Origin of the sequence: Myxococcus sp. CA033 (assembly GCF_013336625.1) — a bacterium.
GTDB classification, from domain to species: Bacteria; Myxococcota; Myxococcia; order Myxococcales; family Myxococcaceae; genus Myxococcus; species Myxococcus llanfairpwllgwyngyllgogerychwyrndrobwllllantysiliogogogochensis.
Map to the genome: position 1 here is coordinate 57,672 of NZ_JABUMU010000035.1, position 48,548 is coordinate 106,219.

General features: G+C 69.1%; 21 protein-coding genes (1 of these 21 only partly in view). 12 read left to right on the top strand and 9 right to left on the bottom strand.

The window, feature by feature from the left end:
* The 10 genes from glyQ to polA form a co-directional block, all read left to right on the top strand.
* Nucleotides 1–563 carry the 3' portion of a glycine--tRNA ligase subunit alpha gene (glyQ, locus tag HUA78_RS43325; RefSeq protein ID WP_141648943.1) on the top strand. 430 nt of this gene lie to the left of the window's left edge, so only the last 563 of its 993 coding nucleotides appear in the window; its start codon lies off the left edge, out of view; the stop codon is at nt 561–563.
* Nucleotides 553–2,658: a glycine--tRNA ligase subunit beta gene (gene glyS, locus HUA78_RS43330; protein WP_174478864.1), complete on the top strand. Its 2,106-nt coding sequence runs from the start codon at nt 553–555 to the stop codon at nt 2,656–2,658. The genes glyQ and glyS overlap by 11 nt, the downstream gene beginning before the upstream one ends.
* Before the next feature lie 145 nt (nt 2,659–2,803).
* Nucleotides 2,804–4,270, top strand: a complete 1,467-nt coding sequence (locus HUA78_RS43335) for a YncE family protein (RefSeq protein ID WP_174458998.1) — start codon at nt 2,804–2,806, stop codon at nt 4,268–4,270.
* Nucleotides 4,267–6,426 (top strand): hypothetical protein, encoded by a 2,160-nt coding sequence (locus tag HUA78_RS43340; RefSeq protein WP_371745805.1) that lies wholly within the window; start codon nt 4,267–4,269, stop codon nt 6,424–6,426. The genes HUA78_RS43335 and HUA78_RS43340 overlap by 4 nt, the downstream gene beginning before the upstream one ends.
* Before the next feature lie 63 nt (nt 6,427–6,489).
* Nucleotides 6,490–7,359 (top strand): FHA domain-containing protein, encoded by an 870-nt coding sequence (locus HUA78_RS43345; protein ID WP_141648946.1) that lies wholly within the window; start codon nt 6,490–6,492, stop codon nt 7,357–7,359.
* A gap of 103 nt (nt 7,360–7,462) precedes the next feature.
* Nucleotides 7,463–7,999: a prepilin peptidase gene (locus HUA78_RS43350; protein WP_174459000.1), complete on the top strand. Its 537-nt coding sequence runs from the start codon at nt 7,463–7,465 to the stop codon at nt 7,997–7,999.
* Between the two features lie 30 nt (nt 8,000–8,029).
* Nucleotides 8,030–9,478 carry a type II and III secretion system protein family protein gene (locus tag HUA78_RS43355; RefSeq protein WP_141648448.1) on the top strand — a complete coding sequence of 483 codons (1,449 nt, stop codon included), beginning with the start codon at nt 8,030–8,032 and terminating at the stop codon, nt 9,476–9,478.
* Nucleotides 9,479–9,640: 162 nt separating this feature from the next.
* Nucleotides 9,641–11,431, top strand: coding sequence for an ATPase, T2SS/T4P/T4SS family (locus tag HUA78_RS43360; protein ID WP_174459001.1), 1,791 nt, complete (start codon nt 9,641–9,643; stop codon nt 11,429–11,431).
* Between the two features lie 6 nt (nt 11,432–11,437).
* On the top strand, nt 11,438–13,669 hold the full coding sequence (locus HUA78_RS43365) for an FHA domain-containing protein (protein ID WP_174478866.1): 2,232 nt from the start codon (nt 11,438–11,440) through the stop codon (nt 13,667–13,669).
* A 45-nt stretch (nt 13,670–13,714) separates the two neighbouring features.
* Complete coding sequence (polA, locus tag HUA78_RS43370) at nt 13,715–16,438, top strand: DNA polymerase I (protein ID WP_174478867.1); 2,724 nt, start codon at nt 13,715–13,717, stop codon at nt 16,436–16,438.
* Between the two features lie 295 nt (nt 16,439–16,733).
* Here polA and HUA78_RS43375 read toward each other — a convergent pair whose 3' ends face one another.
* The 5 genes from HUA78_RS43375 to HUA78_RS43395 all read right to left on the bottom strand — a co-directional run bounded on the left by HUA78_RS43375 (nt 16,734) and on the right by HUA78_RS43395 (nt 20,200).
* Complete coding sequence (locus HUA78_RS43375; RefSeq protein WP_141648452.1) at nt 16,734–17,279, bottom strand: hypothetical protein; 546 nt, start codon at nt 17,277–17,279, stop codon at nt 16,734–16,736.
* A 175-nt stretch (nt 17,280–17,454) separates the two neighbouring features.
* Complete coding sequence (locus HUA78_RS43380; protein WP_141648453.1) at nt 17,455–18,693, bottom strand: peptidase MA family metallohydrolase; 1,239 nt, start codon at nt 18,691–18,693, stop codon at nt 17,455–17,457.
* Nucleotides 18,694–18,705: 12 nt separating this feature from the next.
* On the bottom strand, nt 18,706–19,002 hold the full coding sequence (locus HUA78_RS43385) for a DUF167 domain-containing protein (RefSeq protein WP_174462395.1): 297 nt from the start codon (nt 19,000–19,002) through the stop codon (nt 18,706–18,708).
* Nucleotides 19,003–19,005: 3 nt separating this feature from the next.
* A complete protein-coding gene (locus HUA78_RS43390; RefSeq protein WP_141648455.1) occupies nt 19,006–19,533 on the bottom strand; it encodes a DivIVA domain-containing protein in 528 nt (175 codons plus the stop codon).
* Between the two features lie 115 nt (nt 19,534–19,648).
* Nucleotides 19,649–20,200, bottom strand: coding sequence for a HEAT repeat domain-containing protein (locus HUA78_RS43395; RefSeq protein ID WP_174459004.1), 552 nt, complete (start codon nt 20,198–20,200; stop codon nt 19,649–19,651).
* 127 nt (nt 20,201–20,327) lie between these two features.
* On the opposite strand from HUA78_RS43395, the gene HUA78_RS43400 reads away from it, so the two are divergent.
* Nucleotides 20,328–20,831, top strand: a complete 504-nt coding sequence (locus HUA78_RS43400; protein WP_141648537.1) for a J domain-containing protein — start codon at nt 20,328–20,330, stop codon at nt 20,829–20,831.
* Here the strand turns inward: HUA78_RS43400 and HUA78_RS43405 are convergent.
* The gene (locus HUA78_RS43405) at nt 20,771–21,757 is read right to left on the bottom strand and encodes a stage II sporulation protein M (protein ID WP_141648538.1); all 987 of its coding nucleotides are present in this window, start codon (nt 21,755–21,757) and stop codon (nt 20,771–20,773) included. The two genes, HUA78_RS43400 and HUA78_RS43405, sit on opposite strands and share 61 nt — an antisense overlap.
* Nucleotides 21,758–21,759: 2 nt before the next feature.
* Nucleotides 21,760–22,524 (bottom strand): RDD family protein, encoded by a 765-nt coding sequence (locus tag HUA78_RS43410; protein WP_174478868.1) that lies wholly within the window; start codon nt 22,522–22,524, stop codon nt 21,760–21,762.
* Between the two features lie 521 nt (nt 22,525–23,045).
* Between HUA78_RS43410 and fruA the strand changes: the two genes are divergently transcribed.
* The gene (fruA, locus tag HUA78_RS43415) at nt 23,046–23,735 is read left to right on the top strand and encodes a response regulator transcription factor FruA (protein WP_141648540.1); all 690 of its coding nucleotides are present in this window, start codon (nt 23,046–23,048) and stop codon (nt 23,733–23,735) included.
* Nucleotides 23,736–23,802: 67 nt separating this feature from the next.
* Here fruA and HUA78_RS43420 read toward each other — a convergent pair whose 3' ends face one another.
* Together HUA78_RS43420 and HUA78_RS43425 are read right to left on the bottom strand one after the other, a co-directional pair.
* Nucleotides 23,803–24,024, bottom strand: a complete 222-nt coding sequence (locus HUA78_RS43420) for an MbtH family protein (RefSeq protein WP_141648541.1) — start codon at nt 24,022–24,024, stop codon at nt 23,803–23,805.
* Between the two features lie 181 nt (nt 24,025–24,205).
* On the bottom strand, nt 24,206–48,541 hold the full coding sequence (locus HUA78_RS43425; RefSeq protein ID WP_371745806.1) for a non-ribosomal peptide synthase/polyketide synthase: 24,336 nt from the start codon (nt 48,539–48,541) through the stop codon (nt 24,206–24,208).
* Nucleotides 48,542–48,548: the final 7 nt, after the last annotated feature.

A 48,548-nucleotide genomic window follows, 5' to 3' on the forward strand; every position in this document is an offset into this window, starting at 1 on the left:
AGTGCGGCGGCTTCGACTGCAAGCCCGTCTCCGCGGAGCTCACCTACGGGTTGGAGCGCATCTGCATGTACCTGCAGAACGTGGAGAACGTCTTCGACATCGAGTGGGTCAAGGGCGTGAAGTACCGCGAGGTGTTCCACCCCAACGAGGTGGAGATGAGCAGGTACGCGCTCCAGGAGTCGGACGCGGGCATGCTCTTCGCTCTGTTCGACGCGTACGAGAAGGAGTGCAAGCGCCTCATCGAGCGTCAGCTGCCGCTGCCGGCGTATGACTTCGCGCTGAAGTGCTCGCACACGTTCAACCTGTTGGATGCGCGCGGCGCCATCTCCGTCACGGAGCGCGCGGCGTTCATCAAGCGCGTGCGCGACAACGCGCGGCTGTGCGCGGAGGGCTACCTCCAGATGCGCGAGCGGCTGGGTTACCCGCTGTTGAAGACGCCGTGGACGGTGGGAGAGCAGCCGGCCCTCCTCGAGGGCAAGCCCGCCAGCGAGTACTGGAAGACGGTGCAGCTCAACAAGCCGGTGGAGAAGAAGGAGAAGGCGGAGGTGGCTCGTGGCGCGTGACCTGCTGCTGGAAATTGGCGCGGAGGAGATTCCCGCGTCGTTCATCGGCCCCGCGCTGGAGGACCTGCGTCGCTTGTTGACGGAGCGCATGGCGGAGGCGCGCCTGAAGCACGGTGAGGTGAGCGTCTACGGCACGCCCCGGCGGCTGGCGGTGCTGGTGCGGGACGTGGCGGACTCGGGCGAGGACGTGGTGAAGGAGGTGCTGGGGCCCAGCGCCAAGGCCGCGTTCGACGCCGAGGGCAAGCCCACCAAGGCGGCGGAGAAGTTCGCCGAGAGCCTCAAGCTGTCGGTGGACAAGCTGGGCCGCTCGCAGACGGCGAAGGGCGAGTACCTGTCCGCGCGCGTCGAGGAGAAGGGGCGTCCGGCGGCGGACACGCTGAAGGACGCGCTGCATGTCGCGGTGCACTCCATCAACTTCCGCAAGTCCATGCGCTGGGGTGACGTGGAGGCGTCCTTCGCGCGGCCGGTGCAGTGGCTGGTGGCGCTGCTGGGCGGCGACGTGATTCCCGTCGTCTTCGGCGACGTGAAGAGCGGCCGCACCACCCACGGTCATCGGTTCCTGGCGCCGGGCGCCATCGAGCTGAAGGCGCCCGCGGACTACGAGGCCGCGCTGGCGAAGGCGAACGTCGTCGCGGACATCGCGAAGCGTCGCGCGCAGTTGGTGGAGAAGTTGGCGGCGGCCGCGAAGGCGGCCGGCGGCAAGCTGCTGGAGGACGAGGGATTGGTGGACCAGGTGACGAACCTGGTGGAGCTGCCGAGCCCCGTCGTCGGGACGTTCGAGGAGCGGCACCTGGACCTGCCCCCGGAGGTGCTGGTGCAGGAGATGAAGAGCCACCAGCGCTACTTCTCGCTGGTGGACGGGGCGGGGAAGCTGCTGCCCAAGTTCATCGCCGTGTCCAACACGCCCGTGCGCGACGAGCAGCTGAGCCTCCGCGGCTACCAGCGCGTGCTGCGCGCGCGTCTGGCGGACGGCCGGTTCTTCTTCGACGAGGACCGCAAGACGCCGCTGATGGACCGCGTGGAGAAGCTGGGCCGCGTGGTGTGGCAGGGGCAGCTGGGTACGTATCTGGAGAAGGTGGAGCGCTTCCGCACGTTGGGCGTGTGGTTGGCGGTCCAGACGAAGCGGGCAGGGGAGAGCGCGACCATCGAGCGCGCCGCCACGCTGGCCAAGGCGGACCTCGTCACCGGCATGGTGGGCGAGTTCCCGGAGCTCCAGGGCGTCATGGGCCGCGAGTACGCGCGCGCCAGTGGCGAGCCGGAGGCGGTGGCCCAGGCCATCTTCGAGCACTACCTGCCTCGAGGCGCCGAGGACGCGCTGCCCACGCAGGACGCGGGCGCGCTCATCGGCATCGCGGACCGGCTGGACTCGCTCTGTGGCATCTTCGCCATTGGCAAGGCGCCCAGCGGCGCGGCGGACCCGTTCGGGCTGCGCCGGGCGTGCATCGCCATCATCCGGCTGGTGCTGGGCCGGGGCTATCGCTTCAGCCTGGCGGGAGCGGTGGACGAGGCGCTGCGGCTGCTTGCGCCCAAGCTGACCAACGTCAAGCGCAAGGCGGGTGATGCCGCTCCGCGCGAGCAGGTGCTGGAGTTCTTCCGGGGCCGGCTCAAGTCGCTGTGGGGCGAGCAGCACCGCACGGACGTGGTGGAGGCGGTGCTGGCGGCGGGGTTCGACGACCTCGTGGCCGCGCACAAGCGCCTGGAGGCGTTGAGCCTCATCGTCGGGCGCGCGGACTTCCAGCCCCTGGCCGTGGCCTTCAAGCGCGTGGTCAACATCGTGGAGAAGCAGGGCCGCGACGTGGCGGGCGGGCAGACGCAGTCCCAGAAACTGGTGGACGACGCCGAGCGTCAGCTCCACTCCGCCTTCACCCAGGCCCGCAACTCCGTGGCGGGGTTCGTCCAGTCGGACGACTTCTCTGGCGCCCTGAAGGAAATCACCGGTCTGAAGCCCGCCGTGGACACCTTCTTCGACAAGGTGATGGTCATGGCCGAGGACAAGGAGCTCCGGGAAAACCGTATCCGGCTCCTCACGGAGATTGGCGCCCTGTTCAACCAGGTGGCCGACTTCTCGAAGATCCAGGCCGAAGCGGCCGCCTGACCGCCGTCTGGCGGTTGCCTGCCCCCCGGGGGATGAAGCACGTCCCCGGGGGTCCCAGTTCGTCTGCTGGAGGGCTCCCGGGAATGGATGCCATCCTTTCCGGTTGCCCGGGGGGAGGCCCCTTCCTACACTCCGCCCCCCTCTGATGCGCGCCTACCTCGTCACCTCCGCGCTGCTGCTCGTGTCGTGTTCCGTCGACTCCGAGCCGCAGCCTCCGCCGTCCACTCGCCTCGTCTATCCGAGCGGTGTCGCCTTCTGGCGCCCCGAGGTTTCTACATCCACGAACGGATTCTTGTACGTGGCGGGAGCGAACTTCGACAAGTGTTACGCCTCCGGCGCGGTGACGGCGCTGGACCTGGACGCCTTGGGGCTGCGGCCCTTCGGCAAGGACTTCTCCGACGCCACGGAGGTCGCCAGCTTTCCCGCGCTCATCACCGAGCTGCACGTCACGGCGCCGGCCTTCGTGCTCATCGACAGCTTCGCGGGGGAGATGGCCCTGTGGAGCCCGCCTGGCCGCCCGCCTCGCCTGTTCGTCCCGACGCGCGCGGAGGGAAGCTACCTGCAGGTCATCGACGTGTCGGATGACGGCGCGAACGTGAACTGCGCGCAGGGCGGTAACGGGCGCGACTGCCGGGTGAACGCGCTGTCCCTGGTGGGTGTCCCGGGAGCGTCGAAGGACGGCCTTCCTGGTGCCCCGTCTCCGATGGGCGTCGCCGTGGAGCGCACCAACCCCGACTCCCGGGTGTGGGTAACGCACACGGAGCTGGTGGGCCCGCCCGCGGCGGAGTCCCAGTCCGAGCTTCAGTCGTACCTGGTGGACCTGCCGGCCTCGGCTCCCACGCGTGAGGAGCTGAGCACGTCCAGCTTCGTCCCACTGGGCGTCAATGGCCTGCTGGCGGGCGCGGCGCACTCGGTGGCCATCGGTGGTCGCTACCTCTATGCGTCCGGGCGGAACTCCGCGACGGATCAGCTGGGTGCGCTCGCCGCCAGCTTCGTGCTGCGGCTGGTGGACCGGACGAACACGGGGCGCGTCCTCGAGTCCGACCTGAAGGCCATCTACTCCATCCGCGAGGCGCGCGGCATCGCGGTGGTGCAGTTGATGATGCGCGACAACCCGACGCAGGTGGACCCCAACCGCGAGCGTGTCTACCTGCTGGCGCGCGGCCCGGACACGCTGCTCGTGCTCGACATCGAGAACGCGCTGGCGGACCTGCCCACGCTGCGCGTGGTGTCGGCGCAGTCGCTGCCGGAGAGCGCCAGTGAGCTGGAGGTCATCTCGCGTGGCCCTGGCCGGGGCAACCTGGTGGCGGTGACGGGCAGCGGCGACGAGGCCGTCTCCATCTACGACGAAGAGGTGGGGCAGCTCGTCGCGCAGGTGCTCGTGGGCAACCAGGACCCGGCCCAGCCCAGCCAGCCCTTCGGATTGACGGCGGACGTGCGCAACAACTCGGCGCGCCTGTTCGCCACCACCTTTGGCGACGGACGCGTCGCTGTCATCGACATTCCCAACCTCGACCGGCCGCAGGATGCGCGGCGGGTCGCCCTGCTCGGCGTGCAGCAACTGCGCGACACGCGTCAGGGCACCAGTGTGTGCCAGGAGTCCTCCCCGTGAAGCGCGGAACCCTCACCCTCCTCCTCGCGTGCGCCGGGCTGACCGTCGGTTGCTCCGACACCCAGGCCACGACGGGCATTGCCGGTCTGTCCGGCACCTATGACCTGACGCTCGTCGGGAACCTGGTTTTCGTGACGTCGTCGGACCGGGACGAACTCCAGGTGTTGGACCTGGCGGCCAATCCCAGGCAGTTCATCCCCGCGCCCAACCCGCTCCAGACGCTGGCCATCCCCGTGCTGGACCGGCCGGACTCGCTCACGCATGACGTGGGCTACAAGGCCGATGGCTCGGAGCTTCCAGGGCCGTACGTGTACGCGCGCAGCGCCGGAGCCTCGCAGATCTCCGTGGTGGCCGCGGACCCCGCGCGACTGGTGCAGATGCAGCGGCTGTCCGCGCGCAGCCTGGTGACGGCCTTCGCGGCCCGCTCGCCGGAAGTGCGCCCCGAGGGTGAGCCGGCTGCGCCGAGCCTGCTCTACTACGCCATCCAGGACCCCGACGCGCCCTTCGAGGACGACAGCGGTGGGTCTCGCATCGAGCGTCAGGCGCTGCCCGGCCCCGAGGCGCTCGAGGCGGGCGAGCTGGTGCCGGCCCCGGTGACGCTGTTCTGCCTCCAGCCGGGCGAGTCCGTCCAGGCGATGGCGGTGCTTCCGGACAGCCAGCTCGTGGTGGCCACGCGGCAGGCGTCCGGGCGCTCCGGGCGCACGCTGCTGGTGACGGATGCGAATCCGACCACGAGCGAGGACTGCACCATTCCTTCCACGGCGACGCGCGACCTGTCCGCGGGCTTCGACAACACGCCCGTGCGGCTCGTGGTCTCCCATCCCCGCGTCGTCACGCGACAGGATGACACCTCGACTCCCGACGTGAATGAGTTCTCCGAGATGCCCGCGGGTCGGTTCGTCTACGGCGTCAAGGACGAGGTCTCCTGCGGCGGGGCGCCGGAGTGCTCTGGCGTGCTCGCTGTGGACTCGACGACGGGGCTGAAGGCCACGGACCTGAGTGGCGCGCCCATGCTCCCCATTCTTCCCCAGGATGGTCTCCCGACGGGGCTGGCGCTCATCCCGGATGCGTCGCTGCTCCTGACCCTCATCGGAGACGATGGAGGGGTGTCGGTGAACGATACCGCTACCGTGCCGCTGCTCGGCTTGCTGCCCTCGTCCAACGGCTCCATCACCGTGTTCTCCGCGAGCGATCGACGCGACTTCGACCTGGATACGCGCAGGGCGTTCGTGAACGTGGTGGCCCGCAACCAGGCGGAAGAAACAATCGACATTGCAGGGGTGTCCACGCGCGTCGACGTGTCTCAAACCCTTGAGTATCCCTGCGACCCGGCGAATCCCACGGGGCCGAGCGTCACCCGCAAGGGCCTCTTCGAGGGCTCGGTGGCGAATGGCCTCTTCCGCTTCATCTACCAGGGGGCGTTCCCGGGGGCGTTCGACCTGGCGCGGGACCTGTCGACGCCGACGAGCTTCGTGGTTCCCCAGCCCGACAACGTCAGTCAGCAGGTGAGGGTGGGGGATGTGATCGTGCTGGCCAGCGTGGATATCATCTGCACGACGGACCTGGTCGTGTCGTCGATTCAGCCCGCGGCGGAAGCAGGGAAGGTGCGGCTGGAGACGCTCACCCCCATCCCGACGGACTGCGCGGAGCTCCCTCTTTTCACGGTGCTGGCGTCGGGAGAGCAGCCCTTCCTGCTGGTGGATGAGAACGGCAGTCTGCTGTCGCGAGACGTGGAGGGTGTCGGGTCTGGCTATGAGATCCCGACGGGCTCCTACTCTTTCCATCCGACCGACTTCCTGGCGACGACGACGCTCACGGGCTGTGGCTCCGGGGGCCTGACAGTGCCCCTCTATCCGCCCACCCCGCCGCCCCTGCGGCTCCGCGTGGACGTCAGCGAGGGTCTGGTCCGAGGAGACCGCTACGTGGTGGCGGTGGGCTCGGGCGTGCTCACCCACGTCTTCGGGGTGAATACGTCGAGCAGTTCGGGCGCGGGTCTGCAGTTCTACACGCTGCCAGGCCCCGTCGTGGGCTCCCAGGCAGGTGGCACCGCGCTGGCCTACATCGCCTATCCCTCCGCGGACGGAATTCTACAGGTGAACCTGAACGAGGTGCGGACCAACACCCTCAACGACGTCGCGCTGTCCTACTTCGAGTAATTGGGCGTGGGGAGAGGTGTCTGTTAGAGTCCGGGTCATCCTGTACCGTCCGAGTCAAGACCGATGATCGATCAGAACTCACGCCCCGCCCGCAAGGTCGGAATCGCCGACCACCTGTGGGACACGTACGAAGAGATGGCCCAGCAGATGGGCTCGGACCGCGATGCGCTGATCAACCAGGCGCTCTTCATGTTCGCGCGTCTGAACGGCTTCATCGAGGCAAGGTCCCGAGCGGAGGCGCACGCCGCGCCCTCCGCCGCGCCCGCGCCCGCGCGTCCGGCCCCCATCTCCGCGGCTCCCGCTCCTCGTGCTTCTTCGCCCCCGGTGCTGGCGCCCGCGCCCGCCCCGAAGGCGGAGCCGCCTCCTCCGCCTCGTCCCGGTGGCCGTTCGGCCGCCGCTGAAGAGCGCGCTTCCGCCAACGGCCTGGACAATGACCCGGTGCGCCGCGAGGTGGCCGAGCGCGTCCTGGAGACGGCCGCGGAGCTGGAGCGCCTCATCAAGGGCAAGAACGAGCCGCCTCCTCCCAACGACGACATGGTCGAGGAGGATGAGGAGCCCCTGCCCGAGGATCAGGACGACCCGGGCCTCGAGGACGAGCAGGCCGAGCCCGAGGAGGAGCCCGCAGACGAGCTCGCCGAGGAGGAGGACGAAGGCAACGCCCTGTACCTCGTCACCGAGTCCGGAGATCAGGAGCGCATCATCAAGGAGCGTTTCGTCATCGGCCGCGGCAAGCACTGCGACTTCGTCATCAACTCCGGGAAGGTCTCCCGCGAGCACGCGGTCATCGCCCAGGAAGGCCACGATTGGATCATCGAGGACCTGGGTTCGTCCAACGGCACGTGGTTCAACAAGCAGCGAATCAAGCGCCGGAAGGTCGAAGACGGGGACGAGTACTTCATCTGCAGCGAGAAGATCCGGCTCGTCCTCCGGTGAGTGAGCCCCGTCTTCCGGGGCAACTCGCTGTTCGCCAATTGACGGCCTCCAGGCGTCCCTGGTTTGATACCGGACGCCTGGACGCGAATGGGACAGGCGACGGATGACGCCTGGACACATCGCGCTGTGGACGGTCCTTGGAGTGGCCCTGGTGATCTCGGTGGTAACCGATGTCTTGCGCCGAGAGATCCTCGACGTGGTCACCTACCCGCTGATGGCGGTGGGGCTGGGAGTGCGCCTCGCCACCGAAGGGGTGGGAGGGCTGGAGCAGGGGCTGGTCAGCGGGCTGCTGTCGGGCGTGGGCCTGGCACTGCTGCTGGTGCCGGCGGCGGCGCGGGGGCGGATGGGGTGGGGTGACGTGAAGTTGATGGGAGGGGTGGGCGCCGTGCTGGGGTTCCCGGCGTCGATGGCGGCCGCCGCGTTCATCTCCCTGGTGGGTGCGGCCCAGGCGGTGGTTTCGCTCCTGTGGCAAGGGGCGGTCTGGGACACGGTGGCGGCGGCGCTGCGGCGCTGGGCGGTGCGACTGCACCTGGCGCGCTCGGACGCGCAACCCACCGAGCGGCGTCATATCCCCTACGGGGTGGCCATCGCGCTCGGAACACTCTGGGCGCTGTGGTGGCAGCACGAAAGCTTGGGTTAGCGCAGAGACTTGGAAGAGGGGACACGCACGATGTTCACACGCTTCACGCATGCCGCCGCGCTTGGCGCACTCGTTGCCCTGGTGGCCAGTGGCTCCGCCCTGGCTCAGGATGGCACCAGCGTCAGCCTCGGGGTAGGCGCCCAGAAGGTTCTCACGATTCCAGGCCTCAGCAAGGTGGCCCTCGGCGACCCGTCCATCGCCGAGGTGAAGACGCTCGGCTCCGGTCAGCTCCTCATCACCGGTCAGGCGGAGGGCAAGACGACGCTGCTCATCTGGAAGACCACGGGGCAGCGCGTCAGCTACCTCGTGAACGTCCGCAAGCAGGACCCCAACGAGGTCATCTCCGAGATCAAGCGCCTGCTGGGCGAAATCGAAGGTGTCTCCGTCCGCATGGTGGGTGACCGCATCTACCTGGACGGTCAGGCGTACACCACGCAGGACGCGGACCGCATCGACCAGGTGGTGAGCCTCTATCCGAACGTGAAGTCGTTCGTGAAGATCGCCCCCAACGCCAAGAAGCTGGTGGCGCAGAACCTGAACGCGGCGTTCCAGAAGGCGGGCCTGAAGAATGTTCAGGCCAACGTCGTGGGCGCGACCATCTTCCTGGAGGGCTCGGTGGAGAGCCAGCAGGACCTCCAGAAGGCGGAGCTCATCACCAAGGCCATTGGCGAGAAGGTGGAGAACCTGCTCGTCGTCGGCATCAAGCGGATGATTCTCTCCGAGGTCCAGTTCGTCGAAATCCGCCGCAACAGCCGCGACCGTTACGGCATCCGCTACCCGTTGGATATCACGGGCTCGGCGACGGCCGCGGCCACGGTGACGCAGGAGCTGTTCCCGGGCACCTTCGGGCAGGGTGGCTCCAACCTGGGTCTGACGGCGGGCGCGGACTTCTCCATCGGCTTCCAGGGCAACGACGGTTACGGCCGCCTGCTCGCGCAGCCCAAGCTGGTGTGCGCCAGCGGTGAGAAGGCGGAGTTCCTGGCCGGTGGCGAGGTCCCCATCCCCCTCATCACCAACAACCAGTTCTCCATCGAGTACAAGAAGTACGGCGTCATCCTGAACCTGCGCCCCACCGCGGACCGCAACGGCAACATCCAGACGGAGATCGAGGCCGAGGCCTCTGAAATCGACACCTCCGTCGCCGTGTCCATCGGTGGTTCGTCCACGGTGCCCGGCTTCCGCACCCGCAAGGTGAAGACGAACGTCACCGTGCGCCACGGAGAGACCATCGTCCTGTCCGGCGTGTTCAGCCACGACGAGCAGAAGTCCATCTCGAAGATCCCCGGTCTGGGTCACATCCCCATCATCGGTGAGCTCTTCAAGAGCCGCGGGTTCGACTCCACCAAGCGCGAGCTGGTCATCTTCGTGACCCCACGCATCGTGAACCCGGACTCGGACAAGGTCCGCACCATCATCGAGGACGTGAAGAGCCGCTACAAGCAGGCTCGGTCCGAGGTGAACTTCAACATCTTCGACTGATGCTCGGGCGCCTCGGGGCGCCTTGGGTCGGGGCCCTGGGGCCCCTGGACGGGCCGGTTTCCTCCCTTTTCGGGGCGGATGCCGGCCCGTCGCCTTGCGGGCGGGCAGGTCGACTGCGGCTGGCGCTTTGAGGTGGAAGGGGTGCTTGCTAGCATCCGTCCCATGTTTTTGATCACCCTCGCGGAAAAGGGCGGCGGGACCGAGCAGCGTGAGTACCACAAGCCGGAAATCACCATCGGTCGGCTGCCCGGCAATGACATCATGCTCGCGAAGGGCAATGTCTCGAAGTACCACTCCCGCATCGTCGCCAAGGATGGCAAGTGCATCATCGTGGACATGAAGTCCACGAACGGCACCTTCGTGAACGGCAAGAAGATCGCCGCGCCACAGGTGCTGAAGCCGACGGACCAGATCTACATCGGCGACTACATCATCAACGTGGAGCCGCTGGTGGAGGAGGCGGGTCCGGCGATGACGCGCGCCGGTCAGGCCGAGGAGGCCTACGACGACGGGGGTGAGGAAGAGCCGTACGAGGAGGAGGAGCAGTACGAGGACGAGGAGCCGTACGAGGAGGAACCGCCTCCGGCTCCCGCGGCCAAGGCTCCTGTCGCCGGACGCATGCCCGCGTCCATGGCGTCCGCCCTGGCGAAGAACAAGAAGAAGGTGGACCCCCGGATGGAGCGCTACACGCGACTCCAGAAGGAAATCCACGACCGGCTCATCGAGTACCTCGACCTGCGTCGCATGGACATGGACCGGCTCGGCGACGACGAGCTGTGGCGCCGGACCGAGAAGGCCATCCGCGACATCATCGACCAGATGGAAGCGGACGGAGAGCTTCCGGAGGACGTGGACCGCGAGGAGCTGCTCACCGACGTCATCAACGAGGCGCTGGGCCTGGGGCCCCTCGAGGCGTTCCTCGCGTCGGATGAAATCAGCGAGATCATGGTGAACCACGCCAACCAGATCTACATCGAGCGCAAGGGCCAGCTGACGCTGTCGGAGAAGACCTTCTCCTCGAATCAGGCGGTGCTCGGCGTCATCGAGCGAATCGTGGCGCCCATCGGCCGCCGCATCGACGAGTCCAGCCCGCTGGTGGACGCGCGCTTGAAGGACGGCAGTCGCGTCAACGCCATCATCCCTCCGCTGGCGCTGAAGGGTCCTTGCATCACCATCCGCAAGTTCAAGAAGGACTCGCTGAAGATCTCGGACCTGGTGAAGTACAAGACGCTCACCGCGCAGATGGCCGAGTTCCTGGAGATGTGCGTCAAGGCGCGGCGCAACATCGTCATCTCCGGCGGCACGGGCTCCGGGAAGACGACGACGCTCAACATCATCAGCTCGTTCATCCCCGACAGTGAGCGCATCGTCACCGTCGAGGACGCCGCGGAGCTGCAGCTTCCCCAGGACCACTGGGTGCAGTTGGAGAGCCGCCCGCCCAACCTCGAAGGCAAGGGCGCCATCACCATCCGAGACCTGGTGAAGAACTGCCTGCGCATGCGGCCAGACCGCATCGTCGTGGGCGAGTGCCGCTCGGGCGAGACGCTGGACATGCTCCAGGCCATGAACACGGGCCACGACGGCTCGCTCACCACGCTGCACGCCAACACGCCGCGCGACGCCATCGCCCGGTTGGAGACGATGGTGCTGATGTCCGGCATGGAGCTGCCGGTGAAGGCCATCCGAGAGCAGATCGCCAGCGCGGTGCACATGATCGTGCAGCAGACGCGCTTCTCAGACGGTACGCGGAAGATCTGCTACGTCACGGAGGTGTCCGGCATGGAGGTCGACATCGTCACGCTCCAGGACATCTTCTATTACAAGCAGGACGGCTTCACGGAGGACCACAAGGTGCGTGGCCGCTTCGTGGCATCCGGCTTCGTGCCGAAGTTCTATGACGAGCTTCAGCGCAAGGGCATCCCCGTCAACATGAGCATCTTCCGCGAGGACTGACGCGCCATGTCCACACTGGTCGTCCGTCTGCCTGATGGCACGGAAAACGAGTACGAAGTCGCCGGCGAGCTGAAGCTGGGCCGCCAGCAGGGCTGTGAGGTCCTTCTCACCGAGGGAGGGGTCTCGCGCACGCACGCGCGCGTCTTCTCCGAGGCGGGGACGGTCTTCATCGAGGACCTGGGCAGTGCCAACGGCACCTTCGTGGACGGCGAGCGCATCGCCGAGCCCACCGCGCTCACGCCTCAGTCCGAAGTCATTCTTGGCGACTACACGCTGAGCCTCAAGGTGGCGCCTGGTAGGGCCACCGGCGCGCGGCGCGCCTCCAAGCCCGCGGGCGCGGAGGCCATGCCCGTGGGCGCGGAGGGCGGCGGTGCTCGCGCCACCCGGGCCCTGCCCAGCATCAAGGCGAAGCCCGCTGGTGCCAGTGCACCCGCGGGTGCGGGACCGGCGAAGCGGCCTCCCAGGCCCGCGGGCGGTCCTCCCGGGGGCGGTGGCGGTGGGCCCCTGCTGCGGGGCACCGTGGGGCCGTGGGCGGGGAAGACCTTCCCGCTCAAGGGCAAGGTGCTCGTGGGGCGCCTTCCTCCCGCGGGCATCATCCTGGAAGACGACTCGGTCAGCCGGAAGCACGCGGAGCTGGAGTCGGTCGGCGGCGGGGTGCGGGTGCGCGACCTGGGCAGTGCCAACGGCACGCTGCTCAACGGCGACCCGCTGGGCCCGGAGCCGGTGGACCTGGAGCCCGGGGACCAGCTCCAGTTCGGCGTGGTGGAGATGACGTTCGAGACGCCCCAGGCCGACGCTCCGGCCCGCCGAGGCGCGGGCTCGGCGCCCCCGTCGCGGCGGCGTGACAACGCGCAGGGTGGCGGCGCGGACCCGGAGGCCCGGCGCAAGAAGCTGTTCATCGCCGGAGGCGGCCTGGTGGGCGTGCTGCTGCTGGCGGCGCTTGGCAAGGCGCTGATGCCCGAGACGGCCGTGGACCCCGGAGGCCCCATGGGCACCGGGGCCGTCGTCGACCCCGCGCAGCAGGTGTCGGAGCTGCTCAGCGAGTGCCGCTCCTATGCCTCCAGCGAACTGGGGCCCCCCAACTGGGTCAAGGCCGAGCAGATCTGCTCGCAGGTGCTGGACCTGGACCCCATCAACACCGACGCCAACACCCTCATCCGGCGCATCAAGCTGGAGAAGGACGCGTTCGAGCACTTCTCCATGGGAGAGAAGCTGCAGCAGCGCCTCAAGCCCGAGGAGGCGCTGGACTCCTTCCGCAAGATTCCGAAGGAGAGCGAGTACTTCCGCCGCGCCCGCGCCAAGGCCGCCGAGGCCGCCGAGCAGGTGACGAAGCGCGCGCTGGACGACTGCAAGCGCTACCTGCGCGACTCGCAGTGGAGCGCGGCGGTGCCTCGCTGCCAGACGTACATGGCGGTGTGGTGCCAGAACCAGCCGCGTGACGACCTGCAGCCGCCGCTCGGCTACGAGGTGAGGCTGGAAGGGCGCCTGAAGAAGAACGAGTGGCGGCCCAAGGATCCGCTCTTCGTGAAGTTCCTCATCTCGCGCATCAAGCTGGACCCCAACTCGATTCCCTGGACGTGTCCGGTGGCGGAGGTGCTCAACCGCGACAACCTGCCCACGGACCCGAAGACGGTGGTGCTCGAGGCGGTGAAGGGCCGCTACCCGAACAAGCTGATGCAGGCGGCGATGATGGACTACTGGGCCGGCCGTGGCAGCGAGGCGCTGGCCACCCTGCAGAAGCTGCGCGCCAGCTCCGAGTCCGCGCAGTTCCACGCCCAGGCGGACGAGATGCTCAAGACGATGTCCACGGTGGATCAGCTCTTCAAGGGTGGCCAGAGCTACCTGGCCGCGGATGACCCGGAGAAGGCCGCCGAGCCGCTGCGCGAGGCGCTGGAGGTGGACAAGTCGCTGATGCTGGACCTGGCGGAGCCCAAGCCGTCGTTCTACCGGCGCAGCATCCTCGCGGACATGGCGGACAAGTCGTACCAGCGCGGCAAGCACTGGGCGGACCGCGACGACAAGCGCCGTGCGTGCCGGATGTGGAAGCTGGGCTTCGGCTTCTACGCGGGCAACCCGGACCTGAACAAGGCGGCGGGGTTCTGCTCCGCCACGGCGCTCTCCGCGTTCCGTCAGGCGGGCGGCTGCCCGGACATGGCGGCGGTGCTGGACTTCGCCGTCAAGGGTGACGGCGTGGAGGAGCTGGTCGTCGCGAAGAAGAAGGAGTGGAGCTGCCCCTAGCGAGCGAGTTGGACAGGGCGGGACGGGCGCGCTAGGCACGGGGGCATGGCCGACACCAGCCCCCCGCGCACCGCGCCCACCCTGGTCCTCATCGACGCGTCCGGCTTCATCTTCCGCGCCTACCACGCGATTCCGCCGCTCACGTCGAGCAAGGGCGTGCCCACCAACGCCGTGCTCGGCTTCACGCGCATGGTGCTCAAGTCCCTGCGGGACTTGAAGCCCACGCACGTGGCGCTCGCCTTCGACAAGGAGAGCCGCACCGAGCGCCAGAAGATAGACCCCAACTACAAGGCCCACCGCGAAGGGCCGCCCGAAGACCTGGTGCCGCAGTTCGCGCTCATCCGCCGCGTGGTGGAGGCGCTCAACCTGCCCATCCTGGAGTTCGCGGGCTGGGAAGCGGACGACGTCATCGGCACGCTGGCCCACAAGGCGAAGGCCGAGGGCTTCTGCGTCCAGGTCGTCACCGGGGACAAGGACTTCATCCAGATTGTCGACGAGGACGTGCGCCTCTTCGACCCGATGAAGGACGTGCACACCCGGCCCGAGGACGTGAAGGAGCGGCTGGGAATCGAGCCCCGGCAGATGCGCGACTACCTGGCGCTCATCGGCGACGCGGTGGACAACGTGGCCAAGGTGCCGGGCATCGGCCCCAAGACGGCCACGGAGCTCATCCAGCAGTTCGGTGACGTGGACACGCTCCTGTCCCGGCTGGACGAGGTGAAGAAGCCGAAGGTTCGGGAGAACCTCGCCTCGCATAGGGAGAGCCTCCTGCTCGCCAGGCGGCTGGTGACCTTCAAGACGGACTTGCCGCTCGACGTGCGCGTGGCGGAGCTGACCCGCAAGGAGGTGGACTCCGCGCGCGCGCGGGAGCTCTTCACGGAGCTGGAGTTCTACGCGCTGCTCAAGGACCTGCCCCAGCAGGGCCTGCCCGAGTCCTCCGAACCCGCGAAGGAGAAGCCCGCGCCCCTGGCCGTCACCACGACGCTGGTGGGCACCGACGCGGAGCTCCAGGCCCTGGCGGAGGCCGTGCGCGTCGCGGGCTCGGTCAGCCTGATTCCGGCCTACGAGGGCATGCCCTTCGCCTCGAAGCTGGTGGGCCTGGGCGTGGCGTTGCCGGATGCGAGCACGCGCTACGTGCCGCTGCGCCACGCGGTGCTGGGCGCCACGCAGGTGCGGCCCGAGTCCTTCACCGCCGCGTTCCGAGGCGTGTTGGAGGACCCGGCGGTGAAGAAGGGAGGGCATGACCTCAAGGCCCTCACACTGGTGCTGGCCAACGAGGGCCTCACCCTGGCTGGGGCGCACGACGACGTGGAGCTCTTGAGCTACCTGCTCAATCCCTCACGGCGCGAGCACGCGCTGGCGGACCTGGCGCGCGAGCGGCTGGCCACGGAGCTGCCCGCGCTTCCCGCGGCGGCGGAAGGCAAGCGGGGCAAGAAGGACAGGGCGCTGGCGGACCATTCGCCGGAAGAGGTCGCCTCGGGCTTCGCGGTGCGCGCGGAGGCGGCGCGCAGGCTGGCCCCGGAGCTTTGGAAGGAGCTGGAGGAGGCGAAGCTCGCGCAGCTGGCGCGGGAGCTGGAGCTGCCGCTTTTGCCCATCCTCGCGCGGATGGAGCAGCGGGGCGTGAGCCTGGACACGGTGGAGCTGGCGCGCATCTCCGTGAAGGTGGACGCGGCCGTCGAAGCGCAGGTGAAGGAGGTCTACAAACACGCGGGCCACGAGTTCAACATCGGCTCCAACCCGCAGCTGGTCCAGGTGCTCTTCACCGAGCTGAACCTGCCCATCATCAAGCGCGGCAAGACGGGCCCCTCCGCGGACCAGGAGGTGCTGGAGAAGCTGGCCGAGGACCACCCGCTGCCTGGCGCCATCATCGAGTACCGCAGCCTGTCCAAGCTCAAGAGCACGTACCTGGACACGCTGCCCACGCTGGTGGCCCCCGACGGGCGCATCCACACGACGTACCACCAGGCGGCCACCGCCACCGGCCGCCTGTCGTCCACCGACCCCAACCTCCAGAACATCCCCGTGCGCACGGAGCTGGGCCGGGAGATTCGCCGCGCCTTCGTGGCCGCCCCGGGCCACCAACTGGTCAGCGCGGACTACAGCCAGGTGGAGCTGCGTCTGTTGGCCCATATCGCGGATGACGCCGTGCTCGTGGAGGCGTTCCGCAACGACGAGGACGTCCACAGCCGCACCGCCGCCGAGGTGTTTGGCGTCGCGCCCGACCAGGTGGACCGCGAGCAGCGCAGGGTGGCGAAGATGGTGAACTTCGGCATCGCCTACGGCCTGTCACCCCACGGTCTGGCCACCCGGCTGGGAATCCCCCAGGAGACGGCGCGCGACATCATCGAGCGCTACTTCATCCGCTACGCGGGCATCCGCCGCTACCTGGAGGAGACCGTCAACACGGCGCGCAAGACGGGCTACGTGGAGACGCTCTACGGCCGCCGGCGCTACATGGCGGACCTGAACTCGAAGAACCGGGGCGTGGCCCAGGCCGCCGAGCGCGCCGCCATCAACATGCCGATTCAAGGCACCGCCGCGGACCTCATCAAGAAGGCCATGCTGGTGGTGGACGCGGACCTGCGTGCCCAGGGCCTGCGCACGCTGATGCTCCTTCAGGTCCACGACGAACTCCTGCTGGAGGCACCCGACGCGGAAGTGGAGCAGGTGAAGGCGCTGGTGACGCGCGGCATGGCGGGCGTGGCCACGCTGAAGGTGCCGCTCAAGGTGGATGTCGGCGCGGGGCGGAGCTGGTCGGACGCCCACTGAAAAACAACACGGGAGGAGCGCCCACCCCCGTAGGCGCTCCCCCCGCGGACCCACTCGTTTTTTCGCTACCACCCCCACAAACAATGCCGACCCGTCCGACCGGCGAGTCGCGCGGACCCCCATCCACGCGTCTTGCCAGCGGCTCGCGATGCGCGCTCACCACTCCCCAGTGGGAGCACGCGACCCCACAAGGCGTGCCATGAGGTCCCCACCCCTGGCACGCTCCCTCCCGCCGGCCTCGGACCCTCCCAAGATTGGAGCGTCAAGCCGGACGGGTCGGCAAAACCGACCACCCTCAATGCATCGCGGTACGCCCATCCCTCGAGCCCGGCGGCACGTGTCTGACGCGTGAAGCCCGCTCGAAGTACTCCACCACCAGACCGCCGAAGGGCACCCGAGGCCCCTCGACTCTCGAATCCCTCAGTCGCTGAAGCAGCGCCACCGCCGAGTCCACCGCCTCATCCACGGCGCGGTTGATGCGCTCCTTCTCCCAATCCCCGCCGCCGAGCACCTCCGCGGCGTCCACCAGGCAGCGCCGCAGCGCCGAGAATTCTTCGTGCAGGGCGCGCGCGCCACGCTCCGGCGACAGGCGCAGCACCGCTTTCGTACGGCTCCAGGGGCTCGTGTCGTCCCCCTCCAGCGTCAGTCCCAGCTCCCGGACGAAGGGCTCCACCAATCCGTCGAGCTGACTCAGCGGAGTCTGGTTGCCGTCCGTCGCTTCGTGAGCCGACATCCGCATCCGGCGCCACAGCGCCGCGATCCGGTCTGGCTGCTGGCGGAAGAACCGCGCCAGCCCGGCTGCCTTACGTCCCCGCTCAGTCATGTCCGGTGCCTTCCGCATCGCACCGGGAGCTATAGCAAGTCGGTTGCCAGCGCTTGGGACGTGGCCTCTCCAGGAAAATCAGCAGCTTGGAAAGGGCACTGCCGCGCGTGGGGAGGCGACGAAGTAAAAACTTCGGGGTTCGGCTTGTAGACCTGTCCGAAGGTCCAGACAGGCCCCGGGTGGAGGGCGCGACTCAGTGCAGCGTGGGCTTGGCGGTGCGGGCTTTCAGCTCGTCATCGCTCCCGGCCGCCTGCTCGCTCTCGTGCTCGGGTCCAACGGAGTACTCGCCTGACGTCGACTCGGCGTGAGGCGGCGACTCGGGGTGCTCCGGCTCTGGTTCCGACGCGGGGGGGCCGGGCCAGTACAGCTCCTGAAGCGGCGCGGAGGGACCCGACAGGGGCGTGCCGGCCTCGGCCGCCTGCTGCTGGGCCACCATCATCAGCCGCAGGGCGGCCTCGTCCGCGGCCTCCTGCGCCGTCATCTCCGCCAGCCGCGCGGCCTTCTGCTGGCGGCGGCGCGCGTACGCGGCCACGCACAGGATGGAGGCCGTCAACCACAGCAAGGCGGAGCTGGTGGTGAGCGGCAGCCACCCGTAGCGGGCGGCCAGCCCGTCGCGCCAGCCAGACTCCTCCACGTCCAGCGAGGTGTGGAACGCCTTGCCGAACGCCGTCTCGAAGGGCTCCCCGTCGCGTACGCCGTCGATGAGCAGTCCCATGGCCTGGGGGCCGTAGCGCGTGGAGAGGTGCGCGACGAAGGCGGCGCTCTGGGCGTAGGCGATCTCCACGTCGGCGGGCAGGTCAGGCCAGTCGGAGGACAGGTCCTCGAAGTGGAAGACGCGCTCCTGCGTCACCGCGCGAAACAGGGCCGAGTAGTGGGTGAGCGAGAAGCGCTCCCCGGTGACGTTCTGCGCGACGCCCTCCTGGAACCACCGGGGCCAGCCCCGGGCGAGCTGTCCCAAGGCCACGTGCGCCAGCTCGTGCCTCAGCGTCTGCTGGCCGTCCGGCGCGTGGAGGCTGAGCGCGTCCAGCAGGATGATTTGATGCGTGGGGTAGGCCAGCGCCACGGCCCAGCCCGGAGGCCGGCCGCCGGGGAGCGCCAGCGCCTCGAACTCCTCGCGGCCCACGCCCAGGCGAATCTCCGTCACCCCAGGCCAGTCGCGCCCCAGGATGTTGCCGAAGCCGTCGCGCACCGATTCAATCTTCTCCGCCAGCTCCCTCGCCGCCACGGTGGCCGCCGCCGTGTGGAGGATGCGGAAGCGCTTCGTCGACAGCTCTCCGGCGACGATTTTGGGCCGGGAGTGGGGGACGAGCACCACGTCGTCCACCAGGGCTTCGCCCCCGTGGGGATGGGAACCGGAGCCTTCACCCAGGCCCTGGGCCCACGCCCGAGGCATGGCCAGCAGCAACAGGAGCAGGACGAGCAGGTGGCGCATGCGGGGGCCTCGCTATCCCCCAGACATAACAGCCTCGACCCGCGCCGCATCAACCCCCACCACCTGAACGCGTTTTCGGCGCGACGCGTCACCCGCGACGAGCGTGACTTGCCGCCGGGGCACACCGAGCTGCTTGCCCAGGAACTCGAGGAGGGCGGCGTTGGCTTCCCCATCCACGGGCGGAGCGGCGAGCTGGATTTTCAACAACCCGTCATGTTCCCCGACGACGCGGGTGCGCGAGGCGCGGGGCTGGATGAGCAGGGCCAGCTCCACGCCGTCCGGCACGGACTTCAGCCAGGGCGCGGCCATGGGCTACTCGTTGCCGTTGGCCTTCTTCTGGGACAGGTAGGCCACGTTGTCCTCGACGCGGGCGTAGTCGCGGTCCGCGAAGGTGGGGGCCTTGAAGGTCTCCAGCAGCTTCTGGTGCGCGTCCAGCACCGAGCGCACCTGGGACTCGAACTGGGTGCGCTGGCGCTTGAGCTCGTTGATGTCCTCCACCACCTGCACCAGCCGCTGATGCGCGCCGTGGACGATCTTCTCCGCCTGGTGCTCGGCGTCCGCGATGATGATCTCCGCCTCCTTCTTGGCGGCGGACTGCAGGTCCTCGCTGATGCGCTGGGCGGTGACCATCGTCTCCTGGAGGGTGCGCTCGCGCTCCTGGTGCTGCTCGAGCTTGAGCTGCGTGCGCTTCAGCTCCTCCTTGAGCGCGATGTTCTCCTTCACCACTTCCTCGAACTCGCCGGCGATCAGCTCGAGGTAGGCCTCGACTTCGCGGCGGGAGAAACCTCGCAGCGCCGTTTCGAACCGCTTCTGCCGGATGTCGAGCGGGGTGATCTTCATGCGCGCGAGTCTAACGCAGGCCGATGACTTCTCCAGGATTCGGCCCCCGCGGGCGACGCCGCGCCCCCCAAAGCGCTCCTCGCCTGCTCGCCTGGTGGGGCGGCGAGCGACGTGCTCAGCGCGAAGCGGGCGGCGCGTTCCACTGCTCGGCGACGGCGCGCGCGGCGTTCTGCACCACCGAGGTGAGGCGGGAGTCGGTGGCCGCGTCCTGCACGGTGCGCCGGGCGGACGCGGTCCGCTGGAAGACGAGGCCGTTGAGGGCCTGAATCTTCAGTGCGTCCGGCATGCGGGGGTGGCGCACCACGTTGCCCAGGATTTCCTCGGCGCGGGGGTGCTGGAAGAGGGCCACCGCGCGCAGCACGGCCTGCTGGGTGCGGGGATTGGGGTCCCACAGGTGCGTGGCCAGCGAGTCCAGCGCGCGAGGGTCTCCCAGCAGGGCCAGGTCCTCCACGGCGATGGCGCGGACCTCCTCGGGCGCGGGGCGGGCGGCCCACAAGAGGGCGCGCAGCAGGGCGGTGTCGTCCGCCGAGGCCACGGGGGCGGGGGGCTCGGGCGGCGCCGGGGCGGGCCGGGACGAGGTGGGGGCGGGGCGGCTGGCGGCGGGCGCGGGCGTCCGGGCCGGAGCGGCGGCGACGAGCAGCAGTCCGGCGACGAGCAGGGGGCTCATGGGCCCCTATCTAACCCGAAAGCCGGGTGCCTGGAGCAGCCGCGCCCGTGGAGATTTTCTTGACGCGATCTCCCGACATGGGAGTTTGGCGGTGCTACAGGCGTGTTGCTGACGGGAGCAAGTGCTGATGAACACTGCGGTTTCGAGCTGGCGGACCCTGGAGAACGTGGAGGTGGAGTGCACCCACTGCGGCATCCGGATGACCCTTCAGATGGGGAACCGGGTTCGCTACTACCGGTGTTCCGGCTGCCACCGCTGGGTCAGCAGTACCTACACGGACGTGCTCCGCGCGGACGCGAAGGTGCGCACCCACCCGGTGAAGGACACCGGCGCCCAGGATGAGCGCTTCATCGAGGTGAAGGACCGGCTGGAGCGCTGGCTGTCCGCGATCGAGGACCAGGACCCGTACCAGCTCCTGGGCGTGTCGCCCCTGGACTCGGCGGAGAAGGTCCGTGCGCGCTACCACGCGCTGGCGTTGGAGCGGCACCCGGACCGGGGCGGCTCCGTGGAGAAGATGCGCGAGCTGAACGTGGCCTATGAGCGCATCCTCCGCCACCAGCAGCACAAGCGTCAGGACGCCCTGACCTCCGGCACCGTCTCCGCTTCCGCGCTGCCCGCGCGCAGCAGGTAGCCCCAGAACAATCCCCCCAGGGCCAGGCCGAGCGCGGCCTTCGCCCAGGTGGGGAACAAGTCGCCCGGGGACACGTAGCCCTCCACCACGCCGATGAGGGCGAGGAAGGGCGCGCACCCCAGCACCAGCTTCACCGCTTCCCGCCCGCGCAGGGCCAGTGCCTGTCCCCGGGGCAGCTCCCCCGGGTCGATGAGCGACTGGCCCACCATCAGCCCCGCTCCGCCCGCGATGACGATGACGGACAGCTCCACCGGGCCGTGCGCGGAGATGAAGTCCATCAGCCTCCCCAGCATCCCCTCGCGGGCACACAGCGCGGCGATGGCGCCAATCTGCACGCCGTTGTTCACCAGGATGAACACCGTCCCCAGCCCGTAGAACAGGCCCATGGCGAAGGTGAGGATGGTGACGGTGAGGTTGTTGGTGGCGATGCCCGACGACACCGAGTTGGGCGGCGCCACGGACAGGATATCGTCCGTCCACATGCGGCCCTGGGCCACGTACTGACGGACGCCCGCGGGCACGAGCAGCTCCGCGCCCCGAGGCTCCCACAGCACCACCAGCGCGCCCAGCAGCAGGCCCAGGATGAACAGCGCGGCGCTGGCGCCCACGTAGCGCAGCTCCCGGCGCAGCGTCTGGGGGAACTCGCGGCGGAAGAAGGCGCGCACCGAGGCCCAGCGCTCGCGCGGGGGTTGGTAGATGGCGGCGTAGGCGCGCGCGCAGAGCTGGTTGAGGAAGCGGTGCGCGTCGGTGCCCGGGTAGAACGTCTGCGCATGCGCCAGGTCCGAGGCGGCGCGGCGATACAGCGTGTCCAGCGTGCGCAGCTCCTCCAGCGTCAGGGTGCCCTCGCGCTGGCGCGTGAGCAGTGCCTCCAGGGAGTCCCAGCTTCCACGGTGGCTGGCGACGAAGGCCGGCAGGGCAACGGCCATCTCTAGCGCTCCACCTGAACGTGGGCCCGCAGGAACGCCTCGGTGGCCTCGGCCGACGCGAGCACCGTGACCTGCTCCTCGGACGTCAGCCCGCCCAGCTTCTCCACCAGCTTCGTCCCCATCCTCCGCCGGACGTCGGCTTGCAAACCGGGCGCGCGCGTGAGGAAGGCCAGCACCAGCTCCACCTCGTCCGGCGTCAGCGCCCGTGTGGCTTTCGGACCCGGGGCGCCGGCTTCGGGCGCCCTCGTCGCGGTGTACTTGTCCAGGTCGATGCGCTCCTCGCGCACCAGCACCGTCCCAGCCAGCAGGTCACCCAGGCGTCGGTGCTGCGGCGTCAGCAGCATGCTGATGCAGCCGGCGGCATAGACACCCGGCAGGAAGTCCACCGCGCGGCACAGGTTGCGCACCGCGCTCTCGTAGAGGCCCCCTGGCGAGCCATCCAGCCGCACCACGCGGATGCGCAGCGCCCGCTTGCCCGGTGTCTGCCCATGGAAGAAGACCTCGCCCAGCGTCCAGTACAGCCACTGTGTGGCGAAGATGCCCACCACCAGCAACGTCTGGCCCACGCCCGACAGCCCCTGGAAGACGCCGAGCACGTCCGATACCAGCAGCGTGAAGACGAAGTACGCCACCACCCAGAAGAAGAAGAGCAGGCTGGCGTCCACCAGCCACGCGAGGCACCGGTAGCCGATGCCGGCCACGGGCAGGGAGAGCGCCACGCGTTCCGGCGTGGCCACGGCGAGGTGCGGAGTCGAAGCGGTACTCATGTCCGCTACCCAGCATACACGCCGCCCGCCGTACCATCTCCCACCTGTTGCGACCCGGCTGTCTGGCTAATCCAGGCTCAGAGGGGTGTTGCGTGGTGGACATCCCGACCCACGACGGGGGACGGCGGGTATCGGCTGTTGGACGGAAAAGGCTGTCATGGACGTGACAGCGATGACGAACCAACGGACGCGGTGCCCGAATCCAATCCGATTCGCGCACACTTGACACTCGCGCCAGGGGCGCCTTCGCCTCTGCGCTTTCCCGGTGTTAGGGTATTCGTGGCGTTGAACCTGGAGCTGGCTCCAGCGGAGGTGGAGCCCGGAAGGACGTCGCGAGTCGTGGGTAGTTGAAAGCAGTCAGGGAGTCGGGTCTTACATCGATGGGCCGATCCCGGAGTGGTTCAGCGGACGTGCACGCACGACCTGGAAGCCTCTTCCCGCTGGCCTGAGCTGTCCGGAGGTCGGAAGCAGTCAACACTGCAGTCCAAGTTGTTTCGCCATGGCGGCTGGGGGGCCTTCGCATGGCAACTAATCAAGCAGCGATCCGTGTATCCATTCTCGAAGGACCGTGGGCGGCGTGGGAAAGCCTCGCCGACGGTCTTCGCGGCGAGGGTGTTGCCGTGACCTCGGTGACGAGGGACGTGCGACTCTTTCTCGATGGGCTGGGAACCGATCCGCCACAAGTGGCGGTGATGGATGTGGAAGGAGATAGCGAAGCGGCCGTGGGCTGCTCTGTGACCGAAGGCATCAACCTGTTGCGCGAAGCCCGCAAGCGTCGGCTGGAGGTGCGCATGTTGCTCCTCTCGGCCGTGAGTGCTCCGGAGATCATCTCCCAGTGCTTCGACGAGGGTGCCTCCGGCTACCTCTTCCGGAAGGGGCTCGGCACGTCCGCCGTGTCCTCGGCCATCAACTCGCTGGTGCGAGGTGAGCGGCTCTTCCCGGTGCAGCTGTTGCGCAACGACTTCGAGCATCCGCCCGTCACGTCACCCACCGCGAGTGTCCTGCTGGCGCTCACTCAGCGCGAGCGCGAGGTCCTGGCGTATGTGGCCGGGGGCGCGGACAACTTGAAGATCGCCGCACATCTTCAAATCGCCGAGCGCACCGTCAAGTCGCACGTCACCCAGCTCTACCGGAAGCTTGGGGCCGAGAACCGCACCCAGCTGGCGTTGCGCGCCTGCCATCTGGGGGTTCGTCCGCCGCCGGACCTCTGAGACGTTGAACCCCGCCCTCGGACCCCAGTGAGTTCACCGGGGTCCGTCAGGCGGGGCGCTCGTCGCTTCAGTTCTTCAGCGCCTGCTCTTCCATCTTCTTGCGCAGGCTCAGCGGACGCATGTCCGTCCACACCTGCTTGATGTGCTCGAGGCACTCGGCCTTCAGGCCCTGCTTGCCCGCGTCCTTCCAGCCCGGCGCGTTCTCCCGGTCCGCCGGCCAGATGGAATACTGCTCCTCGTGGTTGACGACGACCTTGTAGATCGTCGTGTCCTCGCGCTCGTCCGCCATGTGAGTGACTCCTGAAAGTGGCTGCATCTTGTTCACATCCCAGGAAAAGGGGTCAAGACCGCCAGGAGTAGGCGGATGCCTACCGACCCCTCTGCTGGAACACTGCTCCGACAGGCTGTCCTTCCCGCGACCATGCGTCCTGGTGCGAGAGAGAGCCACCCCCTGTCGTGAAGGTGGCCCGTCATGACTCCCGACCTTCCAGGTCGAACAATTTCTTCAACCACCGCGTGACGTGCGGTGCGCGCAGCACGGAGACGGCGTCTCCGGGGGACTCGTGGAGCTCGAGGCCGCCCTCGGCCAACTCGCCCCAGCCCCCGTCGAGCGCGTCCTCATCCCGCTCCGGAGCCTCCGTCGCGCGCAGCAGCCTCACGGCGCCCTCGGTGGGCTCGGGGAGGTAGCGCCGCGCGGCGCGCAGGTGGCTGGCGAAGACCTTGAAGTGCACGTGCAGCTCCGCGAGCGAGAGCGCTTCCGGCAGCAGGCCCGTCTTCGCGCCTTCGGCATGCAGGTGCGCGAGCAGCGGCTCCGCGTCCTTGCTGGTGGTGAGCGCCGAGGGCAGCGCCGGGGCGTCGATGCCCGCCTGGGCGGCGAGCAGCTTCGCGAACAGCGCCCCCTGCGCGCCGGCCGTGGTGGCCGCCGTGCTGGCATCCGGCTCCGCGGGGAGCGGCTCGATGAGCAACAGCTCCACGGCATGGCCTTCGCGCTGGAGTTGCTGTGCCATCTCCCACGCCACCAGCGCGCCCATTCCCGGGCCGGCCAGCCGGTACGGCCCCTGGGGCGCGGAGGCACGCAGGGCTTCCACGTAGAGCGTGGCCATCGCCTCCACGGACTCGAGCGGGGCGCGGCCCTCCTCCAGACCGCGGGCCTGGATTCCGACGACGCTCCAGCCCTCGGGGGCGTGGTTCGCGAGCTCCGCGTAGCCGTCCACCCGGCCATCCATTCCGTGGATGACGTGGAGCACGCGTCGCGCATCGGTGCCCGGGCGCAGCGTGACGAGCGGCGACCAGGTGGGCGTGGCAGGACGGGCCGTCGCCTTGGGGCGTGTGTCCTGGGCCTTCAGCGCCTCCTGGGCGCGCTCGAGCAGCAGGGCGAGCGACTCGACGGTGGGGGCCTCGAAGAGGGCGCGCAGCGGCAGCTCCACGCCCAGCACGGCGCGCACGCGGGAGACGACCTGCGTGGCCAGCAGCGAGTGCCCACCGAGCGAGAAGAAGTTGTCGGTGATGCTCACGCGAGGCGTGCGCAGCACCTCCGCGAAGGCCCCGGCCAGCAGCTCCTCCAGTGGCGTGCGAGGCGCGGAGAACGGCGTGGTGCCACGCAGGCTCTCCTCGTCCGGAGGAGGCAGCGCGCCGCGCGCCACCTTGCCGGTGGGCATCAGCGGCAGCGCCTCCAGACGCACGAAGATGGACGGCACCATGTACTCGGGCAGCTTCTCGCGAAGGACCTGACGGGCCTCCTCGGTGCTCCACGGCGCGTCGGCCGGCAGCACCACGTAGCCGACGAGGCGGCGATCTCCCGCGACATCCTCGCGGACGATGGCCACCGCGTCGCGCACCTGGGGCAGCGCGCGCAGGGCCACTTCCACCTCGCCCAGCTCGATGCGGAAGCCTCGCAGCTTCACCTGGCTGTCCAGGCGGCCGAGGAACTCCAGGTTGCCATCCGCCAGCCACCGGGCCTTGTCGCCCGTGCGGTACAGCCGCGAGCCGGACGCGCCGCCCATGAAGTTCGGCGGGAACCGGTCCGACGTCAGGTCCGGGCGGCCGTGGTAGCCGTGGGCCACGTTGGCGCCACCGACGTAGACCTCGCCCGCGACGCCGATGGGGCAGGGCGCGCCGTGCGGGTCCAACACGTAGAGCTGCACGTTGGTGACCGGCGAGCCCACCGGGGGCAGCGCCGGCCAGCGCTTGCGGTCCGCGGGTGCGCGCCACGCGGTGACGACGTGCGCTTCCGACGGGCCGTACTGGTTCTCCAGCGTGCACTCCGGCAGCCGGTCGAAGAACGCGAGCAGCGCGGGCGTCACCTGGAGCTGCTCGCCGGCGGTGATGATTTCACCCAGCGGTGGAAGCTCCTTCTCCGTGAGCGCCGCGTCGCACATGGCCTGGAGGGCGACGAAGGGCAGGAACAGCCGCTCCACGCGGTGCTCGCGCATGTAGCGCAGCATGGCGGGCGGGTCCTGGCGCAAGGAGCCGTTGATGAGCAGCACCTTGCCACCCAGGAACCAGGTGCCGAACAGCTCCTGGAACGACACGTCGAAGTTGAGCGACGCGAACTGGAGCGTCGTCGCGTCCGGCTTCACCGCGCGCTTCATCAACCACCACAGCATGTTGCCCACCGCGCGGTGGGACATGACGATGCCCTTGGGCCGGCCCGTGCTGCCGGAGGTGTAGACGAAGTAGCAGTTCGTCTCCGGCGACATGTCCACGTCGGGCGAGTGCGTCGGCCGCGAGGCGACGGACGTCTCCTCCTCGAGTCGGATCACTCGCGCCGTCAATCCCGGAGGCAGCGCGGAGACGAGCGCCGAGTGCGCGAGGACAACGGGCGCGCCGGTGTCCTCCAGCATCAGGGCCAGTCGGTCCGCCGGGTAGCTCGGGTCCAACGGGAGGAAGGCGGCGCCCGCCTTGAGCGTGGCCAGCACCGCGACGGGCATGTCCAGGCTCGCGCGCTCCAGGCACAGGCCCACCGTGCCATTGACGGGCACGCCGAGCGCGATGAGGTGATGGGCGAGCTGGTTGGCCCGCGCGTCGAGCTGCGCGTACGTGAGTGAGTGGGTGCCATCCGTCACGGCCACGCGGTCCGGCGTGCGCGAAACCTGGGCCTCCACCCAGCGGTGCATCAGGCCCGGCACGTAGGTCGGGTCCACCGCGGCGTTGAAGCCCTCGACGACCTGCTGACGCTCGGTGTCCGAGAGCAGGGGCAGCCGGCCCAGCGTCAGGTCCGGCTGGGAGACGGCGCCTTCGAGCAGGTGCTGGAGCGCCCCCACCATCCGCTCCGCCGTCTCTCGCGTGAAGAGGTCGGAGGCGTATTCCAGGTAGCCGGTGAAGCCCTGCGGCGACTCGAACACGGAGAGCGTCAGGTCGAACTTGGCCGTGCCGCTGGTGGCCTCCATCGCCGACATGCGGAGGCCCGCGGAGTCGTAGGTCTCCTTGTTGACGTTCTGGAGGACGAACAGCACCTGGAACAGCGGCGTGCGGTTGAGGCTGCGCTCGGGCTGGAGCTCCTCGACCAGCTTCTCGAACGGAACGTCCTGGTGCGCGTACGCATCCAGCGTCGCTTCACGTACGCGGCCGAGCAGCTCGCGGAACGTCTGGTGCTCGGACAGTTGCGTGCGCATCACGAGCGTGTTGGCGAAGAAGCCGATGAGCTTCTCCAGATCCGAGTGGCGCCGGCCGGCGATGGGAGAGCCGATGCTGATGTCGTCCTGACCGGAGTAGCGCCACAGCAGGGTCTGGAAGGCGGCCAGGAGCACCATGAACGTCGTGGCGCCCTCGCGGCGCGCCAGGGTCTGGACCGCGTCCTGGAGGCCGCGCGGCATGGTGACGTCCACCATGTCACCCTTGAAGCTGCTGACCGCCGGACGGGCGAAGTCCGTGGGCAGCTCCAGCGCCGGGGGCGCGTTCAGCAGATGTTTTCGCCACCAGGCCACCTGCCTGTCGAGCACGTCGCCCTTCAGCCAACTGCGCTGCCACGCGGAGTAGTCCGCATACTGGAGCGGCAGGTCCGGCAGCGTGAGCGGCAGTCCCTGGGCGAAGGACGTGTACGCGGAGGCCAGCTCGTTGACGAGCAGGCCCAGGGACCAACCATCCGAGACGATGTGGTGCATGGACATCAGCAGCACGTGGTCCTCGGCGCCGAGCTTCAGCAGCCGGACGCGCAGGAGCGAGCGGTCCGTCAGGTTGAACGGACGCTGCATCTCCTCGGTGACCGCGCGACGCGCTTCGGCCTCGCGGGCCTCGGGCTCCAGCGCACTCAGGTCCAGCACGATCAGCGCGGCGGGCTCGTGCGGATGGATGACCTGGATGGGCTGACCGTTGTTGCTCAGGATGGACGTGCGCAGGGACTCGTGCCGACGGAGCAACTCGTTGACGGCCCGGCTCATCGCGTCCACGTTCAGCGCGCCCTCCAGCCGCACGGTGGCGGGGATGTTGTAGAAGGCGCTGTTCGGCTCGAGCTGGTCGAGGAACCACAGGCGCTGCTGGGCGAACGACACCGGTTGGTCGCCCGTGCGCGCCAGGGGGACCAGCGGCGGAATCTCCAGACCCTGGCCCTGCTGCACCGCCAGGTCCACGCGCTGCGCCAGCGCCGCCAGGTCGGGCGTGTCGAACAAGTCCCGCAGCGGCAGCTCCACGCCGAACACCGCGCGCATGCGACTGATGGCCTGGGTCGCCATCAGCGAGTGCCCGCCCAGCTCGAAGAAGTTGTCGTGGATGCCCACGCGCTCCACTTCGAGCACCGCGCACCAGATGGTGCCCAGCCGCGCCTCCGTGGGCGTGCGAGGCCCCACGAAGTCGGGCCGCCCGCTGACGTTGCTCATGTCCGGCGCGGGCAGGGCCTTGCGGTCCACCTTGCCGTTCGAGGTCAACGGCAGCGCGTCCAGCACCATCACCACCGTGGGCACCATGTACTCGGGCAGCGCGTCCTTCAGCGCCGAGCGCAGCGTTGCTCCGTCGGTGGGCACGCCTTCGCGCGCCACGGCGTAGGCGATGAGGCGCTTGCCGCCAGGACCATCCTCGCGAGCCACCACGACGGCCTCGCGCACCGCCGGGTGCCGGGCCAGCGCGGCCTCGACTTCCCCCAGCTCGATGCGGAAGCCACGCACCTTCACCTGCGCGTCCACGCGGCCGACGAACTCCAGCGTGCCGTCGTCGCGCCAGCGCACCACGTCGCCGGTGCGGTACAGCCGAGCGCCGGGCACCTCGGAGTACGCATCCGGGATGAAGCGCTCGGCGGTGAGCGCGGGCCTGCCCGCGTAGCCTCGGGCCACGCCGACTCCGCCCAGGTACAGCTCACCCTTGACGCCCACCGGCACCGGCTCGCCGCGTGCGTCGAGCACGTAGACGCGCACGTTGGCCAGGGGCCTGCCGATGGAGGGCACGTGGCTGTCATCCGCGACGACCTGTCCGAGCGTGGCCACGACGGTGGCCTCCGTGGGGCCGTAGGTGTTGAGGAACCGGCGACCCGGGGCCCACCGTGCGACGACGTCCGAGGGCAGGGCCTCGCCGCCGGAGATGACCGTCCGCAGCGCGGGCAGCGCGTCGGCGGGCGTGGCGGCCAGCGCCGCGGGCGTGAGGCTGATGACCGTGAGCGCCTGCTCTCGCAGCAGGGCGTGCAGCGGCGCGCCCGGCATCACCTTCTCCAGCGGCGCGAGCACCAGCGTGGCGCCCGAGGTCAGCGTGGTGAAGATCTCCTCCACGGACAGGTCGAAGGAGAGGTTGGCGAACTGGAGCACGCGCTCGCCCGGACCGATGCCGTAGGCCGTGGCCTCGTGCGTGACGAGGTTGGCCACGCTCCGGTGCTCCACCGCCGTGCCCTTGGGCTGGCCCGTGCTGCCGGAGGTGTAGAGCACGTACGCGAGGTTGCCGGGAGTGACGCCGGTGACAGGCGCCTCGATGCTCTCTCGCGCCAGGGCCTCGTGCGCGGTGTCCAGGCACAGGGCACGGGCGCGGTGCGGCTCGGGGAAGCGGTCCACGAGCGGGGACTGCGTCAGCAGCAGCGCGGCACCGCTGTCGTCGAGCAGGAAGGACAGGCGCTCGCGCGGCAGCAGCGGATCCACGGGCACCCAGGCGCCGCCCGCCTTGAGGATGCCGAGCAGGCCCACCACGACATCCAGCGAGCGTTCCACGCCGAGCGCGACGCGGACCTCGGGGCCGACGCCGTGACGGCGCAGCACATGGGCGAGCTGGTTGGCCCGCTCGTTCAACTGGGCATAGGTGAGCTGGGTGCCCTCGAAGGAGGCCGCCAGCGCGTCGGGAGCGCGGTGGACCTGGGCCTCGAAGAGCACGTGTACGCAGGCCTCGGGGAAGTCCGCGCGCGTGTCGTTCCACGTCACGAGCTGCCGCAGACGCTCCTCGCCGGAGAGCAGCGTGAGCGAGGAGAGGCGACGCTCGGGGGCGGAGACGAGCAGCTCCACGAGCGCCCGGAAGTGCCGGATCATCCGCTCGATGGTGGACGCGTCGTAGAGGTCCGCCTGGTAGTTGAATTCGCCCGTGAAGCCCGCTGCGCTTCGTCCCATGGAAAGCGTGATGTCGAACTTGGCGACATGGTCCTCGTCGGGGCCCGGACGCAGCGTCAGGCCCGGCAGTGAGGCCGTCGCGTCCGGTGTGTTCTGGAGGATGAACATCACGCGGAACAGCGGCGACTGCTGGAGGTCACGCAGGGGCTGGAGCTGCTCGAAGGGCAGGTGCTGGTGTGCGTAGGCGCCGAGCGCCGTCTCGCGCACGCGGCCCAGCAGCTCGCGCACCGTCGGGTCCCCATCCAGGCGCGTGCGGAGGACCAGCGTGTTGAGGAAGTAGCCGACCAGGCCCTCCAGCTCCGCGCGGTTGCGTCCCGCCACCGGCGAGCCCACGGAGATGTCGTCCTGACCGGAGTAGCGCGACAGGACGAGCTGGAACGCCGCCAGGAAGAACATGAAGGGGGTGATGCCTTCACGGTGGCAGAAGGTCTCGATAGCCACCGCCAGCGCGGGAGGCACCACGAGGGGCAACAGGCCGCCGCGAGGCCGCGACAGGTGCGCGCGCGGCCGGTCGGTGGGCAGCTCCAGATCCTGGGGAGCCCCATCGAGCTGTCGCTGCCACCAGGTGAGCTGACGGTCCAGCTCAGCGCCGTCCAGCCAGCGGCGCTGCCACGCGGCGAAGTCCGCGTACTGGAGTGGCAGATCGGGGAGGTTCGGCACGCGGCCGGCCTGGAAGTCACCGTACAGGAGCGCCATCTCACGGACGACGACGCTGATGGACCAGCCGTCGGAGACGATGTGGTGGACGTTGAGCAGCAGCAGGTGCTCCTGGTCCTCCAGCACCAGCACGGCGGCGCGCAGCAGCGGCCCGGTGCTCAGGTCGAACGAATACATCGAGTGTTCGCCCGCGTGACGTCGGGCCTCGAGGTCTCGCTGCTCGGCGGAGAGGTGGCGCAGGTCGATGACGGGCAGCTCGAACGGCGAGGGGGCGTGGATGACCTGCACGGGGCCCTCCGACTCCGTGTGGAACGTGGTGCGCAGGGCCTCGTGACGGTGCACGACGGCTTCCAGCGTCCGACGCAGCACTTCCACGTCCAGCTCACCGGAGAGCACCAGCGCCGTCGGGATGTTGAACGCGGGGCTGCCTGGCTCGAGCTGGTCCAGGAACCACACGCGCTGCTGCGAGAACGACAGGGGCAGCTTGCCCTCGCGCGGCGTGCGCTCGATGGGCGGCGCCGTCGTCGTCGCGCCGGTGCGCAGGGCGGTGTCGACCCGCTGGGCCAGCGCGGCGACGGTGGGGGCCTCGAAGAGGTCTCTCACCGGCAGCTCCACCGCGAAGGCGGAGCGGATGCGCGACGTCACCTGGGTGGCGAGCAGCGAGTGGCCGCCCATCTCGAAGAAGTTGTCCGTGACGCTGACGCGAGCCAGCTTCAGCACCGTCGCGAACAGCTCCGCCAGCTTCTCCTCCACGGGCGTGCGAGGCGCGGTGAACGCCGTGTCGCCGCGCAGGCTCTCCACGTCGGGCGAGGGCAGCGCGTTGCGGTCCACCTTGCCATTGGGCGTGAGGGGGAGCGCGGCGAGCACGGCGATGGCGGAAGGCACCATGTGCTCGGGCAGGCGTCGCTTGAGCGACTCGCGCAGGGCCGCGACGTCGATGGTGTCGCTGGAGTCGGCGACGACGTAGGCGATGAGGCGCTTGTCGCCAGCGGCTTCGGTACGGACGGTGGCGACGGCCTGGTGGACGGAGGGGTGGAGGAGGAGAGCGGCCTCGACTTCACCGAGCTCGATGCGGAAGCCGCGCAGCTTCACCTGGTCGTCGATACGGCCGAGGAATTCGAGGGTGCCGTCGGGCAGCCAGCGAGCCTTGTCACCGGTGAGGTAGAGGCGAGCGCCGGGGGAGGGGCTGAAGGGGTTGGGGACGAAGCGCTCGGCGGTGAGGGCGGGCTGGGAGAGGTAGCCACGAGCGAGGCCGACGCTGTCGACGCAGAGCTGTCCCGGGACACCGACGGGCAGTGGGCGCAGAGAGGCGTCGAGGACGTAGACGCGGACGTTGTCCCAGGGCTTGCCGATGGAAGGAGTCTGGCCGGGGAGAAGAGGTGCGGAGATGGAGGCGCAGACGGTGACTTCGGTGGGGCCGTAGGCGTTGAGGAGACGGAGGCGAGAGCCCCAGCGCTGGACGAGCTCGGGAGGGCAGGCCTCGCCTGCGGAGATGAGGGTTTGGAGAGAGGGGAGGTCCTCGGGGCTCATCTGCGCGAGGACGGAGGGAGTGAGGGTGACGGCGGAGATGGACTCGTCGCGGAGCAAGTCGCGCAGAGGAGCGCCGGGGAGGAGGCGCTCGCGAGGAGCGAGGACGAGGGTGGAGCCGGCGAGGAGGGCGCCGAAGATTTCTGCGACGGAGGCGTCGAAGCCGAAGGCGGCGTACTGGAGGACGCGAGAGGAGGGAGAGAAGCCGTGGGCACGGCCAGCGGTGAGAGCGGTGTTGGCGAGGCCGCGGTGCTGGAGAAGGGTGCCCTTGGGAGTGCCGGTGGAGCCGGAGGTGTAGATGACGTAGGCGAGGTTGTCGGCGCTGGTGCTGGAGGCCGGAGCGGACTCGGGCTGCGCGGAGATGAGGCTCGCGTCGGAATCCAGCCGGACGACGCTTTCCACATTCAGACCCAGCGATTGCACCAGAGCCGCCGTGGTGACGAGCACGGGAGCGGCGCAGTCGCGGAGCATGAAGGAGAGGCGCTCGACGGGGTAGGAGGCATCGAGAGGGACCCAGGCGCCGCCGGCCTTGAGGATGGCGAGGATGGAGACGACGAGGTCGAGAGAGCGCTCGACGCAGAGAGCGACGGGGACTTCGGCCGTGACGCCGAGGGAGCGCAGGTGGTGCGCGAGGCGATTGGCGCGAGAGTCGAGCTGAGCGTAGGTGAGGGAGTCGCCCTCGAAGCGAAGCGCGGTGGCGTCAGGAGTGCGAGCGGCCTGGGCCTCGAAGAGGGCGTGAGCGGTGGAGTCGCGCGGGAAGGCACGCTCCGTGTCGTTCCACTCGACGAGGAGCTGGTGCTGCTCAGTCTCGGAGAGAAGGGAGAGGGAGGAGAGAGGTGCCTCGGGCTGAGCCGCGGCCTTCTCGAGGAGAGCACCGAGGTGGATGAGCAGCCTGTCGACGGTTTGAGCCGTGAAGAGGTCGGTGCGGTACTCGATGCTGCACCCCAGGCCCTGGGCCGTCTCTTGGAGGGCGAGGGTGAGGTCGAGGCGCGAGGTGCCGGTGTTGGAGGGCTGGACGTGGAAGGTGAGGCCCGGGAGCTTCAGCTCGGCCTCGGGCTGATTCTGGAGCACCACGGCGACCTGGAAGAGAGGCGCGTGAGCGAGGCTGCGCTCGGGGTTGACGGCCTTGACCAGCTCCTCGAAGGGCAGGTCCTGGTGCGCGTAGGCGCCCAGCGTGTCCTTCCTCACGCGTCCGAGCAGCTCGCGGAAGGAGGGATTGCCACCCAACCGCGCGCGCAGGGCGAGCTGGTTGATGAAGAAGCCGATGAGGCCCTCGGTCTCCGCCTGGTTCCGGTTGGCGATACCGGTGCCGATGACGAAGTCCTCCTGGCCAGAGTAGCGGGACAGGACGGCCTGGAGGCCCGCCACCAGGGCCATGAACAGCGTGGAGCCCTCACGACGGCACAGCGCGTGGAGTGAGTCGACGAGCTGACGCGGCAGCACGCGCGAGACACTCGCGCCTCGGAAGCCCTGCACGGCGGGACGCGGGAAGTCCGTGGGCAGCTCCAGCAGCGGAGGCACCCCCGCGAGGAGTTCCTTCCACCAGGAGAGCTGGGTTTCGAGCGCCTCGCCCTGGAGCCAGGACTGCTGCCATGCGGCGTAGTCGGCGTACTGGATGGGCAGCTCCGGCAGCGGCGAAGCCTGACCCGAGGAGAAGGCCGCGTAGAGCGCCGCCGTCTCACGCACGAGCACATCCATGGACCAACCGTCCGAGATGATGTGGTGCATCGTCAGCAGCAGCACGTGCCGCTGTTCACCCAGCCGAAGCAGGGTGACGCGCAGCAGGGGGCCGTGCGTGAGATTGAAGGGACGACGAGCCTCTTCATCGACACGGAGCTGGAGCTCGGCATCGTCGAGTCCGGACAGCTCCACCACGGGCACCGACACAGGCATCGACGCATGCACGAGCTGCTCGGGGCCCGCGCGGAACGTCGTGCGCAGCACCTCATGGCGCCGGACGACTTCCGTGAAGGCTCGCTCCAGCGCGTCCGTGTCCACCACGCCTTCGAGCCGCAGCGCGATGGGCATGTTGTACGACGGGCTGCCCGGCTCCAACTGGTCCAGGAACCACAGTCGCTGCTGCGCGAAGGACGGCACGAAGGCCCGGGGCGCTTCGCCATCACGCGGAAGGGCGGTGAGAGGCGGCCTCTGGAGCTTCGCGCCCGCGCTCAGGGCGGCGTCGATGCGCGTGGCCAGCGTGTGGACCGTCGGCGCCTCGAACAGCTCGCGCAGGGGCAACTCGACCTGGAACGCGGACCGCACGCGCGAGACGAGCTGCGTGGCGAGCAGCGAGTGTCCGCCCAGCTCGAAGAAGCTGACGGTGGTGCTGACACCCGGCACTCCGAGCACCTGGGCGAACAGCCCCGCGAGCAGCTCCTCGGTGGGCGTACCCGGCGTGGCCTGGGACGCATCCTCGGTGAGCCACGACTGCTCGGGCACGGGCAGCGCCTTGCGGTCCACCTTGCCGTTCGCGGTGAGGGGCAGCGCGTCCATCATCCGCAGCGCGGACGGAACCATGTACTCGGGCAGGCGCTGGGCGATGAACGCTCGCAGCGCGGGGGCCTCCAGCGAGGACGCACCCACGACGTAGCCCACCAGTCGCTTGTCTCCGGGTCGGTCCTCGCGAGCGAGCACCACGGCCTCACGCACCTCGGGATGCGCGAGCAGGGCGGACTCGATTTCGGCCAGCTCGATGCGGTAGCCGCGCACCTTCACCTGGGCGTCGGCGCGACCGAGGAACTCCAACACACCGTCATGGCGCCAGCGGGCCTGGTCGCCCGTGCGGTAGAGCCGGGCGCCGGGCACGGAAGAGAACGCATCCGGGACGAACCGCTCGGCCGTCATCGCCGGCTGGCCGACGTAGCCGCGTGCCACGCCCTCGCCTCCGATGAACAGCTCACCCGTGACACCCACGGGCACCACCTGCCCATGTGCATCCAGCACGTACACCTGCGTGTCACCAATCGGGCCGCCAATGGGCGCGGTGGCTCCGTGGATGGGGCCATTCACCGTCCAGGACGTGGCGTCGACCGCCGTCTCGGTGGGGCCGTAGCAGTTGGCCAGACGGGTCTCCGGCCACTGCGCGCGGATGCGCCGCGCGAGCTCCGCCGGGAGTGCTTCACCACCGGACACCAGCACTCGCAGGCCCGTGGCGCGATCGAGTCGCTCGGCCTCCACGAACAGGCTGAGCTGCGAGGGGACGAGCTGGAGCACCGTCACCTGCCGATGCGCGAGCACCGTCAGCAGTGCGTCCATGTCCAGGTCCGCCGCCGCCGGAGGCAACACGAGCCGCGCACCGCTGACCAGCGTGGAGATCAGCTCCGGCACCACGGCGTCGAAGCCAGGGGCCGTCTTCTGCAGCACGCGGTCGCTGGGCCCCAGGCCCAGATTCGCGCTGAACCAGGCTGTGTGTCGGGCCAGGGCGCGGTGCGGCACCAGTACGCCCTTGGGGCGTCCCGTCGAGCCGGACGTGAAGAGGATGTACGCCGCGCTCTCCGAAGACAGGACAGGGGCGCGGAAGGTGTTGCTCGCCACCGGTTCGGACGCCAGCACGTCTTCGAGCACCAGGACGCCAGCCGTCCCCGCTGGCAGCGCGTCACGAAGCGCGCGCTGGGTCAGCACGACCGTGGGCGCGGTGTCGTCCAGCATCATCGCCAGTCGCTCGGACGGCGAGGAAGGATCGAGCGGGACCCAGACGCCGCCCGCGGCGAGAATGCCCAGGACTCCGGCGACCAGTTCGGGTGAGCGACGCGCGAACAGACCGACGCGCACTTCGGGCCCGATGCCGCGCTGACGCAGCACTTCCGCCAGCGCGAGCGCCTGCCGCTCCAGCTCGCGATACGTGAGCTGCCCGTCGTTCCACTCCAGGGCGACAGTCTCGGGGGCCAGGGCGGCGCGCGACTGGAACCACGCGAAGACGGAGGTGTCGCGCGGGAAGTCCGAGCGCGTGTCGTTCCACTCCACCACCAGCCGGTGCCGCTCCTCGGTGGAGAGCACGGGCAGCGCGGCGAGCGTGAGGTCCGGGTGGTTCACCGCCGCTTCGAGCAGGCGCGTGAAGTGCCCCGTCATGGCCTGGATGGTCTCCAGGTCGAAGAGGTCCGTGTTGTATTCGAACCCGCCCGTGAGCCCGTCCTGCGTCTCCTGGAGGACGAGGGACAGGGCGTACTTCGCGATGCCCGGGTCCACGTCCGCGGAAGTGAGGGTGAGCTCCGACAGGGTCAGCGAGGGGGCAGGCATGTTCTGCAGCGCGAACATCACCTGGAACAGCGGCGAGTGACTCAGGCTGCGCGCGGGCTGCAACTCCTCCACCAACTGCTCGAACGGGACGTCCTGGTTCGTCAGCGCGCCGAGCGCCGTCTCTCGGGCTTGCTCGACGAGTGCGCGGAACGTCATGTCACCGGACATGCGTCCACGGAGGACGAGCGTGTTGATGAACACGCCGATGAGGCCCTCGGTCTCCGGACGATTGCGCCCGGCCACCGGTGAGCCCACGAGCACGTCGTCCTGACCCGTGGCGCGGTACAGCAGTGCCTCGAATGCGGCGAGCAGCACCATGAACGGCGTGGCGCCCATGCGCTGGCTGAAGGTCGTCACGGCGGAGGAGACCGCAGGAGACAGTCGCACGGGGTAGGTCGAGCCGGCCTGGGTCTGCATCGCCGGAACGGGACGGTCTGTCGGCAGCGTGAGCACGTGGTTCGCGCCCGCGAGCTGGGTCCTCCAGTACGTGAGCTGTCGCTCCAGCTCACCGGCCTCCAGCCACTGGTGCTGCCAGGCGGCGTGGTCGGCGTACTGCACGCGCAGCTCCGGCAGGGACGCGGGACGTCCCTCGCGAGCGGCGATGTACAGCTCCCCGGCCTCGCGCACGATCACGCCCGTGGACCAGCCGTCGGAGATGATGTGGTGCATCGTCAGCAGGAGCACGTGCAGGCGCTCATCCATGCGGAGCAGCGTCACGCGCAGCAGGGGGCCTCGGGCCAGATCGAAGGGCCGCTGCGCCTCCTGGAGCGACAACCTCTTCGCTTCGTCCTCGCGTTGCGCGGAGGGGTGCTCGGACAGGTCCACGAGCGCGAACTTCAGCTCCGCCGTCTCGGCGATGGCCTGCACCGGGCTGCCGTGGGCGTTCGCGGGGAACGTGGTGCGCAGTGACTCATGGCGCCGCACCAGCGCGCCGAAGGCCTGCTCCAGGGCCGCGACATCGACCGGGCCATCCAAGCGGATGGCGGCAGGCAGGTTGTAGAGGGCGGTGCCCGGCTCGAGCTGATCCAGGAACCACAGCCGCCGCTGCGCGAAGGACAGCGGAAGCTCACCCGTGCGAGGCACCGGTACCAGCTCTGGCGCCCGTGACGCACCCGCACCCGCATGCGCGACCGCTTCGAGCCGTGCGGCCAGCTTCGCCACCGTGGGGGCCTCGAACAGCTCCCTCAGTGGCACTTCCATGCCGAAGGTGGCGTGGATGCGAGACATCGACTGCGTGGCGAGCAGGGAGTGGCCGCCCAGCTCGAAGAAGTCGTCGTGGATACCGACGCGCTCGACGTGCAGCAGCTCGGCCCAGAGTGCGGCGAGCTGGGTTTCGACGTGGGTCCGGGGCGCGACGTATTCGCGGACCGGAGCGGAGAGGGACGCGTCGGGCGAGGGCAGTGCGTTGCGGTCCACCTTGCCATTGGGCGTGAGGGGGAGCGCGGCGAGCACGGCGATGGCGGAAGGCACCATGTGCTCGGGCAGGCGTCGCTTGAGCGACTCGCGCAGGGCCGCGACGTCGATGGTGTCGCTGGAGTCGGCGACGACGTAGGCGATGAGGCGCTTGTCGCCAGCGGCTTCGGTACGGACGGTGGCGACGGCCTGATGGACGGAGGGGTGGAGGAGGAGCGCTGTTTCGACTTCACCGAGCTCGATGCGGAAGCCGCGCAGCTTCACCTGGTCGTCGATACGGCCGAGGAATTCGAGGGTGCCGTCGGGCAGCCAGCGAGCCTTGTCACCGGAGAGGTAGAGGCGAGCGCCGGGAGTGGGGCTGAAGGGGTTGGGGACGAAGCGCTCGGCGGTGAGGGCGGGCTGGGAGAGGTAGCCACGAGCGAGGCCGACGCTGTCGACGCAGAGCTGGCCGGGGACACCGACAGGCAGTGGGCGCAGAGAGGAGTCGAGGACGTAGACGCGGACGTTGTCCCAGGGCTTGCCGATGGAAGGAGTCTGGCCGGGGAGGAGAGGTGCGGAGATGGAGGCGCAGACGGTGACTTCGGTGGGGCCGTAGGCGTTGAGGAGACGGAGGCGAGAGCCCCAGCGCTGGACGAGCTCGGGAGGGCAAGCCTCGCCTGCGGAGATGAGGGTTTGGAGAGAGGGGAGGTCCTCGGGACGCATCTGCGCGAGGACGGAGGGAGTGAGGGTGACGGCGGAGATGGACTCGTCGCGGAGCAAGTCGCGCAGAGGAGCGCCAGGGAGGAGGCGCTCGCGAGGAGCGAGGACGAGGGTGGAGCCGGCGAGGAGGGCGCCGAAGATTTCAGCGACGGAGGCGTCGAAGCCGAAGGCGGCGTACTGGAGGACGCGAGAGGAGGGAGAGAAGCCGTGGGCGCGGCCAGCGGTGAGCGCGGTGTTGGCGAGGCCGCGGTGCTGGAGGAGGGTGCCCTTGGGAGTGCCGGTGGAGCCGGAGGTGTAGATGACGTAGGCGAGGTTGTCGGCACTGGTACTGGAGGCCGGAGCGGACTCGGGCTGCGAGGAGATGAGGCTCGCGTCGGAATCCAGCTGGACGACGCTTTCCACATTCAGACCCAGCGACTGCACCAGAGTCGCCGTGGTGACGAGCACGGGGGCGGCGCAGTCGCGGAGCATGAAGGAGAGGCGCTCGACGGGGTAGGAGGCATCGAGGGGGACCCAGGCGCCGCCGGCCTTGAGGATGGCGAGGATGGAGACGACGAGGTCGAGAGAGCGCTCGACGCAGAGAGCGACGGGGACTTCGGCCGTGACGCCGAGGGAGCGCAGGTGGTGCGCGAGGCGATTGGCGCGAGAGTCGAGCTGAGCGTAGGTGAGGGAGTCGCCCTCGAAGCGAAGCGCGGTGGCGTCAGGAGTGCGAGCGGCCTGGGCCTCGAAGAGGGCGTGAGCGGTGGAGTCGCGCGGGAAGGCACGCTCCGTGTCGTTCCACTCGACGAGGAGCTGGTGCTGCTCAGTCTCGGAGAGAAGGGAGAGGGAGGAGAGAGGTGCCTCGGGCTGAGCCGCGGCCTTCTCGAGAAGGGCACCGAGGTGGATGAGCAGCCTGTCGACGGTTTGAGCCGTGAAGAGGTCGGTGCGGTACTCGATGCTGCAACCCAGGCCCTGGGCTGACTCCTGGAGGGCGAGGGTGAGGTCGAGGCGCGAGGTGCCGGTGTTGGAGGGCTGCAGGTGGAAGGTGAGGCCCGGAACCTTCAGCTCGGTCTCGGGCTGGTTCTGGAGCACCACGGCGACCTGGAAGAGAGGCGCGTGAGCGAGGCTGCGCTCGGGGTTGACGGCCTTGACCAGCTCTTCGAACGGAAGGTCCTGATGCGCGTAGGCGCCCAACGTGTCGTGGCGGACACGTGCGAGCAGCTCGCGGAAGGACGGGTTGCCACCCAGCCGTGCGCGCAGGGCGAGCTGGTTGACGAAGAAGCCGATGAGGCCTTCGGTCTCCGAGTGGTTCCGATTGGCGATACCGGTGCCGATGACGAAGTCCTCCTGGCCAGAGTAGCGGGACAGGACGGCCTGGATGCCGGCCATCAGGGCCATGAACAGCGTGGAACCCTCACGACGGCACAGCGCGTGGAGTGAGTCGACGAGCTGACGCGGCAGCACACGCGAGACACTCGCGCCTCGGAAGCCCTGCATGGCGGGGCGCGGGAAGTCCGTGGGCATGTCCAGGTGCAACGCCGCTCCGGACAGATACGCACTCCACCAGTCGAGCTGGGCGTCGAGCGCCTCGCCCTGGAGCCAGGACCGCTGCCATGCGGCGTAGTCGGCGTACTGGATGGGCAGCTCGGGCAGCGGTGAAGGGCGCCGCGCCGCGAAGGCCTCGTAGAGCGCGGTGGACTCACGCACGATCAGGCCCATGGACCAGCCGTCCGAGATGATGTGGTGCATCGTCATCATCAACACGTGCCGCTGTTCACTCAGCCGCAGCAGCGCGGTCCGCAACAGGGGGCCACGCGCGAGGTCGAAAGGACGCTCGGCCTCCGCGAGGACTCGACGCTGGACTTCCCCGTCGCGCGCCTCTTCGGTGAGCGCGGACAAGTCGTCCAGCGGCATTGGCACGGCCGCGGGAGGATGGATGATTTGAACCGGGCCCTCGCGGAACGTGGTGCGCAGCACCTCGTGGCGGCGCACCAACTCCGTGAAGGACTGCTGCAACGCATCCATGTCCAGCGTGCCCTCGAGATGAATCGCGAGGGGCATGTTGAAGGTCGCGCTACCTGGCTGAAGCTTGTCGAGGAACCACAAGCGCTGCTGTGCGAACGACAGCGGTGGCGGCTGCGAGCGGTCCGTGCGGACCAGCGGCGGTGTTTGCGACACAGCCGTCTGTTGATTCACTCGCTCGGCGAGCTGTGAAACGGAGGGGGCCTCGAAGAGTTCGCGGAGTGGGAGCTCGACGTTGAAGGTGGAGCGGATGCGAGAGACGACCTGGGTGGCGAGAAGGGAGTGCCCACCCAGGGCGAAGAAGCTCTCGGTGACGCTGACGCGAGGCAGGTTGAGGACGGCGCCGAAGAGCTCGGCGAGCTTCTCTTCCGTGGGGGTACGAGGTGCGACGAAGGACGACTCGTCCGTCAGGCTCGCCGCGTCGGGTGCCGGCAGCAGCCTCCTGGCGAGCTTCCCGCTGGGAGTCAGCGGCAGGGCCTCCAGGGCGACGAAGACGGAGGGCACCATGTACTCGGGCAGGCGCTTGAGCAGGGCGGAGCGGAGCGCTTCGGCAGTGACTGCGTCCGTCCCAGAGACAGGGACGACATAGCCGACGAGGCGCCTGGCGCCGGGGACGTCCTCTCGGACGATGGCCGCGGCGTCGCGGATGCCAGGCAGGGAGCGCAGCGCGGCCTCGACTTCGCCAAGCTCGACGCGGAAGCCGCGCAGCTTCACCTGTCCGTCGAGACGGCCGAGGAACTCGACGGTGCCCGAGGAGGTCCATCGAGCGGAGTCGCCGGTGCGATAGAGGCGTGCACCCGGCGTCGACGAGAACGGGTGGGGAACGAACTTCTCGGCCGTCAGCGCGGGCCTGCCGGTGTAGCCGAGTGCCAGGTGCGCGCCGCCGATGAAGAGCTCACCGGGCACGCCCACGGGCGTCGGCTGGCCAAGCGAGTCGAGGACGAAGAGCTGCGTGTGAGGCAGCGGCGAGCCGATGGAGGGCAGCCGGGGCCAGGATGCGGGCGCTCCCTGCATGCGGAACGCGGAGACGACGTGCGTCTCCGAGGGGCCGTACTGGTTCTCCAGGACGCAGCCCGGGAGCTTCTCGAAGAGGGCGACGAGGGCGGGAGTGATCTGGAGTTGCTCACCGGCCGTCACCACCTCGCGCAACGTCGTGGGAACGGTGGCGCCGTGAGAGACGGCGTCCGCGAGGGCCTGGAGCGCGACGAAGGGCAGGAAGAGCCGCCCGACGCGCTGCTGGTGCATGAAGTCGAGCAGCGCGGGGATGTCCTGGCGCAGACCGCCAGTGGGCAGCACGAGCGTTCCGCCGGCCCACCAGGTGGAGAAGATCTCCTGGCACGACACATCGAAGCTGAGCGAGGCGAACTGGAGGGTGGTGGCCGAAGGCACCACGGACTGGCGCAACTGCCAGGACAGCAAATGGCTCAGCGCGCGGTGAGGAAGGGCGACACCCTTGGGTCTGCCGGTGGAGCCGGAGGTGTAGATGACGTAGGCGGGGGACTCGGGAGAGAACGCGACGTCGGGCGAGTGAGGCGGTTGGGCGGAGATGGCGTCCGCCTCCGCGTCGACGAGGATGAGTCGCGCACTCGATGACGCGGGCAGCGAGGCCCGGAGGCTGGAGTGGGAAAGGACGACCGGCGCCGCGGAGTCCTCGAGCATGAACGCGAGGCGCTCGGAGGGGTAGTTGGGGTCGAGCGGCAGATACGACGCGCCAGCCTTGAGCGTCGCGAGGACCGCGACGGCCATGTCGAGCGACTTGTCGAGGCAGAGGCCGACGGAGCTGCCCGGTGAGACGCCGTGTTCGCGCAGCAAGTGCGCGAGTTGATTGGCCCGCGTGTCGAGCTGGGCGTAGGTGAGCGAGGCAACACCATCCGAGACGGCGATGGCGTGGGGCTTCCGCGCCACCTGCGCTTCCACGGGACGGTGGATGGGCGAGGTGACGTGATGGACGCTCGCGGTGTCGTTCCACTCGGTGAGGAGCTGGTGCTTCTCATGCGTGCTCAGCAGCGGCAGGTGGGCGAGGGACTGGCTCGGGTCGGCGATGGCGGCCTGGAGCAGCCGCGACAGGTGCTCGCCCATGCGCTGGGCGGTGCTCCGGTCGAAGAGGTCGGTGTTGAATTCGAGCAGGCCGTGGATGTCGGCGCCGGAGTCGACGAGGAGAATCGAGAGGTCGAACTTGGCGGTGCCACTGTCCACGTCGATGGCGCGCAGGGCGCCGGACGCGTCACTCCGGGACGAGACGGGGGGCGCCGTCTGCAGCGCGAGCATGGCCTGGAAGAGGGGTGAGCGGCTGAGGTCGCGCTGAGGCTGGAGTTCCTCGACGAGCTTCTCGAAGGGAACGTCCTGGTGCGAGTAGGCGCCGAGGGTGGACTCGCGCACCTGGGCGAGCAGCTCGCGGAAGGACATGTCCAGGCGGAGCTGGGTGCGCAGCGCGAGCGTGTTGACGAAGAAGCCGATGATGCCTTCGAGCTCGGCCTGCCGGCGGTTGGCGATGGGCGAGCCGACGACGATGTCGTCCTGGCCGGAGTAGCGGGCGAGGAGGACGTTGAAGGCGGACAGCAGCACCATGAAGGGCGTGACGCCCTCGCGGTTGCAGAGGGTGCGAAGCGCGGTGGTGAGGTCCGTGCCGAGGCGCACGGGGAGATTGGCGCCGTGGGCGGACTGGACGGGAGGACGCGGCCTGTCGGTGGGCAGCTCCAGGGCATGCGGCGCCCCCGCGAGGTGGTTGCGCCACCAGGAGACCTGCTGAGCCAGCGCCTCATCCCGCAGCCAGCCTCGCTGCCATGCGGCGTAGTCGGCGTACTGGAGTGCCAGCGGCGCCAGCGGTGAGGGCAGGCCCTGGCTGAAGGCGGAGTACAGCTCGAGGACCTCGCGGCCGAAGACGCCGGCGGACCAACCGTCCGAGACGATGTGGTGGACGGTGATGAGCAGCACATGTCGCTGCTCGTCGAGGCGCACGAGGGTGGCGCGCAGCAGCGGGGCGCGCGTCAGGTTGAAGGGAGTCTGGGCCTCGACGGTGGCGAGGCGCTGGGCCTCGGCGTCGCGGTCGGATTCCGGAAGGTGTCCGAGGTCGACGTGCGAGAGCGCGAACGGGACGTCGGAGTGGATGCGCTGCGCGGGCTGTCCGTCGTCACTGGAGAGGAACGTGGTGCGAAGCGACTCGTGGCGACGGACGAGTTCCTGGAGTGCGCGAGAGAGCGCTTCGGTGTGCAACTCACCGTTCACCTGGAGCGCGGTGGGGATGTTGTAGAAGGGACTGTCGGGCTGGAGCTTGTCGAGGAACCAGAGGCGCTGCTGCGCGAAGGAGAGCGGCAGGTCGCCGGAGCGCGGAACGGGCGCCAAGGGCGGAAGCTGGAGGCCGTCCTGAGTCTGGCGGGTGGCTTCGATGCGCGGCGCGAGCTGGGCGACGCTGGCGGCCTCGAAGAGAGCACGAACGGGCAGCTCGACGCCGAAGGCCTGGCGAATGCGAGAGATGAGCTGGGTGGCGAGGAGGGAGTGTCCACCGAGTTCGAAGAAGTTGTCAGTGACACCGACGCGCTCGACGCGGAGGACTGAGGCGAAGAGGGAGGCGAGCAGCTCCTCGGAAGGAGTGCGAGGCGCGATGTGCTCACGCGAGGTGGGAGTGAAGTCCGGAGCTGGGAGCGCCTTGCGTTCCACCTTGCCGCTGGGGCTCAGGGGGAGCGCGTCGAGGAAGACGAAGGCGGAGGGCACCATGTACTCGGGGAGGCGCTGAGAGAGCGCGGCCCGGAGTGACGCGGAGTCGGTGTCGCCAGCGGAGACGACGTAGGCGACGAGACGGGACTCGTCACGGACGACGACGACGGTGTCGGAGACGGAGGGAAGCGAGCGAAGCGCGGCCTCGACTTCGCCCAACTCAATGCGGAAGCCGCGCAGTTTGACCTGGAAGTCGGAGCGGCCGAGGTACTCGAGGGAGCCGTCTGGGAGCCAGCGAGCGACGTCGCCGGTGCGGTAGAGGCGGGCACCAGGAGAGGCGCTGAAGGCGTCGGGGATGAAGCGCTCAGCGGTGAGGTGGGGCTTGCGCCAGTAGCCGAGGCCGACCTGGACACCGCCGATGAAGAGCTCACCGGGGACGCCGACGGGAGAAGGCTGGTTGTCGGAGTCGAGGACGTAGAGGCGGGTGTTGGCGACGGGCCTGCCGATGGGGATGGAGGACCGGGAGGAGCCGCGAGCGCAGTGGAAGAATGAGACGTCGACGGCGGCCTCGGTGGGGCCGTAGAGGTTGTGGACCTCGGCGGAAGCGGGCAGTCGCGAGTGAGCGCGAGCCACGAGGTCCGAAGTGAGGGCCTCACCACTGCAGACGACGCGACGAAGCGAGGAGAGCTTCTCGACACCCGGCTCCTCCAAGAAGGCGCGGAGCATGGAGGGGACGAAGTGGAGCGTGGAGACACGCTGCTCGGAGATGAGGCGGACGAGGTAGGCGGGGTCCTGGTGTCCGCCAGGCTTCGCGAGGACGAGGCGAGCGCCCGTCATGAGGGGCCAGAAGAACTCCCAGACGGAGACGTCGAAGGAGAAGGGAGTCTTCTGGAGGACGGTGTCCATCGCCGTCAGCGCGTACTGCTGCTGCATCCACAGCAGGCGGTTGACGACGCCCGAGTGGGCATTCATGGCGCCCTTGGGGCGGCCCGTGGAGCCGGAGGTGAAGATGACGTAGGCGAGGGCGTCAGGGCCGGCGAGCGACTCCAGCGAGGAGGAGGGCTGTCGAGAGACAGCGTCCCACTGGGAGTCGAGGCAGAGGACGCGAGAGGCGTGCTGGGGGAGGACGGACGTCAGGTGCTCATGGGTGAGGAGCACGGGAGCGTCAGCGTCCTCGAGCATGCCGGCGAGGCGCTCGCGGGGATATGCGGGGTCCAGGGGGACGTAGGCAGCGCCGGACTTGAGGACTGCGAGCAGGGCGACGACGAGGTCGAGCGAGCGCTCCAGGCAGACACCGACGAGAGAGCCGGGGCGCGCGCCGAGAGTACGCAGGTGGTGAGCGAGCTGGTTGGAGCGTGAATCGAGCTGCGCGTAGGTGAGGAGACTGTCTTCGAAGCGAACGGCCTCGGCATGGGGAGAACGAAGCGCCTGCGCTTGGATGAGCGAGTGGAGCGTGGCCTCACTCGGGTACTGCACGTGTGCGCCCTGGAAGTCGGAGAAGAGCTGGGACTTCTCGTCGTCGGCGAGCAGGCCGAGGTGGCGCAGGGGCGCGTCGACGCGAGAGGTGGCGTCGGTGAGGAGGCTGACGAAGTGGCGAGCCATGCGACGCGGAGTGGCTGCGTCGAAGAGGTCGGAGTTGAAGTCGAGGGAGCCGAGCAGACGACCCTGGCTCTCGCTCATGCCGAGGGAGAGGTCGAACTTGGCGGAGTGAAGCTCGGAGGTGAGGACGTCGAGGGAGAGGCCCGGGAGGCGGAGGGCATCGTCAGGAGCGTTCTGGAAGACGAAGGAGACCTGGAACAGCGGGCTGCGACTGAGGTCGCGCTGAGGCTGGAGTTCCTCGACGAGCTTCTCGAAGGGGACGTCCTGGTGCTCGTAGGCAGCCAGGGTGGACAGGCGCACCTGCTCCAACAACTGGCGGAAGGACTGGCCGCCATTGATGTGAGCACGCAGGACGAGCGTGTTGACGAAGAAGCCGATGAGGCCCTCGGTCTCCGCGCGATTGCGGTTGGCGATCGGAGATCCAACGCAGATGTCGTCCTGACGAGAGTAGCGAGACAGCAGCAGTTGCCACGCGGCGAGCAGCACCATGAAGGGCGTGGCGCCCTCGCGCTGGGCGAGTGCCTTCACTGCGAAGGTCAGCTCAGCAGACAGCTCGAAAGGAATCAGCGAGCCGCGGAAGGACTGGACGGCGGGACGGGGCCTGTCGGTAGGCAGCTCAATAGCGGGAGAAGCGCCCGCGAGCTGGTTGCGCCACCAGGCGATTTCTGAGGCGAGGACATCACCCTGGAGCCACTGGCGCTGCCAGACGGAGAAGTCGGCGTACTGGATGGGCAGAGGGGCAAGCTGAGCGGGCTCGCCTCCGGAGAACTGGCGGTAGAAGGCGGCCAGCTCGCGGACCATGACGGCGATGGACCAACCGTCGGAGGCGATGTGGTGGACGGTGACGAGCAGTTGGTGCTCGGACGCATCCAGGCGGAGGAGTGACGCGCGGACGACGGGGCCCCGGGCGAGGTCGAACGGACGCACGGCTTCGGCTGCCGCCAACCGCTGTGCCTCGGCGTCACGCTCCTGCTGGGGCAGGGCGGAGAGGTCAATGAGAGGCATCTCCAGCCGGAAGTCGAGCTGGACGTGCTGAACGGGCTGGCCCTCATGAATGGCGAAGTGGGTGCGCAGGGTCTCGTGACGCTGAATCAGCGCGTTGAGAGACTGGAGCAGTGCGTCCGCGTTGAGGTTGCCAGAGAGCTTGAGCGCCCAGGGGATGTTGTAGGTGGAAGCGCCGGGCTGGAGCTGGTCGAGGAACCAGAGGCGCTGCTGGGCGAAGGAGAGAGGCAGCGGCTGGGCCCGGTCGACAGGGACGAGGGCCGGCTGGCGAGACGAGGAGCCGTGGAGCAAGTCGAGCCGCTCGGAGAGGAGAGCGACGGTGGGAGAGGAGAAGAGCTCACCGAGGGGCAGCTCGACGTCGAAGGTGGAGCGGATGCGAGAGACGACTTGAGTGGCGAGGAGAGAGTGGCCGCCCAACTCGAAGAAGTCGCCGTGGATGCTGACGCGCTCCAGGCCGAGGACGTCGGAGAAGATGGAGGCGAGGCGGGACTGGGTGAGAGTGGAGGGAGGGGCGAAGTCGTCGCCGGAGGCGTCAGCTGCGGCGAAGTCGGGAGGAGGAAGAGCCTTCCTGTCGAGCTTCCCGTTGGCGGAGAGGGGGAAGGCGGAGAGGGAGACGAGAGCAGCCGGCACCATGTACTCGGGCAGGCGCTGGGAGAGGAATGAGCGGAGCGCGGACGTGTCGATGTCCTGCTCGGCGGCCGTGAAGTAGGCGACGAGACGCTTGTCACCGGGGACGTCTTCGCGAGCGAGGACGACGGCTTCCTGGATGCCAGAGAAGAGGCGGAGAGCGGCCTCGACTTCGCCTAGCTCAATGCGGAAGCCACGGACCTTCACCTGGAAGTCGGAGCGGCCGAGGAACTCGAGAGTGCCGTCGGCGAGCCAGCGGACTCGGTCCCCGGTGCGGTAGAGGCGAGCACCAGGAGTGCTGCTGAAGGGATGCGGGACGAAGCGCTCGGCGGTGAGGTCAGCGCGGTTGAGGTAACCCCAAGCAAGGCCGTCACCCCCGACGAAGAGCTCTCCAGGGACGCCCGGAGGCAGGGGCTGGAAGGAGGCGTCGAGGACGAAGGCGGAGGAGTTGGAGAGAGGAGCGCCGATGGGGACGGAGCGAGAGAAGGAGTCCCCACTCCGCAGCGAGTGAGTGGCGGAGAAGGTGGTGTTCTCGGTAGGGCCGTAGCCGTTGACGAGGACGTGGCCCGGGGGCATCCGCGAGAGGTGCTCGCGGACGCGAGAAGGCGGCAGGACGTCGCCACCGGCGAGGACCTGGCGGACACCAGCCAGCGCGACGGGCTGAGTCGCCACCATCTGCTCGAAGAGAGCGGCGGTGAGCCAGAGGGAGGTAATGCCCTCGCGGACGAGAATCGAGCCGAGTTCCTCAAGAGACAGGGAATGAGGAGGAGCGAGGACGAGCTTGGAGCCGTGGAGGAGAGCGCCCCAGATTTCGAGGGTGGAGGCGTCGAAGGCGACGGGGGCTGCGTGGAGCCAGACGTCGGAAGCGGCGAAGGAGATGAAGGAA

Excerpts from the sequence above, each read along its gene's own strand:
- HUA78_RS43335 (WP_174458998.1), top strand. The coding sequence starts at position 2,804 with ATGCGCGCCTACCTCGTCACCTCCGCGCTGCTGCTCGTGTCGTGTTCC.
- HUA78_RS43345 (WP_141648946.1), top strand. The coding sequence starts at position 6,490 with ATGATCGATCAGAACTCACGCCCCGCCCGCAAGGTCGGAATCGCCGAC.
- HUA78_RS43350 (WP_174459000.1), top strand. The coding sequence starts at position 7,463 with ATGACGCCTGGACACATCGCGCTGTGGACGGTCCTTGGAGTGGCCCTG.
- HUA78_RS43355 (WP_141648448.1), top strand. The coding sequence starts at position 8,030 with ATGTTCACACGCTTCACGCATGCCGCCGCGCTTGGCGCACTCGTTGCC.
- HUA78_RS43360 (WP_174459001.1), top strand. The coding sequence starts at position 9,641 with ATGTTTTTGATCACCCTCGCGGAAAAGGGCGGCGGGACCGAGCAGCGT.
- HUA78_RS43365 (WP_174478866.1), top strand. The coding sequence starts at position 11,438 with ATGTCCACACTGGTCGTCCGTCTGCCTGATGGCACGGAAAACGAGTAC.
- polA (WP_174478867.1), top strand. The coding sequence starts at position 13,715 with ATGGCCGACACCAGCCCCCCGCGCACCGCGCCCACCCTGGTCCTCATC.
- HUA78_RS43375 (WP_141648452.1), bottom strand. The coding sequence starts at position 17,279 with ATGCGGAAGGCACCGGACATGACTGAGCGGGGACGTAAGGCAGCCGGG.
- HUA78_RS43380 (WP_141648453.1), bottom strand. The coding sequence starts at position 18,693 with ATGCGCCACCTGCTCGTCCTGCTCCTGTTGCTGCTGGCCATGCCTCGG.
- HUA78_RS43385 (WP_174462395.1), bottom strand. The coding sequence starts at position 19,002 with ATGGCCGCGCCCTGGCTGAAGTCCGTGCCGGACGGCGTGGAGCTGGCC.
- HUA78_RS43390 (WP_141648455.1), bottom strand. The coding sequence starts at position 19,533 with ATGAAGATCACCCCGCTCGACATCCGGCAGAAGCGGTTCGAAACGGCG.
- HUA78_RS43395 (WP_174459004.1), bottom strand. The coding sequence starts at position 20,200 with ATGAGCCCCCTGCTCGTCGCCGGACTGCTGCTCGTCGCCGCCGCTCCG.
- HUA78_RS43400 (WP_141648537.1), top strand. The coding sequence starts at position 20,328 with ATGAACACTGCGGTTTCGAGCTGGCGGACCCTGGAGAACGTGGAGGTG.
- HUA78_RS43405 (WP_141648538.1), bottom strand. The coding sequence starts at position 21,757 with ATGGCCGTTGCCCTGCCGGCCTTCGTCGCCAGCCACCGTGGAAGCTGG.
- HUA78_RS43410 (WP_174478868.1), bottom strand. The coding sequence starts at position 22,524 with ATGAGTACCGCTTCGACTCCGCACCTCGCCGTGGCCACGCCGGAACGC.
- fruA (WP_141648540.1), top strand. The coding sequence starts at position 23,046 with ATGGCAACTAATCAAGCAGCGATCCGTGTATCCATTCTCGAAGGACCG.
- HUA78_RS43420 (WP_141648541.1), bottom strand. The coding sequence starts at position 24,024 with ATGGCGGACGAGCGCGAGGACACGACGATCTACAAGGTCGTCGTCAAC.